45 protein-coding genes (1 of these 45 running past the window's edge) are annotated in these 57,671 nt (G+C 34.4%); 37 read left to right on the top strand and 8 right to left on the bottom strand.

The genetic code is table 11. The features are described from left to right. The 5 genes from H7F21_RS17535 to H7F21_RS00205 all read left to right on the top strand — a co-directional run. Window positions 1–1,268: the 3' portion of a helix-turn-helix domain-containing protein gene (locus tag H7F21_RS17535; RefSeq protein WP_185787234.1), read on the top strand. It extends 454 nt beyond the left edge of the window; the window shows 1,268 of its 1,722 coding nt (coding positions 455–1,722); its start codon lies beyond the left edge, outside the window; it ends in the stop codon at window positions 1,266–1,268. Between the two features lie 562 nt (window positions 1,269–1,830). Next, window positions 1,831–2,025: a hypothetical protein gene (locus H7F21_RS00220; RefSeq protein ID WP_185787233.1), complete on the top strand. Its 195-nt coding sequence runs from the start codon at window positions 1,831–1,833 to the stop codon at window positions 2,023–2,025. Window positions 2,026–2,143: 118 nt separating this feature from the next. Next, window positions 2,144–2,296, top strand: a complete 153-nt coding sequence (locus tag H7F21_RS00215) for a hypothetical protein (protein WP_185787232.1) — start codon at window positions 2,144–2,146, stop codon at window positions 2,294–2,296. A gap of 643 nt (window positions 2,297–2,939) precedes the next feature. Beyond that, complete coding sequence (locus H7F21_RS00210; protein WP_185787231.1) at window positions 2,940–4,517, top strand: vitamin K epoxide reductase family protein; 1,578 nt, start codon at window positions 2,940–2,942, stop codon at window positions 4,515–4,517. Between the two features lie 136 nt (window positions 4,518–4,653). After that, window positions 4,654–6,348 carry a helix-turn-helix domain-containing protein gene (locus tag H7F21_RS00205; RefSeq protein ID WP_185787230.1) on the top strand — a complete coding sequence of 565 codons (1,695 nt, stop codon included), beginning with the start codon at window positions 4,654–4,656 and terminating at the stop codon, window positions 6,346–6,348. 69 nt (window positions 6,349–6,417) lie between these two features. Here H7F21_RS00205 and H7F21_RS00200 read toward each other — a convergent pair whose 3' ends face one another. Beyond that, window positions 6,418–6,573: a hypothetical protein gene (locus tag H7F21_RS00200; protein ID WP_185787229.1), complete on the bottom strand. Its 156-nt coding sequence runs from the start codon at window positions 6,571–6,573 to the stop codon at window positions 6,418–6,420. Between the two features lie 391 nt (window positions 6,574–6,964). Between H7F21_RS00200 and H7F21_RS00195 the strand changes: the two genes are divergently transcribed. From H7F21_RS00195 to H7F21_RS00180, 4 genes are all read left to right on the top strand, one after another. Then, a complete protein-coding gene (locus H7F21_RS00195; RefSeq protein WP_185787228.1) occupies window positions 6,965–7,159 on the top strand; it encodes a hypothetical protein in 195 nt (64 codons plus the stop codon). Between the two features lie 217 nt (window positions 7,160–7,376). Beyond that, window positions 7,377–7,610 carry a hypothetical protein gene (locus tag H7F21_RS00190; protein ID WP_185787227.1) on the top strand — a complete coding sequence of 78 codons (234 nt, stop codon included), beginning with the start codon at window positions 7,377–7,379 and terminating at the stop codon, window positions 7,608–7,610. A 194-nt stretch (window positions 7,611–7,804) separates the two neighbouring features. After that, a complete protein-coding gene (locus tag H7F21_RS00185; protein ID WP_185787226.1) occupies window positions 7,805–9,994 on the top strand; it encodes a peptidase domain-containing ABC transporter in 2,190 nt (729 codons plus the stop codon). After that, on the top strand, window positions 9,995–11,287 hold the full coding sequence (locus H7F21_RS00180) for an HlyD family secretion protein (RefSeq protein ID WP_185787225.1): 1,293 nt from the start codon (window positions 9,995–9,997) through the stop codon (window positions 11,285–11,287). Between the two features lie 101 nt (window positions 11,288–11,388). Here H7F21_RS00180 and H7F21_RS00175 read toward each other — a convergent pair whose 3' ends face one another. Next, window positions 11,389–12,408, bottom strand: a complete 1,020-nt coding sequence (locus H7F21_RS00175; RefSeq protein WP_185787224.1) for a LacI family DNA-binding transcriptional regulator — start codon at window positions 12,406–12,408, stop codon at window positions 11,389–11,391. A gap of 165 nt (window positions 12,409–12,573) precedes the next feature. Here H7F21_RS00175 and H7F21_RS00170 point away from each other — a divergent pair, with 165 nt between their 5' ends. From H7F21_RS00170 to H7F21_RS00155, 4 genes are all read left to right on the top strand, one after another. Further along, window positions 12,574–15,204, top strand: coding sequence for a TonB-dependent receptor (locus H7F21_RS00170; RefSeq protein ID WP_185787223.1), 2,631 nt, complete (start codon window positions 12,574–12,576; stop codon window positions 15,202–15,204). Between the two features lie 148 nt (window positions 15,205–15,352). Then, a complete protein-coding gene (locus H7F21_RS00165; protein WP_185787222.1) occupies window positions 15,353–16,687 on the top strand; it encodes an MFS transporter in 1,335 nt (444 codons plus the stop codon). 14 nt (window positions 16,688–16,701) lie between these two features. Continuing rightward, complete coding sequence (locus tag H7F21_RS00160; protein ID WP_221892413.1) at window positions 16,702–17,640, top strand: carbohydrate kinase family protein; 939 nt, start codon at window positions 16,702–16,704, stop codon at window positions 17,638–17,640. Between the two features lie 12 nt (window positions 17,641–17,652). Next, on the top strand, window positions 17,653–19,398 hold the full coding sequence (locus H7F21_RS00155) for an alpha-amylase family protein (RefSeq protein ID WP_185787221.1): 1,746 nt from the start codon (window positions 17,653–17,655) through the stop codon (window positions 19,396–19,398). Here H7F21_RS00155 and H7F21_RS00150 read toward each other — a convergent pair. Next, complete coding sequence (locus tag H7F21_RS00150) at window positions 19,391–21,757, bottom strand: DUF5686 family protein (protein ID WP_185787220.1); 2,367 nt, start codon at window positions 21,755–21,757, stop codon at window positions 19,391–19,393. The two genes, H7F21_RS00155 and H7F21_RS00150, sit on opposite strands and share 8 nt — an antisense overlap. Before the next feature lie 106 nt (window positions 21,758–21,863). On the opposite strand from H7F21_RS00150, the gene H7F21_RS00145 reads away from it, so the two are divergent. The 8 genes from H7F21_RS00145 to H7F21_RS00110 all read left to right on the top strand — a co-directional run bounded on the left by H7F21_RS00145 (window position 21,864) and on the right by H7F21_RS00110 (window position 36,888). After that, window positions 21,864–24,158 (top strand): NADP-dependent malic enzyme, encoded by a 2,295-nt coding sequence (locus H7F21_RS00145; protein ID WP_185787219.1) that lies wholly within the window; start codon window positions 21,864–21,866, stop codon window positions 24,156–24,158. A gap of 65 nt (window positions 24,159–24,223) precedes the next feature. Then, on the top strand, window positions 24,224–24,805 hold the full coding sequence (ruvA, locus tag H7F21_RS00140; protein ID WP_185787218.1) for a Holliday junction branch migration protein RuvA: 582 nt from the start codon (window positions 24,224–24,226) through the stop codon (window positions 24,803–24,805). Next, window positions 24,805–32,157 (top strand): T9SS outer membrane translocon Sov/SprA, encoded by a 7,353-nt coding sequence (gene sov / locus H7F21_RS00135; RefSeq protein ID WP_185787217.1) that lies wholly within the window; start codon window positions 24,805–24,807, stop codon window positions 32,155–32,157. Before ruvA ends, sov begins: the two co-directional genes overlap by 1 nt. A 74-nt stretch (window positions 32,158–32,231) precedes the next feature. Further along, the gene (gcvH, locus tag H7F21_RS00130) at window positions 32,232–32,612 is read left to right on the top strand and encodes a glycine cleavage system protein GcvH (protein WP_185787216.1); all 381 of its coding nucleotides are present in this window, start codon (window positions 32,232–32,234) and stop codon (window positions 32,610–32,612) included. Continuing rightward, entirely contained in the window at window positions 32,584–32,967 is a 384-nt protein-coding gene (locus H7F21_RS00125) for a VanZ family protein (protein WP_185787215.1), read from the top strand. The genes gcvH and H7F21_RS00125 overlap by 29 nt, the downstream gene beginning before the upstream one ends. A gap of 65 nt (window positions 32,968–33,032) precedes the next feature. After that, window positions 33,033–33,761 (top strand): energy transducer TonB, encoded by a 729-nt coding sequence (locus tag H7F21_RS00120; RefSeq protein WP_185787214.1) that lies wholly within the window; start codon window positions 33,033–33,035, stop codon window positions 33,759–33,761. A 115-nt stretch (window positions 33,762–33,876) separates the two neighbouring features. After that, window positions 33,877–34,668 carry an energy transducer TonB gene (locus H7F21_RS00115; RefSeq protein ID WP_185787213.1) on the top strand — a complete coding sequence of 264 codons (792 nt, stop codon included), beginning with the start codon at window positions 33,877–33,879 and terminating at the stop codon, window positions 34,666–34,668. Window positions 34,669–34,779: 111 nt separating this feature from the next. After that, window positions 34,780–36,888: a gliding motility protein RemB gene (locus tag H7F21_RS00110; protein ID WP_185787212.1), complete on the top strand. Its 2,109-nt coding sequence runs from the start codon at window positions 34,780–34,782 to the stop codon at window positions 36,886–36,888. Here the strand turns inward: H7F21_RS00110 and H7F21_RS00105 are convergent. After that, window positions 36,885–37,775 (bottom strand): MBL fold metallo-hydrolase, encoded by an 891-nt coding sequence (locus H7F21_RS00105; protein ID WP_185787211.1) that lies wholly within the window; start codon window positions 37,773–37,775, stop codon window positions 36,885–36,887. The two genes, H7F21_RS00110 and H7F21_RS00105, sit on opposite strands and share 4 nt — an antisense overlap. Window positions 37,776–37,924: 149 nt before the next feature. Between H7F21_RS00105 and cyoE the strand changes: the two genes are divergently transcribed. The 15 genes from cyoE (at window position 37,925) to tsaB (ending at window position 51,275) form a co-directional block, all read left to right on the top strand. After that, a complete protein-coding gene (gene cyoE, locus H7F21_RS00100; RefSeq protein ID WP_185787210.1) occupies window positions 37,925–38,818 on the top strand; it encodes a heme o synthase in 894 nt (297 codons plus the stop codon). 1 nt (window position 38,819) lies between these two features. Further along, entirely contained in the window at window positions 38,820–39,419 is a 600-nt protein-coding gene (locus tag H7F21_RS00095) for a cytochrome c oxidase subunit 3 (RefSeq protein WP_185787209.1), read from the top strand. 37 nt (window positions 39,420–39,456) lie between these two features. Beyond that, entirely contained in the window at window positions 39,457–40,458 is a 1,002-nt protein-coding gene (locus H7F21_RS00090; protein ID WP_185787208.1) for a cytochrome c oxidase subunit 3, read from the top strand. 20 nt (window positions 40,459–40,478) lie between these two features. Next, window positions 40,479–40,925: a cytochrome C oxidase subunit IV family protein gene (locus H7F21_RS00085; RefSeq protein ID WP_185787207.1), complete on the top strand. Its 447-nt coding sequence runs from the start codon at window positions 40,479–40,481 to the stop codon at window positions 40,923–40,925. 98 nt (window positions 40,926–41,023) lie between these two features. Continuing rightward, a complete protein-coding gene (locus tag H7F21_RS00080; protein WP_246431387.1) occupies window positions 41,024–41,725 on the top strand; it encodes a hypothetical protein in 702 nt (233 codons plus the stop codon). Next, on the top strand, window positions 41,722–42,471 hold the full coding sequence (locus tag H7F21_RS00075; protein ID WP_185787206.1) for an SCO family protein: 750 nt from the start codon (window positions 41,722–41,724) through the stop codon (window positions 42,469–42,471). The genes H7F21_RS00080 and H7F21_RS00075 overlap by 4 nt, the downstream gene beginning before the upstream one ends. Window positions 42,472–42,517: 46 nt before the next feature. Beyond that, window positions 42,518–43,042, top strand: a complete 525-nt coding sequence (locus H7F21_RS00070) for a DUF420 domain-containing protein (RefSeq protein WP_185787205.1) — start codon at window positions 42,518–42,520, stop codon at window positions 43,040–43,042. Window positions 43,043–43,044: 2 nt separating this feature from the next. After that, on the top strand, window positions 43,045–43,287 hold the full coding sequence (locus H7F21_RS00065) for a hypothetical protein (RefSeq protein ID WP_185787204.1): 243 nt from the start codon (window positions 43,045–43,047) through the stop codon (window positions 43,285–43,287). A 114-nt stretch (window positions 43,288–43,401) separates the two neighbouring features. Next, window positions 43,402–44,103 carry an ABC transporter ATP-binding protein gene (locus tag H7F21_RS00060; protein ID WP_185787203.1) on the top strand — a complete coding sequence of 234 codons (702 nt, stop codon included), beginning with the start codon at window positions 43,402–43,404 and terminating at the stop codon, window positions 44,101–44,103. After that, a complete protein-coding gene (locus H7F21_RS00055) occupies window positions 44,096–45,340 on the top strand; it encodes an ABC transporter permease (protein WP_185787202.1) in 1,245 nt (414 codons plus the stop codon). Before H7F21_RS00060 ends, H7F21_RS00055 begins: the two co-directional genes overlap by 8 nt. 1 nt (window position 45,341) lies before the next feature. Further along, window positions 45,342–46,601: an ABC transporter permease gene (locus H7F21_RS00050; RefSeq protein ID WP_185787201.1), complete on the top strand. Its 1,260-nt coding sequence runs from the start codon at window positions 45,342–45,344 to the stop codon at window positions 46,599–46,601. Between the two features lie 19 nt (window positions 46,602–46,620). Then, complete coding sequence (locus H7F21_RS00045; protein WP_185787200.1) at window positions 46,621–47,781, top strand: efflux RND transporter periplasmic adaptor subunit; 1,161 nt, start codon at window positions 46,621–46,623, stop codon at window positions 47,779–47,781. Window positions 47,782–47,830: 49 nt separating this feature from the next. After that, window positions 47,831–49,273, top strand: coding sequence for a TolC family protein (locus H7F21_RS00040; protein WP_185787199.1), 1,443 nt, complete (start codon window positions 47,831–47,833; stop codon window positions 49,271–49,273). Window positions 49,274–49,275: 2 nt separating this feature from the next. Beyond that, on the top strand, window positions 49,276–50,583 hold the full coding sequence (locus tag H7F21_RS00035; RefSeq protein ID WP_185787198.1) for an efflux RND transporter periplasmic adaptor subunit: 1,308 nt from the start codon (window positions 49,276–49,278) through the stop codon (window positions 50,581–50,583). Window positions 50,584–50,603: 20 nt separating this feature from the next. After that, window positions 50,604–51,275, top strand: coding sequence for a tRNA (adenosine(37)-N6)-threonylcarbamoyltransferase complex dimerization subunit type 1 TsaB (gene tsaB, locus H7F21_RS00030; protein ID WP_185787197.1), 672 nt, complete (start codon window positions 50,604–50,606; stop codon window positions 51,273–51,275). Here tsaB and H7F21_RS00025 read toward each other — a convergent pair. The 4 genes from H7F21_RS00025 to H7F21_RS00010 all read right to left on the bottom strand — a co-directional run bounded on the left by H7F21_RS00025 (window position 51,272) and on the right by H7F21_RS00010 (window position 54,391). Then, window positions 51,272–52,084: a mechanosensitive ion channel family protein gene (locus H7F21_RS00025; protein WP_185787196.1), complete on the bottom strand. Its 813-nt coding sequence runs from the start codon at window positions 52,082–52,084 to the stop codon at window positions 51,272–51,274. The two genes, tsaB and H7F21_RS00025, sit on opposite strands and share 4 nt — an antisense overlap. Before the next feature lie 66 nt (window positions 52,085–52,150). Next, window positions 52,151–52,351, bottom strand: a complete 201-nt coding sequence (locus tag H7F21_RS00020; RefSeq protein ID WP_185787195.1) for a dodecin family protein — start codon at window positions 52,349–52,351, stop codon at window positions 52,151–52,153. A 209-nt stretch (window positions 52,352–52,560) separates the two neighbouring features. Next, entirely contained in the window at window positions 52,561–53,289 is a 729-nt protein-coding gene (locus tag H7F21_RS00015) for a hypothetical protein (protein ID WP_185787194.1), read from the bottom strand. Window positions 53,290–53,488: 199 nt separating this feature from the next. Continuing rightward, window positions 53,489–54,391, bottom strand: a complete 903-nt coding sequence (locus tag H7F21_RS00010; protein WP_185787193.1) for a NifU family protein — start codon at window positions 54,389–54,391, stop codon at window positions 53,489–53,491. 253 nt (window positions 54,392–54,644) lie between these two features. Here H7F21_RS00010 and H7F21_RS00005 point away from each other — a divergent pair. Continuing rightward, window positions 54,645–57,671: choice-of-anchor L domain-containing protein (locus H7F21_RS00005; RefSeq protein ID WP_246431386.1), on the top strand; the 3,027-nt coding region annotated here is incomplete at its 3' end.

The raw sequence follows: 57,671 nt of genomic DNA, 5'->3' as shown, positions 1-57,671 counted from the left end.
TAGGCAGAATATTTGCAATGTCAAATAACCATAAGGAAGCTTTAAAGTTGAGTTATATTTCTTTAAATGAAATAAAAAGTGTTCCTAATTTTTTAAAAGATGATGTTTTAAAAAAAGAGTATTTAAGAGAGCTTCTTAATGTTGCGAATAGGCATTTTATTGTTTTTATTTCTGATAGTGTAGCACAGAAAACTTATTTAGATTCGGTAAAAAAATATACTACATTATCTCAAAAATTCTCGAATAAGTATAACATTTCAGATTATGATAGTTATATACATACATATTTTGGGGATATCGCATTTTATAAGGGGAATTACAAGAGTGCTAAGGAATACTATACTAGATCACTTAATATTTATAGAGAAAAAAAGCATAAGAAGAAAATTGAGCAAGTATTATTTGTTATAGCTGAGTGCCATTATTATTTAAATGAAGATAAAGAAGCGACAACTATTTTCTTAGAACAGATCGAGAGTAATGTTTGGGCAGAGTATCAGCTGTTGAGCTTTGAAGCTCAATGTTATTACTATTTATTTAAAATTTATGAACGTGAAGGTAATTTGAATACAGCACTAGCATATAGTGAAAAATATAGTGAGAAAATTGAAGACTTTTTTAATGATAAGAGTGCTTCTGATTTATCTGTAAATGATAAGATGCACATGAGGGAACGAGAAAAAGAATCCCAGAACTATATTAAGAATTATAGCTTACAAGCTAAGAAGAAGAAGGCTTATCAATACCTTTTATTGGTTTTGATTATTAGTGGTTTTCTGTTTTCAATTTATTTTATAAGACTTAAAAGAGCTCACAAAAGAAACATTAATAACCTTAATTCAAGAATTGAAGAACTGCAACAAGGAGTTTTGCATAAAGATAGATCAGTAAAGACCTCAAGTCTTACAGATACGGAATCTTTAAGCTTACTCAAAAAAATTATGGATTTAGAAAAGGAAGAATTGTATTTAAAACCCAATTATACATTAAACCTCCTGGCAAAGAAATTGAATACCAACTCTACGTATTTGTCCGAAACCGTTAATAAAAATTTAGGTATGTCGTTTTCAACCTATACTAATAAACTGAGGATAAACAATATAGTTTCTAAGATGCAGATAAGTAAGCATCTTAGAAATTACACGATAGAGGCCCTTGCGAAAGAAGCTGGCTACAAAAGTGTTAATTCGTTTAATAATAATTTCAAAAAATTATTAAAAATTACACCATCACAATATCTTAAGGAGATAAGAAAAAAAGAAAATTAAACATCCCAAATCGCACACTCACATCCATGGGGAAGGCATATATAACCATGACCAGGACCTGATGATCCACAAGGAAAATAACCTGGGCCACAATCTATTCTGGTACCTGCATGAATACCTTTTAATGTTTCTCTACTTAGCTTATTTGCCTTTAACTTTTTTAAATACATAATACTTTTTTTAATGCGTTCAATTCAAACCTAATGAAAATTTTACCTAAAAGAAGCATAATATAGGTGAATACGAAGCTCGTTTAATTTCAAACACTTCATAATCAGTTGTTTAATATTAAGCTTATATACTCAAATTTATAAATTCGATGTTTTGTAAAACATAGATATTACTAAGTCCAATTAGATAACCAAAAGAATTTTCTATAAAAACAAACTCTTATTCTACATAGGTATTTTCATATAATCTTGGTTCTCTCGAATTTATAAAATTGAGGAGACATAAGTTGCTTTTTGCTGATATTAAGACAAACTTTAGTGTGTTAATTAACACCTAGGGCAATCCGAAAACCTATTAAATAGAGTAGGAATAATTTTAATGTTTATTAATTATGCTTCACAAGAAGATTTTATCAAAAAAAAATGTAAAGGAACTTGATTCTAAAGCTTTAAAGGCCATTAATGGAGGGACTAGACTACGACCAGTAGTATGTAATTCACCATTATTTAGAACGCCAGGAGAACCTTGTCCTACCGGAACTCATCCGCATCCTACAATGCCGCATTGTATTTGTTGTGCAGATTAAATTATGCATACAGACTAACTCAAAGTTTATTTCGTGTTAGTCTGTTTGTTTTTTGAAAAGACACCACTCACGTCTATTCAATACTCAATGAATTTTTAATTTATTAAACTTTTAAGTGATGAAAAATATATCAGATTTGGGTAAAGTTTTAAATACCATACAGCAAAAACGGGTTACAGGAGGTTACAATAGAAGATGTCCAACTGGTTTATGCGGGTTTTATGGTGGTTCTTGTCGTCCTTGTGGAGAGGATCGACCACCACAACAATAGTTATAAATCCAAGCAAATAGAAATAGCGGAATTTTATATAGAAGTACTGTTTTGGAGAAGAATAGACACAAATAGTGAGTGTCTCTAAGTGTTCACTACAAATGTAATTTTTAAATTTTTTAAAAAAAATGGCAAAATCTATTTTAAGTATTGGGAAAATCCTAAACAAAAATGAGCAAAAGTATATACATGGGGGGCTAGGGTATTTTCACTCATGTGATGTCGTAAATATTGAAAGTATATGTAATGCTAGGGAAGAATGTTATTGGATTCCAAGTTTGACAGGAAATGGTGGTTACTGTAACTTGAGAGATAACAATAAAATACCACATCTCGTAGATGTTTGATTTTAGTGGCAGTTTAATTTTATCGACTATTTATTTAGTATAGAACAAATATCTATATTAGAAAGATGCAGGTAGTTAAAGTAAAAACTACCTGCAATTTTCTTAAAGTTACAAATAATTCTAAGCACATTTTACCTTTTACTTACTAAGTATCTTAGAAATGAATTATAGTTGCCAATTTGATGATTGTTAAATGAAAATTTATAAAAATCACAAAATGATATTTGTATATCAGTTAAAAAAGCGACTACTTTGAAGATATTAACAAAGTATATCCAACAACTTTTAAACAAAATATGCGAGATACCTTAAATGACCTACTAAGACTATATCTTAATAAAATAGATATTCATACAAATAAAGAAGAATTGGAGTTTCAGCTATTAAGCCATCCTTCTTATCCAAGTCTTCATGCGGTAACAGGTGTTTTAGATCACTTTAGGATTGATAACTTGGCTGCAGAGGTTCCAACTGATTTAGAAACTTTTAACCAGCTACCAGAAGTATTCTTTACTTTGATTAAAAATGGATCGAAAGAATTTGTTGTAGTAACGAAGGATAGTCATCAACAAGTAGGAGTTCATTACCATAATAAAGAGAAAAAGCCTAAACCGATTGAAGAGTTTATAGCTGAATGGTCGGGAATCGTGGTTATAGCAGAAAAGAGTAATATTACTGTAGAGAAAAAAGGGGTAAGTAATAAGAATTTTATTAAATCTATAAGTATTATAAGCTTGGCCTTGTTGCTTTTTACTTTTTTTTCAGCCAAACCATCTCTATTTCAAATCGTGCATTTCATTTTGTCCTTAATTGGAGTTTTGATTAGTATATTGATAATTCAGCATGAATTCGGGTTTCAATCTAAGGCTGTAGAAAAACTTTGTACTGGTTCTAAGTCAACAAGTTGTGAAGTGATATTAAACTCAAAAGGCGCTAATTTTTCAAAGTACATTAAACTTAGCGATTTAAGTTTTATATATTTTGCTGGAATGGTTTTGTCCTGGGTAATTGTTGCAAATGTAAATCATCAGTATTTAAGTATTGTAGTACTAACTATATGCTCCATTCCCATAACGTTTTATTCTCTTTTTTACCAATATAAAATTGCAAAAAAATGGTGTCCACTTTGCTTAATGATTATAGCAGTACTTTGGTTACAATGCCTAAGTGTCTTTCTTCTTAATCCGAATTTGAAGGATATCCATATTGAATTTTCAAGTACACTTGTAATTAGTATAATGATTTTGGTTTGTACTGCAGGTTGGTTGTTTAGTAGATATCTTCTAAATAAAGAACAAGAGTTAAATAAACTACAAATCGATCATTACCGTTTTAGGCGTAATTTTGATTTATTTAAAGCAGTGTATCAAAAACAAGAACAAATCATTACCAAAATAATCGATGTCAATGAAATAATTTTTGGAGATAAAAACGCTCCTATTAATGTTGTATTGGTTACTAGTCCTTTATGCTATTATTGCAAAGCAGCCCATGTGGCAATTGATAATTTATTAAAGCAATATCCAAATGATGTCAAAGTAACTGTACGTTTCAATATTAATATAGACGATAAAAAAGGAGTTGGCTACAGGGTAGTGCATAGACTTCACGAGTTATACGATACCAATAAAGTAGAATGTCTTAAAGCGATGCACGAAGCTTATTTCGAAAATGCCAATTTAGAAAAATGGTTAGTGAAGTGGAACGAACCTAGTGGCGCTAATTTCGATAATACACTTTTGAAGCAAAAGCAATGGTGCCATAATAAAAGTATCAATTTTACTCCAGCCTTGTTTGTTAATGATAAAGCTTATCCAAAAGAATACGATAAAGAAGACTTAATTTATTTTATCAACGATTTAGTAGATCAATAAAGACAATAGCATTCATTTTTTCACATTAGACTCTTAATCTAATAGATAGACTTGTTAATTCTACGCTTTAATTAATAAATGGGGTAATTCAGAGATTATTATTTTTAAATTAGCAAAGACTTAATCTTTTTAATCTTTGCGCTACAATTTCTGCTTCTTTATATTTTTATACCTCTTCGCTTTTCAAGTGTCCAATTCCCAAGACTATAAAAAAGAGTTTTATAAAATACAGCAAGCTTCTGATACTTTAGCTAAAATATGTATAGATAGCCTTGTTGTTACCAATATACCAAATGCTAAAGCTTTTAGCTTAAGTGCACAAGCCTATCTTTTAGTTAAAGAAAAGAAATATGTTCAAATCGATAGCCTATTTGAATTGGCTTTTAAGGAGCTTAAAAAGATTGGTGATGGTAGGTTATTTCTAGAGGAGAAACTACATGTGCTATATTTCTATGGTTATTATTTAATAACAAAACACGACACTAAAATAGTAAATGATATAATAAATCAAGGCCTTGAACACTCCCTTGAACTTGATGACATAGAAATGCAAATCAGGTTTCAAAATTTACAGGCACGATACTATAACTTGATTGAACTTAGAGAACAAGCCTTAAAAATGACTCGTGAAGCCATTCAAAAATTGAAATTATCGCAAAATCAGCTAGACGATTGGTTTTTTAAAGACCACTTAACTACAATGTATCTTAATGGCGCCAATAGATCAGCTAGCCTCTATTTGTTAGATTCTATTAAATACAGAACCTATGTCGATACGACTGAGGCTTTTTTGAAAAATGCTAGCAAATTCATTAAAACTTATAATGTAAACCCAAACCCTATTCAACAAATACAATTAATGGGTATAAGTGGTGCGGTGGAGTTTTATAAAAAAAACTATCATCAGTCTATTGAATATTATGAAAAATGTTTAATTATTGCCTCGAATAATGGACTAAAAAAGAAGATTTTTCAATCAAAATATAAAATAGCAGAATGCAACTTTTTTTTAGGAAACTATTCTACAGCCAAACAAGTATTTGATGAATTATCACAGGATGAGCTTAATCAGTATCGACTAGTCATCAATAGAATCCGTATTAACTATTATTATGCTTTAATTTATCAAGAACTAGGCGATACCGAAAAAAGCTTAAAATATTCAAAAGCGTTCAATGACGAGTCACATTCGCACTATAGAGATATGAGCGAAGAAAAGTTGAATAGTTTTATTACAAATGAATTAAAATCCAAACAAAAAATAATTAATGATTTAGATATCGCCAATAAAAAAGTAAGACAAAAAGACCAGTATATTGCAATTGGACTGATTGCTCTTGGGGTAGTTTTAATTACAGTATTTTTTTATGTAAAACGACAAAAAAACCATTTTAAAGTTAAAGTTAATAAACTGTTGACTCACATTGATTCGCTAGAAAACAATGATCAATATCAAACAGTCACAATAGAAGAAGAAAAAGCCAAGACTATCTTAACTAAGCTTAAAAAAATAGAAAAACAGCAACTATTTACCTCTCAGAACTATTCGCTAAATAAAGTTGCAAAGAAAATAGGTAGTAATTCTACCTATGTGTCGCAAGCGGTTAATACCTATTGGAACAAATCCTTTACTGAATATACTAATGAATTGCGCATCAACTATATTTTACTGAAAATTAAAAACGATAAGCAATATCAAAAGTTTAAACTGGAAGCTATTGCGCAAAGTGTAGGCTATAAAAGTCTAAGGTCGTTTAATAAGCATTTCAAAGCACAAACTGGACTTTCGCCTAAGTCATATATTACTTTACTCAAAAAAGACAATAGCTAAACTAATAAGCCAAGTAGCTAAGTATTCTTGCAACAACTTGGCTTACTTTAAAGCGTTTCTTTTAAAAACCTAACAATCTGGTGGTGTAATTGGTTGGCCACAACCTATCATCTTCCAAAACTCTCTAGGAATATTGTCACAATCTGGTGGATCACCGCCTGCTTTAATCTTTTTTAATGATGATTTACTTAAAATGGTAAACGAATTAATGTCTTTCAAACTCATAATTAAGAATATTAAAATTAATACTTCCATAAAAATAACTAAATATTCTCCTGTTTTTACACTATAATTTTGATGATAAAAATTCCACCCTATCTAATTTATTATCAAGATATTGTGTAGGTGAAAATTTATTAATTTTCATATAAATATTTTCAGTATATAGGTTGGTTTTAAAGAATTTACCTCAAAAATCTGTAAAAAAACTTCCGATACAAAAGCGCTATCTATTTTGATTTAATACCAAATGAAATTTTATCAAATTTCAATTACACTCCTTTTTATCAAGTTTTTCTCGTCTTAATTTTAAAGTGCTTTTATAAGTGTAAATAATAGCCAATGCCTTAATGGCTAATAGATGTTTAAGGCAAAACTATATTTAAAAATTATAACTATGAAAAATTTCAGAAAAATTGGAAATGTATTAGACAAAGTAGAACAAAAAAAAATCACAGGTGGGAAAAAAATTATTTGGGGTTTTCAAGTAGATAGCTTCATGTGTGAGGAAAATGGCGGTACTTGGAACCCTGAGGATGGAACGTGTTGTTTTCCACCACAGCTTGCAGGCTTTTATGACTCTCACTGTTAATGGACAATTTGAATTAAGAATACTAGAGTTTCTAAAATAGCTGAACCTATTTTTAACTAGCAATACAAATTTTTAGTGCTGTATTTTTATTGTTAATCTTAAAAAGTTATGTAGTAATCTAGTTATAGCTTTACTAAACTTTTGTAAAAGTGAAAATGCCAATACCTTAATGGCTAATTAATGTTTAAGGTGAAACTATATCAAAAATTTAATAATTATGAAAAATTTAAAAAATTTAGGTAAGCAATTAAGTAAAATTGAGCAACAAAACATTACAGGCGGATTATCTCCATGGCCTCAACCATTACCTGATGAATGTTATTCTGGCACTAGTCCACAAGGTGCTCCACTGCCAGGTGCTCCTGGGCCATGTTGCGAAGCTACAGGTGGTTATTGGAATGGGAAGTATTGTACTTACGAAAGACCACCTAACGCAATTACTGATGCATAGCAATAAATTTAGTTTATACTTGTTGCGCTTTCAGTAAATTATAAGAATATTCTGAAGAAATCTCTGAATTTGAGAAGCGTAGGGTTTTTATAAATTTTATAAAATTTATAAAAAAGAGTATAGTAATTCTGATATAAAATAGAAAAACTAGTATTTTTAGTTTTTCTATTTTTTTATTGTAACACCCAACTTATTTGAAAAAATTCCCACATTATAAGCAAGCAGAGCAAAAAGATTGTGGCCCTACCTGCTTAAAGATTATTGCTAAGCACTATAAAAAAACAATTGCTATACAAAAGCTTCGTGCAGTAAGTGAAACCACACGTGAGGGAAGTAGTTTATTAGGCTTAAGTGAAGCTTCAGAAGAAATAGGTTTAAGAACTTTAGGCGTTAAGCTTACTCTGCAAAGTCTTTCAGAAGCTCCGCTGCCTTGTATCTTACATTGGAACAAAAATCACTATGTCGTTCTCTATAAAATTAAAAAAGGAATCTATTATATATCAGATCCGGCACATGGGCTTTTAACATACAATAAAGATGAGTTTTTAAAATATTGGATTGGAAATAATGCAACTGAAAAAACCGAAGAAGGTATAGCATTACTTGTAGAGCCAACGGCAAAGTTTTACGACACGGACTTTGGCAAGGAGAATACTGAGTATGGTTTTAAATTTTTAACCAGATATCTTCTTAAGTATAAACGATTTATTTGGCAACTAATTATTGGTTTGCTTGCTGCGAGTTTACTTCAACTTATATTTCCATTTTTAACGCAAAGTGTCGTAGATGTTGGTATAGAAAACCAAGACATTCATTTTATATATTTAGTATTATTTGCCCAACTGGCGCTTTTTATTGGTAGAACGGCTATTGAGGTAAACCGTAGTTGGATACTGTTGCACCTAAGTACTAGAATTAATATATCGTTGGTTTCAGACTTTTTTATAAAACTAATGAAACTGCCAATTGCGTACTTCGATACGCGAATGACAGGCGACATTTTGCAACGCATTAATGACCATAAGCGTATTGAGCGCATTTTAACCACATCTTCATTAAACGTTTTGTTTTCTATGGTTAATCTTGTGGTGTTTAGTTTCATTCTTGCTTATTATAATTTAATTCTCTTTGGTATATTTTTACTAGGTAGTTTCTTTTACTTTTTATGGATTGTAATTTTCTTAAAGAAACGTAGAGATTTAGATTATAAGCGCTTTTCAGAAGTCAGTCAAGAACAATCAAAAGTTATAGAGCTTATAAATGGCATGCAAGAAATAAAGCTTCATAATGCCGAAAAACAAAAACGATGGAGCTGGGAGTTTGTGCAAGCCCGGTTATTTAAGGTTTCAATTGAAAGCCTAGCTTTGGAGCAATATCAAAGTGTAGGTTCAAGCTTTATTAATGAATTAAAAAATATCTTAATTACGGTCTTGTCTGCAAAATTAGTAATAGATGGAGATATTACCTTAGGTATGATGCTCGCTGTAAGTTATATAGTTGGGCAGCTGAATTCACCAATAGCTCAGCTTATTAATTTTGTTAGAGAAGTTCAGGATGCTAAAATTTCATTGGATAGACTTGCAGAAATTCACAACAAAGAAGATGAAGAGCAGAGTGGCATACAAAAAATTGTAGATATACCCTCAAATGCAGATATTAAATTATCTAAAGTATCCTATAGATATATTGGCTCTGACCAATTGGTTCTAAAAGACTTAGATTTAGAAATCCCAGCTAATAAAGTTACAGCGATTGTTGGCGTCAGTGGCAGTGGTAAAACTACATTAATGAAATTACTTTTAAAGTTTTACGACCCAAACAGCGGACAGATAAGAATTGGAGCGCACGATTTAAAATATGTTTCGCAAAAAGAATGGAGGCATCAATGTGGTGTGGTGATGCAAGAAGGTTATATATTTAATGATACCATAGCAAATAATATAGCGGTTGGTGAAGACTTTGTTGATAAGCAGAAACTAGCGCATGCCGTAGATGTTGCTAATATTAAGGATTTTATAGAGGGCTTACCATTGTCATACAATACTAAAATTGGTATGGAGGGTATTGGAGTAAGTACTGGTCAAAAACAACGTTTATTAATTGCAAGAGCTGTTTATAAAAATCCAAACTTCTTATTTTTTGATGAGGCTACGTCTGCATTAGATGCCAATAACGAAAAAGTAATCATGGAGAAACTGAATACCTTTTTTGAAAATAAGACAGTTATTGTAATAGCACATAGATTAAGTACGGTTAAGAATGCGCATCAAATAGTTGTTTTAGATGAAGGTAAAATTGTTGAAGTAGGTAATCACAGCGAATTAGTAAATAAAAAAGGAGATTATTATAAGCTTGTTAAAAATCAACTAGAACTTGGAAAATAGATGCCTATAGACAATTTAGATAATATAGAACTAAGAAGCGAAGAAGTACAAGAAATACTTACTAAAGTACCTCATTGGATGATTCGTTGGGGGAACGTTTTGTTCTTGTCACTTATTTTAATGCTTTTATTGCTCAGTTGGTTTTTTAAATATCCAGATACGATTCCAGCAGAGGCCATAATTACCACACAAATACCACCACAAAAAGAGTATGCCAGAATTACGGGTAAAATTGAAGCTATTTTTGTTGAGGATAATCAGATTGTTAAGCCTAACGAACCACTCGCAATTTTAGAGAATACCGCTAATTTTGAAGATGTATTAAAACTTCAATCTATTATAGATACGATTAAAGTAAATAACGAATCTTTTAATTTTCCAGACAATTTACCAGTTCTATTTTTAGGCGATATAGAAACCCAATATGCTTTATTTGAAAATAGTTATAATTTATATAAAATAAATAAAGATTATCAGCCGTTTTCAAATGAGGCCTCAGCAAATCAAATTACTAGCTCAGAACTATACAGACGCTTAGAGAATCTAAAATCTCAGCAAAAGTATAGTAAAGCTGAGCTTGATATTTCTAAGAGCAAGTTCGGTAGACAAAAAGAATTATTCGATAAAGGGGTTATTTCAGCACAAGAGTTTGAAAGCGAGCAATCGATATATGCACAAGCTGAGAGAAATTATGAAAGTTTTGAGTCGCTCATATCACAAACTCGAGAATCTATAGGTAATGCCAGAAGAAGTTCAAGAGGTACAGAAATAAATCGTGCAAAAGAGGAAATGACTCTTTTAAAAAACGTAATTCAATCTTTAAATCAACTCAAAAAAGCGATTAAAGATTGGGAACTTCAATATGTTCTAAAATCCAATATCGAAGGAAAGGTTGCGTTTCTAAACTATTGGAATGTCAACCAAACTGTAAACCCTGGCGATTTGGTATTTACCATTATTCCAACTGAGAATTCTTCTTTTATTGCTAAATTAAAAACACCAGCTCAGAATTCTGGAAAAATTAAAATAGGGCAAAAAGTAAATATTAAACTACAGAATTATCCTGATAAAGAATTTGGAGTATTAAGTGGTGCCGTAAGCCATATCTCACTAATTCCAAATGAAGATGGCTTGTATATTGTAGATGTATTACTTCCACAAAAATTAATTACATCATACAATAAAGAAATAGATTACAAACAAGATATGATTGGTGTAGCTGAAATCATTACTGAAGATCTAAGACTAATTGAACGTTTGTTTTATCAGTTTAGAGAAATTGTTAAGCGTTAACTTTCTGGACGAATAAGAAAGTGATAATCCTAAAAATCTGCAGTAAAATAAACTAAGTTTTTTTGGATTGAAAAGAACTATTAAATTTTTGAAAGACTGATCTATTTCGTAGATTCCCTAATTATCAACTCTGTAGGTAACTCTACTTCTTCGTAGACAACTGCTTGATTGTTTTTTCGTTTTTTAATTTCTTTATAAAGTAATTTAAAGGCTGTTTTACCCATTAAATAACCAGGTTGATCTATAGTTGTTAAAGTTGGTGATATTACAGAAGACATAAACCAATTACTAAAACCTATAATCGAGATATCATCTGGGATTTTAACGCCTCTTTTATTCAATTCATTTATAGCACCTATAGCTACTAAATCAGTATTTATGAATATGCCATCAACATCTTTATGGTCTTTTAGGAGTTGGGCTGCGTAGTAATTGCCTTCGTCAAAACTCATAGCATCTAATATATATACTAATGATGGGTCATAAACAAAACCATGATCTACCAAGGCTTGTTTATAGCCAAGAAAGCGGTCAATAGAGTTTTGAGGTAATAAGGGACCTCTAAAATGTGCGATACGTTTACAGCCAGAATCAATTAAATACTTAGTAGCTGTATAAGCCGCCTTTCTATCGTTTATAATTACTTTTGAGCAATTAACAATTTTAGCAATTTTATCGAACATTACAAGTGGTGTTTCTTGAGCCATCAAATCATTAAGGTGTTTAAAATCACCAGTGCCATTAGCTAAAGAGATAAGTACACCATCAACTCTTTTACTAAACAACAAATCTAGTTGTTTCTTTTCTAACTCATAGGATTCGTTGGACTGAAGTATAATTACTAAGTATCCTTTTTTTTCGGCTTGTGCAATTATGCCTTTGATCACACTCGAAAAAAAGTGATGTACCACTTCAGGGATGATTAAGCCAATCGTCTTAGACTCTTTTGTTCTCAAGTTGACCGCAAAAGCATTAGGTTTATAGTTAAGTGTTTGAGCTAACTCTTTAACTAATCGTTTAGTCTTTTTACTAACATCTGGATAATCCTTTAATGCTTTAGATACTGTGGTTATTGATATACCTAGTGTTTCTGCTATTTCTTTTAATGTTACTGGTTTCATAAATCAATAATAATAACTAATTGATATAAGTACCAAAAATAAGAAATCGAAAACGTTTTCGGTAAATCGAAAACGTTTTCGATTTTAAATTCTTAATTTCTTACCTCATTAAATGTAAATTCGATAAAAATTCTGTTAAATATTACTAATTAAACAACTAAAGAAATGAAATCTATTAAAAGAAAATGGAGTTTACTTTTACTTTTTACCATGATGGCATTCATGGTTTCTGCGCAGAGTAGTATCTCTGGTGTCGTTAAAGACATCGAAGGAATGACACTTCCAGGGGTTAATGTAATCTTGGAAGGCACATCCAAAGGAGCAGTGTCTGATATGGATGGTAAATATGTAATTACTAATGTCGAAAATGGAGCTTACACCTTAGTAGGATCGTATTTAGGATTTACGACATTTAAAAAGGCCATTATCGTAGATGGTCGCGATATCACTGTTGATATGGTAATGACTGAAGATTCAGAATCCTTAGAGCAGGTGATTGTTACCGGTGTGGTAAATCCTAAATCTAAACTAGAATCAAGTGTTTCTGTCTCTACCCTAGATGCTAAGATAATAGAGCAAGCTGCACCAAGAAGTGCAGGAGAGCTTTTTAGAAATATTCCAGGTATTAGAGCTGAGTCTTCAGGTGGTGAGGGTAATGCCAACTTTAATGTTCGTGGTGTACCAGTTTCTTCAGGTGGTTCAAGATATTTTCAAATTCAAGAAGATGGATTGCCATTAAACTTGTTTGGAGATACATCTTTTGGAAATTCGGATAACTTTTTACGAATTGATGCTAATATCGGTAGAGTTGAAGCCATAAGAGGTGGTTCTGCCTCTACTCAAACCTCTAATGGTCCAGCGGGTATTATAAACATGATTAGTAAAACTGGTAATGTTGAGGGCGGTTCGATAGCTACGACTTTCGGAGTGGATTATCAAACAAGCAGACTAGACTTTGAATATGGTCAACCATTAGGAAATGGCTTGTCTTATCATATCGGTGGATTTATGAGAAATGGTGAAGGGCCAAGAGAAATAGGGTACCAAGGTAATAAAGGAGGTCAGTTAAAAGCCAATATCACAAAACGATTTGAGAGTGGTTATGTGCGTGTTTATGGTAAGTTCCTAAACGATAGATCCGTAATGTATCTGCCTATGCCTATGTTACTAGAAGGAAGTAATGATGATCCGACATTCTCTAATTTACCAGGTTTTGATATTACCAATGATGCTGTACAATCAGCAAACTTGCAGCAAAGTGCTGGAACTTCACCTTTTACTGGTCAAAATCATACTAACGATGTTAGAAACGGAAACAACCCCATATCTAAAGCTATTGGTGCAGAATTCTCTTTTAGCTTACCAAACGATTGGAAATTATCGGGTAAGGCAAGATATTCAAATAATAGTGGTCAGTGGGTCGCACCATTCACAGCGGCTGTAGGTACTGTTGCTGATATTGAAGCAACAGCTAGGGATGCTGCAGGTGCAGGCACAGAACCTTTAGTTTATTCAGATGGTAATAGAGAGTCCTTTAATCCTTCTAACGGGTTGGCGCAAATTATACATATGTTTGATGTAACAGTAGAAGATTTAAGCAATTTCTTTAGTGACGTCAAAGTATCTAAAAAAATAGGTGATGACATAGGTGTTACTGCTGGTCTATTCACTGCGACGCAAAATACTAAAATAGGATGGCAGTGGAGCTCATTCCTTTCTGAAGTTAAAGGAGGGGGAGATGCAAGACTAGCCGATTTTGATGGTTTTTCTAGAAATGGTCAATATTCTTATGGAACTCCAGTTTGGGGTAATTGTTGCCAACGCAAATACAATACAGTTCATACAGTAAATTCTCCATATGTAGGCGTAGATGCAGATATTACTGAAAATTTAAACTTTGATGGTAGTGTGCGCTTTGAAAATGTCAAAGTAAATGGGAACATCGCTTCAGGGCCAACGAGTCAAGATTCTTATGATTACAATGGTGATGGAGTCATACAAGGTATCGAGCAAGTTGTGCCGATTATTTCCGGTTCGGACGGACAAATAATCAATGACGATTATAATTTTGTTTCTTTTTCTGCAGGTTTAAATTATAAGATAAATGATGGTTCGGCTGTATTCGGAAGATATAGTAAAGGTGCTTCTGGTAGAGCTCCGGACAGAAATAATTATGGTACCGATGGAAAGGCGGACGTACAGTATGATGAAGTTGCTCAATTAGAGCTAGGTTATAAGAAAAGACTTAACAACGGTGTGTTGAATGTCACTGGTTTTATGAGTAATACTGATGAGGGGTTAAGTAATGAATTAAATAGAGAAGTGGGAAACCCGTTCAAAGCTCTAGGTGTAGAAGCAGAAACTGTATTAAGATATGGTGAGAACTTTTCCTTTATTGGTTCTTTGACTTGGACAAAGGCAGAGATTGATGGAGGAGATAATAAAGGCAATACTCCAAGAAGACAGGCTGACTTTGTTTATAATTTTTCACCGTCTTATAATTTTGGCGACAATGGAAAGCATACTGTAGCTTTAAGTGTTTTGGGTACATCGAAATCCTACGCTCAGGACGATAATGATTTAGTGATGCCAGGATATGCATATTTCAATCTTATTGGAAGAGCTGGCTTAACGGATGGTTTGTCCTTAGTATTAAGCGTAAATAACTTATTTGATACTGTTGGTATCACAGAGGTTGAAGGGAATGGAGATGGTGCTTTTGGTAATGATCGTTTAGTAAGAGCGAGGTCAATTAGCGGGCGTTCTACTACATTATCTCTTCAATATAAATTTTAATTAAGAAGTAATATTTGAGTAAGTTAACTTTTAAGTTTAATTGATTGGTAAAGGAGTCGGTGTTAATATTTTATCATTGGCTCTTTTTTCTAAAAACAACAACTAATTTAAATATAATTGGAGTTATATTTAGAGAAAAACAACTACTATGGGAAGAGCTAAACCCAGCTTAAGTTTTTGGCAAATTTTTAATATGAACGTTGGATTCCTTGGAATTCAGTTTAGTTTTGGCCTACAGCAAACGGCTGTTAATCCTATATTCTCTTTTTTAGGTGCCAGTCCAGAAGACTTACCACTTCTTAACCTTGCAGGTCCTGTTACGGGACTAATAGTTCAGCCAATTATTGGGGCAATATCAGACAAAACTTGGTCTCCTAAATGGGGAAGACGTAAACCTTTTTTTCTAATAGGAGCTATAATTGGTAGTCTATGCTTGTTTGCTTTCCCGTTTAGTCCAGCACTTTGGTTTGCAGTAGGATTACTTTGGATTTTAGATGTTGGTAATAATATGGCTATGGAACCTTATCGCGCTTTTGTTGGTGATAAATTACCGAATAAGCAATTGAGTTTTGGTTACCAAATGCAAAGTTTGTTTGTTGGTGCGGGTATTGTATTGGCCAACGCTTCAATTTTTATTTTTCAAGATTGGTTTGGTGGACAAGAAGTTGCTGATGAAAGCATAAAGACCATCCCAAAGTGGTTATACTACTCATTTTTTATCGGTGCAATTTTATCTGTTAGTACGATTCTATGGTCGGTTTTAAAAACTCCTGAGATTCCTCCGGAGGAAGAAGAGTTAGATGAGATCAAAAGACACAAAAGTTTACCATTTTCAGAGCGTGTTAAAACACCTTTTCTAGAAATTATTGAAGCTGTAAAGGCTATGCCAAAATTTATGTGGAAACTAGCAGGAGTGTATCTTTTTCAATGGTATGCGCTCTTTATATATTGGCAATTTATTGCACCCATGTTCGAAGAAAGCGCAGGATTTAATAAATCCGAAGCCCTAAGTCAAGCGGCAAAGATGAATACTACTTATAATATATCTACTATAGTCTTTGCTTTAGCTTTGGTGCCTTTAGCATTAAAATGGGGAGGAAAAAAAGTGTATGTGTTGAGTCTGTTTTTAACGGGAATAGCAATGCTCACCATTCCGCATATTCAAGATCCAATAATAGTTTTAATTCCAATGATACTTTTTGGAATTGGTTGGGCTGCTATGATGGGTATTCCGTACACAATGGTCTCTAAAATTGTACCTCAAGAACGGCGAGGTGTTTATATGGGTATTTTGAATATGATGATTGTAATTCCTATGGGAATCCAAACTATAACTTTTGGGCCTATAGTTAAAAATCTACTCAATAATAGTGCAATAAATGCTATAATATTTGGGGGTGTGTTTTTCTTAATTGCTGGTACACTGGCATTGAGATTAAAACAGCCCAAAGATATTTTAGATGAGAATAGTATTGATAACTAAGAACAAAAATTGTTTTGGAAAAAAGCATAAAACATATAGATATTCTTTGTGTAGGTGAAGTCCTTATAGACTTTATAGGTCATCAAAAAGACGTCCTTATAAATAATACAAGAGACTATCATAGGTACTTAGGAGGTTCACCTACTAATGTCGCAATGAATTCTGCAAGATTAGGTCTTAATGCAACCATGGTGGCAGTTGTTGGTTGTGATGGTTTTGGTGAATATATTTTTGAAAGATTAAGCCAAGTCGGTGTCAATACAGAAGCTATTGCAAAAATTAAAAATAAGCCAACATCTGTTATTTTTGTGTCTAAATCACATAAAACACCCGACTTTATACCATATCGCGAGGCCGATTATCATATTTCTGAAGAACAAATTTCTTCTCAATTACTTAGACATACAAATATCTTTCACACCACCTGTTTTGCTTTAAGTAAAAATCCTGCACAAACGACAATTTTAAAAAAAGCAGAGGAAGCATATGATTTAGGTTGTCAATTAAGTATAGATATTAACTATGCAGATGAACTTTGGGATAATAAGGAAGATGCACTTAAGGTTATTAAATCATATTGTAAGTTCAATCCACTGATAAAAATTAGTGAAGATGACATGCTTAGGCTTTTCGATGAGCCACTACCTCATAGTGAAATTTTTAAGTTTTTTCACAACGAAGGTGTGGAAACTATATGCCTAACATTAGGCAGTCAAGGCGTAAAACTATCTCAAAAGAATAAAGATATTATTCAGCTACCAGCAATAAAAGTTGATAACGTTATGGATGCCACTGGTGCCGGAGATGCATTTTGGTCCGGCTTTTTATTTGCTTATATAAAGGAAAAACCAATTAAAGAATGTTTGGAAGTGGCATTGACATTAGCGTCTCTTAAACTTCAGAATGTAGGAAGGTTACCGGACAATATCGATATATTATCTAAACTTTTATAGTGCTTAATTACTATGAATAAAAAAAGCCCAAAAGGTTTAACTGGTGTAATGCTTAATGCCTATCCAGATAGTATAGGAAATAAATTAAAGGACACGATCAAAATGCTGCAATTCCCAGAATTTAAGGATGCATTTTCGTTGTTCTATATCTTACCTACATTTTTCAATAGTGATTTGGACAGAGGTTTCTCCATCATAGATTATAATCTTAATGAAGCCTTGGTTTCACAGGATGACTTAGAAGCATTAAATAAGCTCAACATTCAATTAAAGTTCGATATTGTTCTAAACCATCTATCGGTTGCTTCACCTCAATTTAAAGATTTGTTGCAATATGGGAACAATTCCAAATACAAAGACTTTTTTATTAATTGGAATGTTTTCTGGGAGGACCATGGTATTAAGAATGAGGAAGGCGTTATAATTCCAAAAAAAGAATTTCTCAATAAGTTATTTATGAGGAAATCGGGCTTGCCAATCTTGCATGTGCCATTTCCTGATGGCTCGAAAGAGCCCTATTGGAACACCTTTTATCAAAAGGTAACTTATAATAGAATAAATGCAGTAGACTTAGAAGACATAACAGAGCTTAATGAAGACCAAAGAGAAGAGGTTGCCAGAAAAGTTAATGAAGCAGTAGAAAATAATACTATTATTAATACTCTAGACTTTGTAGAAGGTAAAGAAGCAAGGGAAAAGATATTAAATGTTATAGATAGAAAATGCACATACTTAGGACAGATGGACGTCAATGCCAAATCAGAATTAGTTTGGGATTTTTACGAAGAAACCTTAGCTAAAGTTAAAAGTTTCGGGTGTAAAATCTTAAGATTGGATGCCTTTGCCTATTTACATAAAGAAATCGGACAAACTAACTTTTTTAATAAACCTGGCACTTGGGAATATTTAGAGCGAATCAATAAAATTGCTAAAAAGAACCATCTTATTCTTCTTCCAGAAATTCATGCAGAGTATGGTCTGCATCTCCATAACGAAGTAGCGAAGAAAGGTTATAGGATTTATGATTTTTTTCTTCCCGGATTAATGATTTATACTCTTGAAAAAGGCACGAATACTGCCCTATATAAATGGATAGTAGATATAGAAAATAACGGTTATAAAACTGTTAATATGCTGGGTTGTCATGATGGAATTCCTGTTTTAGATTTAAAGGGAAAAGAAGCAAACAACTTTTATGAAAAAGGATTATTATCTGACGATGATATAGCCTATGTAATGAATAAGATTATTGAACGAGGTGGGCGGGTTAAAAATCTTTATGATGCTGCAGGAAAAAAAATATCCTACTATCAGGTTAACGCTGCTTTTTTTAGTGCACTTGGAGAAAATGAAAAGAAAATGCTATTAGCAAGAGCCATCCAAATGTTTATGCCTGGTATTCCACAAGTTTGGTACTTGGATATTTTTGCAGGTAAAAATGATCATGCTGCAGCAGATAGCGCTGGCGAAGGTGGACACAAAGAAATTAATAGAACATCATTATCTCTATCAGATGTTGAGAAAGGGCTGAAAACGAACATCGTTAAACATCAACTTCAATTAATAAAATTAAGAAATACCTCAAAAGCTTTTTCAGGTAGTTTAGAAATAAAGGATTCACTAGATAGCGAGATTCACATAACTTGGACAAATGACAGTGATAAGATACAACTGGAAGCAAATCTGAAAACATTTGAATTTATCATTACTCATGAAGACAAAGATTTAAGAGATGTTATTCGTTTTAATACTACTTAAAACTAAATCCCATAGAAAACTTAAAAGCAAAATTGTCACTCGACTTTTCTAGATGGTGATACCCATAGCGGTAAAAACCTCCAACACCGAAGCCTAAATAACCAATATTTAAATAGGGTAGTTTAATAAGATTTTGGAGTTCTAAACCTGTTTCTAAAAAGAGTTCGTCTTTGGTGGAAAACTCAATCAATTGATGGCTTGACGTGTTGGATAGACTTCCAATACCTAAATTGTTATGCAATAACACATCGGGTTGTATATACCCTTTGTTGTTAAAAAGCCGTCCAAAGTTGTGTACTGTAAATAAATGTGCGTATTTATCTGATAGAAACTCATAGGGTGTTACAGTTTGAAAATAATTTCTAACCACAAACGGAATTTGTTTATCAAGCGAACCCTCTCCAGTAAATAGTAAACCTACAGGAAGAGTATTGTCTATGTACCCCAAATCCAATCGATAGGTCGTTTTTCCTAGTCCTTTAGTAAGAAAGCTGTGATCTAATGTAAATCGAAATTTGTTATAGTCAAAATCACCATCAAAAGTACCTTTTAGTCCTCTGGAATAATATAGATTGAAAATAGGAGCATCGTTTGGTAGTCTAGAAATGATTCCAAAATTGTTTACTAGATTCTCCTTAGTATGATAGCCAATGCCTATATTAAATTCAGAATTTGTATAGTTTGTAATGGATGTGGCGCCAGTCAAAAACTCATAATCATATAGTGGATTCACATCTGTGTTACTAAAACCTAAGGACCAATTTAAATTTCTAAAAAGTTTCATGTCAGTCTGTATGCTATAAGATTCGACACCATCCATTTGACTTGCTATCCAATTTCGTTGAGAGAATGGATGATTAAATCTATGGTCCGATAATGCTCCAGTTTCTCGAAGATCATTTACGTACTTTAAGCTTATGGAAATATCTTTCTTTCCTGGAATATCGACCAACATCTCACCACCATATTTCCAAGCACTGTCCTTAAACCCATAACCAGCGTAACCTCCAATTGATACATTTTTAAAAATATCATCATTAGTGTAAATACCTAATCCAAGGCGAGTGCCTTCATATTTATTATAGCGAGCAATTCTAGATAGATCAATATCTACATATTTTAAGGGAAGTCTTAACTTTAATAAGCTAGGAAGTATAGTTGTAATTTTATCGAACTTAAATTTTTCACCAAGACTGTCAATAAAAACATAGGTGCGTTCTTCATTATAGTTTAGTGAGTCTCTACGATTCAACTTCCAAAATGTATCATTTTTTAAACCAGCGTTTTCGGGTAGGGTTACAGATACAAACGGAAAGTCTTTTTTACTCAATGCTGCATTTGGAGTAATTTTAGACAAATAGCTTTTTCCAATATATGTAACACTGCCTAAGTCTTCACCAATATTAATTTCAAAATTCAACTGCTCCGGAAACCAGTAATTATTCTGGACATACCTGTATTTCTGCTGAATAGTAACATCTAACTTGCCCGAATTAAACGTTTTGGCATCTACACTTTGTACCGCATATTTGTTAGAATTGATAGTAAGTAACCCTTTTAACCCTTCAAAATTCCGATTGGCTTTAGGCTCAAAGGAAATCACAAAAATAGTATCCTTGCCTTGTAAATAGTCCTCTTTTAATCTAAACTTATATTTACGCGTACTTCCTTTAGAAATAGGATTTAAATAATTCGTTTCAAAAAGTTCAATATACTCGTCATAAAAAGAGAAAGGTTGAAAATTATTAGCAAGCATCGCAAACTTAGGATTTTTAAAACCCGATGATCGCGTGGCAATAATGCTATCTTCAGAAAAGCTAGGCTTTAAATATTTATGCTTGGCTATAGTTTCAGTTAAGAAGAGATATGAGCCTTTCATAACACTGTCTATCTGCGCTCGCATCGTATCATTTTCTTCTTTTTGTTTACCAAAATTGATTATAATCTTGTCATAAGATTCATAGGTAAATGATTTTAAACGCTCAGGATTATTAAGCTTTTTATTAGCTGTAGCTTTTCTTATAATACGATGTGCAGGGTTTTCACCATCTATTACAATCTCGTCCAACTCACTTACTTTTGGTTTTAATCGAATGATATGAGAAGTAATTTCTTCTAATTGCAACACTTTAGTTTCGTAGCCAACATAACTTATAGTTATAGTATTAACTGAATTGGGTACATAGAATACACCATCAATATCCGTTGAAGTTCCTTTGTAATCTGTTTTACTAAATAAGATATTGGCAAATGGTACAACTTGTTCTGTAGTATCATCAATTATAATGAGCTTTCTCGAAGTTTGAGCCATTGACGTAAAACATATAAACAATAGCCCTAGAAAGAAGATTCTTTTCATTAAAACTTTGGTTAGTGACACTAAGAAACACAGAATTTTTGAATAAAAATGTTAAAGAAGATCAAATTTCAATATTCGTATCTTTGCAGCTTAATCCATTCAGAATATGAGTAAACAAAGTAAACGTATTGAGGCATTGGTGTATCACGCCAAACCTACTCCTGGAAAGATAAAAGTGGTACCTACAAAAAAATATGCTACCCAACGTGATTTATCGTTAGCGTATTCTCCTGGTGTTGCAGAGCCTTGCTTGGAAATAGAAAAGGATGTCAATAACGTTTATAAATATACAGCAAAAGGAAATTTAGTCGCTGTGATTTCTAATGGGACGGCAGTCTTAGGTTTAGGAAATATTGGTCCAGAAGCGTCCAAGCCTGTAATGGAGGGGAAAGGATTACTCTTTAAAATCTTTGCAGATATTGATGTGTTTGATATCGAAGTCAATACGGAAAATGTTGACGAATTTATTGAAACCGTTAAGAATATTGCTCCAACATTTGGTGGTATCAACCTTGAAGATATAAAAGCTCCTGAAGCCTTTGAAATTGAGCGTCGATTAAAAGAGGAATTAGATATTCCTGTAATGCATGATGATCAACATGGCACAGCCATTATTTCTGCAGCGGCACTATTAAATGCTTTGGAACTCGCAGATAAGAAAATTGAAGATGTAAAAATTGTTGTCAGTGGCGCTGGTGCTGCAGCAATTTCTTGTACACGTTTATATCAAGCTTTTGGTGCTAGACAAGAACATATCGTAATGTTAGATAGCAAAGGCGTCATTAGAAATGACAGGGACAATCTGACGTCGCAAAAAGCTGAGTTTGCTACCGATAGAAAGATAGATACTTTAGATGAAGCCATGCAAGATGCTGATGTATTTATTGGCTTATCTATGGCAGATATTGTCACACCGGCAATGTTAAAATCCATGGCGAATAACCCCATTGTTTTTGCTATGGCTAACCCTAATCCAGAAATTAAATATCAAGTGGCTATTGATACAAGGGACGATATCATTATGGCAACTGGACGAAGTGACCATCCTAATCAAGTCAACAATGTACTCGGATTTCCATTTATATTTAGAGGTGCTTTGGACGTAAGAGCTACTAAGATTAATGAGGCTATGAAAATGGCTGCGGTAAAGGCTTTATCCAACTTAACAAAAGAACCTGTTCCAGAGCAGGTAAATATGGCCTATAATGAGACTCGGTTAACGTTTGGAAGAGATTATATTATTCCTAAACCATTTGACCCAAGGTTAATTGCTGAAGTACCTCCAGCAGTAGCAAAGGCAGCGATGGAAAGTGGTGTAGCTAAAGAACCTATTGATGATTGGGAAAAGTATAGAGATTCACTTCTCGAACGTTTGGGTTCGGATAATAAACTGGTACGTTTATTATTAGGCAGAGCCAGAACTAATCCAAAGCGTGTAGTTTTTGCAGAAGCTGATCAGCTAGATGTGCTAAAAGCTGCTCAGGTGGCTTATGAAGAGGGTATTGCTAAACCTATTTTACTTGGTCGAAAGGATACCATTATCAATTTAATGAAAGAATTGGAGTTTGATGCTGATGTACCAATTTTGGACCCAAAATCTGATGAACAATTGGAGCGCAAAAACCAATATGCAAAAGCCTATTGGCAGAAAAGAAAACGTTCGGGTGTTACCATTTATTCGGCTGAACAGAAAATGAGAGAGCGTAATTATTATGCTGCCATGATGGTTAATGAAGGTGATGCTGATGCATTAGTAACGGGATATTCACGCAGTTATCCTACGGTTGTAAAGCCAATGCTAGAGCTTATTGGAATGGCAGATGGTGCCTCAAGAATTGCAACAACAAACGTGATGATGACGCAACGTGGCCCTATGTTTTTAAGTGATACATCAATTAATATAGATCCAAGCGCGAAAGACTTAGCCAGAATTGCGAGAATGACCTCCAGAGTAACAAAAATGTTTGGTATTGAGCCCGTAACAGCCATGATATCTTACTCAAACTTTGGGTCTTCAGAAAATCCTAGAGCTGAAAAGGTAAAGGAAGCGGTAGCGTTTTTGCATAAGGCTTATCCAGATATGATCATTGACGGCGAATTGCAAACGGATTTTGCATTAAATTCAAAAATGCTACAAGATATATTTCCATTCTCAAAGCTCGCAGGACGTAAAGTCAACACATTGATTTTTCCCAATCTAGATTCAGCGAATATTACATATAAGTTATTGAAAGAGTTGAATAAAGCTGAATCCATTGGTCCAATTATGATGGGTATGGCAAAACCAGTACATATACTCCAGCTTGATGCAAGTGTCGATGAGATTGTAAACATGACAGCCATTGCTGTGATAGATGCTCAAGAACGCGAGAAAAAACAAAAGAAGTCGTTGTTTTCTTAGCTTATGACTTACCCTTAGAATGTAAATAATTTTATTACATTTGGGTTTTTAACCCAAGGTCATATATGATTACGCACTTAGAGGGCAAACTTGTTGAAAAAAATCCGACGGATGTTGTAATAGATTGCAATGGAGTAGGCTACTTTATCAATATTTCACTTCATACTTTTTCGCAGATTCCTGATAGGGAGAATCTTAGATTATATACACATTTACAAGTGCGAGAAGATTCGCATAGTCTTTATGGTTTTTCATCTAAAACCGAACGTGAAATTTTTAAATTACTAATCTCAGTCAGTGGTATAGGAGCTAATACGGCACGTACTATGCTTTCCTCGTTAACGCCAGACCAGGTAAAAGAAGGAATAGCAAGTGAAGACGTAGCTTTAATTCAGAGTGTGAAAGGTATAGGAGCTAAGACTGCACAACGTGTTATCATTGACTTAAAAGACAAAGTGTTAAAAGTCTATGGTATGGACGAACTTTCTTTAATACCAAACAATACGAATAAAGATGAAGCGTTATCTGCTTTAGACGTTTTAGGATTTAACAAAAAACAGTCAGAAAAAGTAGTTGATAGAATTTTAAAGTCCCAACCAGAAGCCGAAGTAGAGCAGCTTATCAAAGAGGCTCTAAAAAACTTGTAATGCAATTGAACAACACTAACTATAATCAATTAGAATCAATTCGTTTTTGCTTCTCATTAGTATTTATCATGCTTTTGAGTGTTTCTGCTTTTGCTCAGGAAACTGAAACCGAACAAGATTCTACGAAGACAACATTTGCTTTGGGTAAATTGAAGATGCCAAACCCCAACAGTATTGTCTCAAAATATACTTACGACCCTATCCTAGATCGCTACATCTACACCGAGAAAATCGGAAGCTTTAATATTAAGTATCCTTTGATTCTCACACCAGAGGAGTTTCGAAGACTTGTCTTAGAAGAAAAAATAAAAGACTATTACAAACAAATGGCAGATGCAGCCGCTGGACAAAAAGAAGGGTCAGAGGAAGCTCAAAAGAATTTACTGCCAGAATTCTATGTTAATTCAGGTTTGTTTGAAACCATATTTGGTGGGAATACCATTAACGTCATACCAAGTGGTTATGCCGAAGTGGATTTAGGGATTCTGTTTTCAAAACAAGACAATCCATCGTTTTCACCTAGAAACCGTACAAACTTTACATTTGATTTCGATCAGCGTATAGGTTTGAGTTTATTGGGAAAAGTAGGAACGAGACTTCAGGTTACTGCTAATTACGACAACCAAGCGACGTTTGATTTTCAGCAACTTGTAAAATTAGAATACACACCAACAGAAGATGATATTATCCGAAAAATTGAAGTAGGTAACGTAAACATGCCTTTAAACAGTTCTTTAATTACCGGAGCACAGAGTCTTTTCGGTGTTAAGACAGAACTTCAATTTGGAAAAACAAGAGTAACGGCAGTCTTTTCGGAGCAGCAATCACAATCAAAGTCCGTAGTTGCTCAAGGTGGCGGAACCTTAGAGGAATTTGAGTTCTTCGCAAGAGATTATGATGAGAATAGGCACTACTTTTTAGCACATTACTTCAGGGATAATTACGATAAAGCCTTATTACAATACCCTTTTATTGATAACGGTGGATTACAAATTACCAGAGTTGAAGTCTGGGTAACCAATAGAAACAATCAAACTGAAAATGTAAGAAATGTTGTCGCTTTTCAGGATTTAGGAGAATCTGAACCAGACAATATAGGGATACAACCACTGCCACCAAATTTTATAAATGGTGCTGTCGGAGCTTTTCCTGATAACGAGAATAATGACTTTGATCCTACAAATATTGACGGTCCAGGTTCTTTATTAACTGATGCCGTAAGAGATATTACCAATGTTGAAGCAGGTGTGCAAGTCCAGGTCAATGAGGGCTTCGATTACGGGAAGTTAGAAGCAGCAAGAAAACTTATTGAAGGACGAGATTATGTCTTAAATTCAGAATTGGGATACATTTCATTGAATCAAAGGCTATTAAATGATGAGGTATTAGCAGTTGCCTTTCAATATACAAGAGGAGGAGAAGTTTTTCAGGTAGGTGAATTTGCTAATGATGGTGTAGATGCAACTGAAGTAAGCGATGGTACTAATGGAAATCAAGTCGTCAACAACCAAAGTTTGGTCTTAAAAATGTTGAAGAGTGCTGTAACTGCAGTAGATCAACCCATTTGGGACTTAATGATGAAGAATATCTATGATACAGGCGCGTTTCAATTAAGCCAGGAAGATTTTAGATTAAATATTTTCTACACGGAAGCTTCTGCACTCAATTATATTAATCCAGTTGAAGGGACTGCCTTTCCACCATTCGATAATAATACACCTTTTACAGACGACGATACAGAAATTAGTGAAACACCATTGATTAGATTATTTCATTTAGATCGACTCAATTTTAATAATGACCCTCAAGAGCGCGGTGATGGTTTCTTCGACTATGTGCCAGGCTTAACAGTATTGACTCAAAATGGGAAGATTATTTTCACAAAAGCAGAACCTTTTGGTCGCTACTTATTTGATGTTTTAGATGATGATGGTAATCCAAATAATAATGATGTCGATTATGAGCAGGATACTTTCACTAATGAGAATCAAGAAAAGTATGTCTATGATTTGCTCTATAAATCTACAAAGACCCAAGCTTTAGATGAAGCGGAGAAAAACAAATTTCAAATTAAAGGGCGTTTTAAAAGTAGTGGAGGCGATGGTGGTATTCCAATAGGTGCATTTAATGTGCCCAGAGGATCTGTAAGGGTGACTGCAGGTGGTCGTTTATTGGTGGAAGGTATAGACTATACTGTAAATTATCAATTGGGTCGTGTTGAAATTTTGGATGAAGCCTTAAAGGCTTCGAATACACCAATCAATGTATCAGTAGAGAATAATGCGGTATTTGGTCAACAAACCAGACGTTTTACAGGTATAAATATAGAACATCAATTCAACGAAAATTTTGTGCTTGGTGCTACGCTATTAAATCTCAACGAGCGCCCCATTACGCAGAAAGCGAATTTCAATACAGAACCCATAAATAATACCATATTTGGTTTTAATGGTAACTATTCTACAGAAGTGCCATTTTTAACAAGGCTCGCAAATAAATTACCTAATGTAGATACAGATGTGCCATCTAATCTTTCCGTGAGAGGTGAATTTGCATACCTATTACCTGGAGCTCCAAATGGTACTGACTTTAATGGAGAGGCCACAGCTTATATTGACGATTTTGAAGGAACACAAGGTGCGATAAATCTTCTAAGCCCCTTATCGTGGTTCTTATCTAGTCGTCCTGAAGAGTTACCGGGAATTAGAGGTGATAATGTAAACGGTCAAGAAAGTGGATGGGGAAGAGCGATGCTCAATTGGTATACTGTAGACCCAATTTTTTATAGTAATCAAAGACCTAATGGCATTTCGGATGATGATATTTCAACTTTGAGTACCAGACGTGTTTTTATTAACGAAATATTTCCACGACAAGACATTGTGCAAGGGCAAACGGCTGTAATTAACACTTTAGATTTAGCCTACTATCCTCAAGAACGAGGACCTTATAATTTCGATCCAGATGAGCTAGATGGTGCTGCAAATCCTGTAAATGCCAATGAACGTTGGGCCGGTATTACACGACAAATCACATCGACGGATTTTGAACAAGCTAATGTAGAATATATTGAATTTTGGATACAAGATCCGTTTCTAGACGATCCTACAAATAATGGTGGGAAGTTATTGATAAATCTTGGGAATATCTCCGAGGATGTATTAAAAGATGGTAAAAAGCAGTATGAAAATGGGTTACCTGAGAATGGAGATGTTTCTGTTCTGGAGCCTACAACTGACTATAATACAGTAGTGCCTCAAAATCAATCTTTAATTTACACTTTTGCCACTACAGGACAAGAAAGAGCCAATCAAGACGTGGGACTGGATGGTTATGATGATACCGAAGAGGCAATGAAGTTTACCGATTTTTCAAGTGAGTCTGACCCGGCTAACGATAACTATACCTATTATTTAAATACCGATGGTAATATTCTTGAACGTTATAAAAAATATAATGGGCAAGATGGTAATACACCAGATGTATTTACAGATACTAACAGAGGGTCTACCACTCAACCAGATGTAGAGGATATCAATAGGGATAATACCATGAATACCATTGATAGCTATTTCGAATATGAAATAGACCTGACACCTGCAACACTTAATGAGAACAACCCTTTAATCTTCGATATAAAGTCACCGGAAGAGCCTGTCACTTTGCCAAATGGAGAAGTAAGGAACGATATACGCTGGTATCAATTCAGAATTCCTATAAATGAGGAAACCAGACGTATAGGTGGTATTAATGATATAAGATCAGTACGTTTTGCAAGACTCTTTTTAAGGGATTTTACCCAAAATACGGTATTGCGTTTTGCAACTTTGGATTTGGTAAGAAGTGATTGGAGGCGTTATACTCTAGATTTGGATAATGATACCGGAAACAATAGTTCAAATGCCGATTTCAATGTAAGTATTATTGGCGTACAGGAAAACGACGGTGATTATGTTATTCCTCCAGGTGTCAGACGTGAAGAGTTAAATAACAACAATAACATTATAAGACAGAACGAACAATCCTTGGTTTTAAATGCTTGCGAGCTAGAACCTACGGATTCAAGGGGTGTGTTTAAAAATATCAATTTGGATATGCGACAGTACAAAAAACTTCGCATGTTCTTGCACGCTGAGGCGCAGGATGGCGCTACTTTAGATCCTGGCGAAATGGTGGCATTCATTAGAATGGGTAATGATTTTACACAGAATTTTTATCAAATTGAAATTCCGCTTTTACCAAGTGATTTTGCGGATGGTTCGCAAGAAGAGCAAATTTGGCCAGATGAAAATGAGATCAATATCCCTTTAGAGTTCCTGCAAAAAATCAAGGCATTGGGTATATCAGCTGGTACACTTGGTGATGAAGATCCTACATATTATAATGTTGTAGATGGACAACTCGATGAAACACCATTGGCTAATGGTAACATCCAATTTAATGATATCTTATCTAGTCCTAAACAACAACGTCTAGCCATTAAAGGAAACCCTAATTTTGGGAATATTAGAGTCCTAATGGTAGGTTTAAAAAATGCTAATCCTGTAGGTGGAGAAAATGTTTGCGGTGAAGTTTGGTTTAACGAATTGCGTATGTCGGATTTAGAGAACCAAGGAGGTTGGGCAGCAGTCGTGAGCATGGACTCGAATATCGCGGATTTCATGGATATCAGTGCAACAGGTAGACGAAGCACTATAGGTTTTGGTGGTATTGAGCAAGGACCAAACGAAAGAAGCTTGGAAGACGTGCAACAGTATGATGTTGTTACCAATGTACAATTGGGGCAATTATTACCAAAAAATTGGGGTGTTCAGATTCCTTTTAACTATGGTCAAAGTGAAGAATTAGTAACGCCAAAGTTTGATCAGTTTTATAATGATCTTACTCTAGAATCGCGTTTGGACGCTGCTGAATCCAACGCTGAAGAAGAGCGTATAAGACGACAGTCTGAAAATTATACCAAACGAAAGAGCATCAATTTTATAGGTGTAAGAAAACAACGAACTGGTGAAGCTGAAAAACGCTTTTATGATGTAGAGAACTTTACATTTAACTACTCTTATAATAAGGTGGAGCATCGGGATTTTGAAATTGAGAAATCCTTGGATCAAAATGTAAGGGCAGGTGTCAATTATAATTATGCATTTAATCCAGTAAGAATCGAGCCCTTTAAAAAGAATGATTCGTTATTCACAGGTAAATATTGGAAAATCCTCAAAGACTTCAACCTTAATTTGTTACCGTCAAGTTTTTCGGTGAATACGGATATTAATAGACAGTTTAGCAGCCAAAAATTCAGAGAAGTTGAATTGGGTGGTAATAATATCGGTATTGAAGAACTTTATAGAAGAAACTACACTTTCGATTTTCAGTATGTGATCAATTATAACCTCACGGATGCTCTAAGTTTCAATTTTACAGCAGCTAACTCTAATATTGTTCGTAATTATTTTGTTGATGATAGAATTAATGGTAGACAAGATCCAGAACTGAATGTTTGGGATGGCTTCTTTGATCTAGGAGATCCAAACATACAGACACAACAACTTCAGGTCAACTATGAATTGCCCTTGTATAAGATACCAGCCTTAAGTTTTTTAAGAACGACCTATGCTTATAATGGTACATTCCAATGGCAAAAAGGATCTGATCTTAACGAGGGTCTACAATTAGAAGATCCAGATAACCCAGGCTCTTTTAATACTTTTAATCTAGGGCATTCTATACAGAATTCTAACACGCATAATATCAACTCTACGCTTAATATGGAAACCTTTTACAAAACCGTAGGACTGGTTAGAAAAGGCAGGCAAAGGGCTAGAGGAAGAACTAGAAATGCACAGCCTACACGTCGCACATCAACACGCGACAATGCGGAGGAGGGTAAAGATGGTCAGCAACCAAAAGATCCAAATAAGTTAAGCGCTGGGAAAAAGGCGTATAATACCATGGTAGATATTATAACCATGGTTAAGCGAATTCAGTTTGGCTATACCGAAAATAATGGTACATTTTTACCGGGTTATTTACCAACGCCTGGTTTTGTAGGGACACTACGACCAACATTAGGATATACATTTGGGAGCCAAAGAGATATTAGGAGTATAGTGGCTAGAGAAGGCTGGTTAACGACATTTCCTGAATTTAATCAACAATATACCGAGGTTACCAATAAGACTTTGGACTACTCCATTAATCTAGAACCGATGCGTGATCTAAAAATAGATTTAATAGGTAATAGAACATACGCTGAGAATATTTCTGAGAACTTCATTGGTATTGACGACCCTAATGATGATGATGGTTTAAGTGATAGTTATGAAGCTTTAATAACCAATTCATTCGGTAATTTCAATATTTCAACAGCACTAATAAAAACGGCTTTCGCACCAAGCAATGAGAATCAATCAGACACTTTCGATGACTTTAGAGCCAACCGCCTCATTATAGCCAATAGATTGGCAAGAGCGTTTTATGGAACGAGTAATTTTGCTACAGATGCAGAAGGTTATCCAATCGGATTCGGCAAAAATAGCCAACGTGTATTATTGCCAGCATTTTTATCGGCTTATCACGGCTCTGATCCTGAAAAAATTACCACCAGTGCTTTTAGGAATGTACCAATACCCAACTGGACTTTAAAATATACAGGGTTAATGAAAATCCCTTGGTTTAAGAAAACTTTCAGGCGTTTTTCCATACAACATGGGTATAGATCGAGATATACAATCAATCAATTTCGTAATAATTTAGATTTTGATAATTCAGTAGAGAACTTAGTCGTTGATCAAGTTACTGGAGAAGCTTCTGTAAATCCCGCCAATCAAGACGCAAATGGAAATTTAAAGAATAGGACGCTTTTTAGTAATATTAATTTAGAAGAGCAGTTTAGTCCTCTGATTCGTTTAGAATTTGAGATGAAGAATTCCGTTAAGGTATTAGCTGAGGTAAAAACCGACAGATTATTGTCATTAAGCTTCGATAATAATTTAATGACGGAGATTCAAGGACAAGAATATACTTTAGGTTTAGGTTATCGTATTAAGGATTTGAGAATTCGTTCGGCATTAGCAGGTGCAAAACAAATTATTAAAAGCGATTTAAATATGCGAGCAGACGTGTCGGTTAGAGACAACAAGACGATTATAAGATACTTGGATTTAGAGAATAATCAAGTTACTGCAGGGCAGACAATTTGGGGAGCAAAGTTCACTGCGGATTATGCGTTCAGTAAAAACCTAACTGCCATTTTCTATTTTGATTATACATTCTCTGATTTTGCAATTTCAACATCCTTTCCTCAGACATCCGTAAGATCTGGTATTACATTACGATATAATTTTGGAAATTAATTTTGAGTTTTAATCTTGAAAAGAAGTAATTAAAAAATTAAATTTGCTGCAATAACTATTTTATATAAACGAAAATGAATATACCATCAGAATTAAAATATACTAAGGACCACGAATGGATTAAGATAGATGGCGATGTTGCCACTGTAGGTATTACAGATTTTGCTCAAGGCGAATTGGGCGATATCGTATACGTAGAAGTCGATACTTTAGATGAGACTTTAGAGGTGGAAGAAGTCTTTGGTACTGTTGAAGCCGTTAAAACTGTTTCAGATTTGTTCCTGCCTTTATCAGGAGAAATTATCGAATTCAACGAAAATTTAGAGGACGAACCAGAAAAGGTAAATACAGATCCTTATGGAGAAGGCTGGATGATAAAATTAAAGTTCTCTGATGAATCGCAAATAGACAATTTATTGTCTGCTGATGACTATAAAGCCATTGTTAGTTCTTAGAAAACTGCTTTTGTTTGTTGCATTGGTTTACACCATTGCACTTACCATAACTACATTCATAAATCTCAATGGCGTACCAAGTCTTGGATCTTCTTTTGATGATAAAATCTATCATTTCGTTGCATATTTTGGATTAGCAGCTTTATGGATAACTTATTTTAAGCCTTCTAAAAAGAAACAAATATTAAACATTGTACTCCTTTGCTTACTGCTATTTGGAATAGTTTTAGAGCTTATTCAGCATAAGCTAAATCCTAATAGAACTTATGATGTATATGATTTAACGGCCAATTGTTTAGGCATCTTACTTGGCACGTTAATTGCGATTAAATTAGATGTAATTAAGTTAAAATAATACCAAGTCTTGCTTTTTTTACTATTATTTAGTTAAATTAGCGACACTCTAATAAAGAAAATATTATGGAACCTAAGAAGAATCCAAAATCGGACGTGAGGCGCAATAGTTCGCTATTTTTCGCTGTAGGTCTCGCTTTAATGCTAGGCATTACATACATGACGATTAACTACAAAACGTATGACAAGAGTGATATAGCGATAGACTCACTAAATCTAGATGACGAATTAGATGAAGAAGTACCAATTACAGAGCAAATAATTACGCCACCACCTCCACCACCTCCACCACCAGCAGCTCCAGAAATTATTGAAGTTGTAGAAGATGAAGAAGAAGTAGAAGAAACTGTTATAGAATCTACCGAGACTGAAATGGATACAGAAATTGTTGAGGTTGAAGAAGTAGAAGTAGAGGAAGTAGAGGAAGACATAGAGGTGCCATTCTCAGTTATTGAAAATGTTCCAGTTTTTCCTGGTTGTGAAAATAAAAAAGGTAATGCGGCCAAGAAAAAATGTATGTCCGAAAAAGTACAGAAGCTTGTTAATAGAAAGTTCAATAAAGAATTGGCGAGTGACTTAGGGTTACCTCCTGGTAGAAAGCGTATTTTCGTTTCCTTTAAAATTGACAAAAGTGGAAATGTAGTACAAGTAGGTGCTCGTGGACCACATCCAGGATTAGAGAAAGAAGCAAAGCGTGTGATTAACTTGCTTCCAAAAATGAAACCCGGTAAACAAAGAGGTAAGGCGGTAATAGTGCCTTATTCATTACCAATTGTATTCCAGGTGCAAGACTAGAGAAAAAGTTTTCTTATATATAAAAATCCCGTTCAAAATTAATTGGACGGGATTTTCGTTTTGGTATGCTTATTGTGACTTTGACATAATATTAACATTTTAAATAATACGTATTATGAAAAACTCTAAAAAAGTCTTCGATAATGCTGGTCAGAGCACTATTGAAGTAAAGAAATCACAAAAGCATGATGCAAATTTACAAAAAAACTCAACCCTATATTTTCAGATAGGGTTGATTTTGTGTTTGCTTGGTACCTATGCACTTTTTGAAATGCAGTTTCAGGATAAGAAGATTATCCTCTCTCAAGAAACAGCCAATGTTGAAAAAGTTTCAATAGAATATGTGGAACCCTTTATCGTCGAAGTTATTAAACCAAAAGATCCTGAACCAGCACCAAGTAAGGATTTAACGGATGTATATAAAGAAGTTAAGGATGACACACCTATTATTGAAAAAATTATCAATACTCCAGATGCTCCAGACGTATCGCCAGAACCAGTGGAAATTGGCGATATTCATGTCGCGCCGCGTCCTAAAGATCCAGTAATAGTGGATTTTATAAAAGTAGAGGTAGCACCGATATACCCAGGCTGCGAAAAGTTCGAAACGAACAGCGAACGTAAAAAGTGTATGTCTAAAAAGATAACCAAATTAGTGGGAAAAAAGTTCAATACAAATATTGCAAATCAGTATGGTATAAGTGGCTTACAAAAGATTCAAACCCAATTTACAGTAGATAAAAATGGTAACGTGACCGATATAAAAATTAGAGGACCACATCCGGCGTTAGAAAAAGAAGCAAAGCGTGTTATTGATAAGATACCTCACATGAAACCAGGTTATCAAAGAAATACTCCAGTTGGTGTTATTTATACACTTCCAATAAAATTTGAAGTAAGAAACTAAAGTATAGAGCATTTAAAAATTAAAAACCGTTATCCATTGGATGGCGGTTTTTTCTTTTATGGTTACTAAAAAAAATAAGTATCTTTCGAACAATTAAACTTACTCCCTTTTATGAAGCGTTATTTGCTTGTAATTCTATCATTGGTCTCTCTTATAGGTAATGCTCAAACCATCTCTACTTACGAGAAGCCACCAGTCTTTAAAGCATGTGATTCACTGGTTGTAGAATATTTAAAATCTTGTTTTAATAATACTTTAAATGACTTCATATTCAACACTTTTAAAGTACCACAGGTTGCTTTAGATGAAGCATATAATGGAGATGTACAAGTTTTATTTGAAGTTGACAAGGAAGGTAAATTCAAAGTAATTTATGTGGATGCTATTTATGAAGAGTTAAAGACTGAAGTTAAGCGTGTATTTAATGAACTACCTCAAATTAAGCCTGCTTCCTATAATGCTAAGCCTACGTTTGTTCAGTATAGTATAAGTATTGCCATTCCGTTAACTGAACCTAGTGACGAACCCTATGAAAATGTTGAGGTTCAGACAGACCAAAAAGACAACCTGAATGCTACGTTATCTAATGAGTTCGATAAGATAAATGATGAGATACAACCATATGAAAAATTAGAATATAGTAGCCAGTTAAATGTGCCGTTTACACATTCGTATTACGCACGTTTTGATGATGACATGAATGCCATTGGTACCAATAGCCATACAGCGGCAAAACCATTTATATATAGTGATGTTGCTAAATATTATGATATTAAGGCAGAAAAGGAAAGTTTAGCAAAATCGACTGATTCTTGGATTGGTAGGAAATTATATAATGAGCATTTGGTAGAAGTACAAGGCAAAGATTATTGGTTCACTGTAGATCCTGTTTTAGATTTGCAAGTAGGTTCTGACACTGAAGCAGATGAAAGTACTTGGAACAATACAAGAGGCGTTTTTATTCAAGGTGGATTAGGAAAAAAATTAAGTTTTTCTGCTTCAGTTTTTGAAAGTCAAGGTCGTTTCGCAGACTATTTCAATCGTTATGCTGAAAGTTTAGGCAAACCAAATACAGATACGGAAATTGCGGTAATTCCAGGACGTGGCATAGCTAAACGCTTTAAGAGTAGTAGTTATGACTATCCTGTGGCTGAAGGTTACTTGTCGTTTGCACCTAGCAAACATTTAAATATTCAGTTTGGGCACGGTAAAAATTTTATTGGTGATGGTTATAGATCCTTACTGCAAAGTGATGTAACCAATCCATACACTTATTTGAAATTGAACACAAGCTTTTGGAAAATAAAATACACCAATACCTGGATGTGGCTTCGTGATATTAGACCAGAAGTAGAAGAAGATGGTGCTTTCTTAACGAAATATATGGCAAATCATTATTTAAGTTGGAATGTATCTAAACGTCTCAATATTGGTCTATTTGAATCCGTTATGTGGGTAGATGTTAATGGACGTGGTTTTGATATCAATTATTTGAATCCAGTGATTTTTTATAGAGCGATTGAGTTTGAATCTGGTCAAGATTCTGGTAATGCAGTGTTAGGAGCTTCGGCAAAATATAAATGGAACAATAAGGTCAATCTTTATGGGCAATTTATTCTGGATGAATTTTCCTTGGGCGATATAAAAGGCGGAGATAAAAGTTGGAAGAATAAATACGGTTATCAGCTTGGCCTAAAATATTATGATGCTTTTAAAGTAAAAGATCTAATGCTTCAAGCCGAATACAATCAAGTGAGACCATATACTTACTCTCATAATTCTGTTGTACTTAATTATGCGCATGCTAATCAACCGATGGCTCATCTTTGGGGCGCTAATTTCAAGGAAGTCGTAATAATTGGCAGATATAACTATAAGCGTTGGTTTGCAGATGCTAAGGTCATTATGGGTCGAAGAGGGTTTGATTTTAATAACGATGAGGACAATTTTTTCTATGGTGGAGATATCTATAGAAATGAAGAAGATAGACCTTTTGATACAGGTGTTAAGATTGGACAAGGTAATAAGACCAATAGTTTTATGACAGAGTTCCAAGCAGGTTATCTGCTAAATCCAACTACTAACTTAAAGTTGTTTACCAATATTATTTTTAGGGACTTTAATCCTGATGCTATTACAGCTTCCACGATGGAGTCTAATACGTTATGGTTTAGTATAGGTATTAGAACTGATCTATTTAACTGGTATAATGATTTTTAAGATTTGTTGCCTTTTAAACTTTTGTAAAACGTCAGTCGAATTCGCTCACTGTTTATAAATCCAGAGCCATAACCTAAATCGTCATAGGTTTTGGTTAATGTTTCATCTGACTTAACCTCATCTTCAGTCTTACCATCATCTATGGCTTTTTGAATATTATCTCTTAATTCTTCAAGCATTTTCAGAAATTTTTTATACTCCTGCTGATTAGATAATTTTCCATGTCCAGGAATAATTTTGGTATTTTCATCAATCACCATCAAGCCACGTTTTGCAGCTTCTATGTAACCGTTCACACTTCCGCCAGAGTTCAAATCGATATATGGATAGCGACCATTAAAATAAGTATCACCAGTATGAAGTACGTTACTTTCTGTGAAGTATAGGATGGCATCACCATCAGTGTGAGCATTGCTCACATGAAATATGGCAATACTTTCATTATTTATTGAGATATTTAATTTATCATTAAACGTAATAACAGGAAGTGCTTCTTTGGGTTTGTAACTACCATCACGTTGCTTAGCTTCCAGACGTTTTTTTACATTATCGTGAGCAATTATTGTTGCTCCAGCTTTTGCCATGTTTTCATTACCGCCAGAGTGGTCGCCATGATAATGTGTGTTTACCAAAAATTTTAGTGGTTGGTCGCTAAGTTCTTTTATTGCTCTAAGAATTTTTTCAGATAATGGAGCAAACTGATCATCAATAACAAATACACCATCATCGCCTACGGAAACCCCAATGTTTCCGCCAGCACCTTCAAGCATGTAGGTGTGGTCTGTTAATTGGGTGGTTTTAATTTCTACGTCATCAAAACGACCTTGAGCATAAATTGAGCTTGAAATAATAAAAAGAAGGACAGACGAAAAAGACAATGATTTCATAACAAAGGATTAAGTGCATTATGTCCTATAAAAATAAATAAACTTACAGGATTTCATAAATTTAAAATTAAACGAACATCCTACGTTGGTAAAAACTAAATTTCAGAGTATCTTTGCACTCGCTAAGAAAGTAACAAAGCACTAAGGACTTGGATAGTACAAAATCTTCGGTATCAGCAGCTTCTGTGATAACAGATTTTAAGGAAATCACAAAAATGGGATTATCCATAAGCGTTGTGTTTTCTGCGCTTGCTGGTTATCTCCTTGGAGTAGAAACTATCAGTTTCACTACACTTACATTGCTAGCTTTAGGTGGTTACTTCATGGTAGGTGCCTCAAATGCGTATAATCAAATCATTGAGCGTGACTTGGATGCTTTGATGGATCGTACAAAGAACAGACCGATTCCAGCTGGTCGAATGTCCGTAAATACAGCTTTTGTCATTGCAACATCTTTTACCATATTAGGCTTAATCACACTCTATATTATCAACCCCAAGACAGCAATGTGGGGAGCGATATCCATATTTTTGTATACTAGCGTTTACACACCCTTAAAGACAAAAACACCTTTAGCTGTTTTTGTCGGTGCCTTGCCAGGGGCTATTCCTTTTATGTTAGGTTGGGTCGCAGCGCGCAATGACTTTGGTATTGAGCCGGGAACATTATTTGCGATACAATTTTTTTGGCAGTTTCCACACTTTTGGGCAATAGGGTGGTTCTTACATGATGACTATAAAAAAGGTGGTTTTTTCATGTTACCTACTGGTAAGCCAGACAAGGGAACAGCAGTGCAGATTATATTGTACAGTGCTTGGACGGTTATTGTATCTGTAATTCCTGTATTTGGATTTACTGGAGACTTGAAGCTGTCAATAGTAGGCGCAATTTTGGTGTTTGGATTAGGCATGTTAATGCTAGTCTATGCATTCAAGCTCTTTAAACTTCGCACCACAAAGGCGGCCAAACAACTAATGCTATCAAGTGTATTTTATATTACAATGTTGCAGATTATATATGTTGCGGATAAATTTTTAAGATAAGATGGATTTAACACAAGGAACACCAGAGGAGAAAAGAGCGAGATCAAAAAAGATGATGCTAGCATTTGGTATTGGTTCTCTAGTAATGTCTTTTGCGGGTTTAATAAGTGCTTTTATAGTAAGCAGCAAACAAAGGCTAAATAAGGATTGGTTATCAAATTACGAATTGCCAAATGCTTTTCTAATAAGTGTTGGTATCATTTTGTTGAGTAGCCTTACATTTATTTTGGCAAAGCGCGCTATAAGACAAAGTAACAGGAGCATGGCTTCGATTTACCTGCTGGCGACTTTGGGACTTGGAATTGCTTTCGTTTTTAGCCAGTTAGAGGGTTTTAGACAAATTATAGAAGCAGGTTATAATTTTACGGGACCAACAAGTAATATTACGATGTCTTACATCTACTTGATAGCTGTAGTACATATAGGTCACGTTATTGCTGGGCTGATATGCATTATTGTTGTAATTTATAATCATTTTAAACAGAAGTATAATGCCAACAATATGTTGGGTTTGGAACTGGCTGCTAATTTTTGGCATTTCGTAGACCTGCTTTGGCTTGTGCTCTTTTTGTTTTTATATTTTTTTAGAGATATAATTTGATTATTTTTGTCCAATCTTAAAAATTTAAATAAATTCTATGGATTCTACAGTAGTTAGTACTGGTACTGAAGGAAAGACTTGGGGAGGCGGTAATAAGCCTTTAAAAGCAAGTTATGGAAAGTTGATGATGTGGTTTTTCATTGTATCTGATGCATTGACATTTTCAGGCTTTTTAGCGGCTTATGGTTTTTCAAGATTTAAGTTTATAAAAGAATGGCCAATAGCGGATGAGGTGTTTACACACGTGCCATTTTTGCATGGTCAGGAACTACCAATGATATATGTCGCGTTCATGACGTTTATTCTTATTATGTCATCTGTGACTATGGTATTAGCTGTAGATGCAGGACACCATATGAATAAGGCAAAGGTGACTTTGTACATGTTTTTGACCATAATTGGTGGGGCCATATTTGTTGGTTCTCAGGCTTGGGAATGGGCAACATTTATTCAAGGAGATTATGGTGCTGTGCAAACTAAAGGTGGTAACATTTTGCAATTCGGTGAAAACGTTACTGTTGATGGTGTAGAGAAGTTTAAACGCATATCAATCGATGAATTTGCAATAGCTCAAACTAGTGAACGAGCACAACACGATCGTAGTAGTGGTTTGTGGTTTGTAACAGAGGAGTCACTGCCACCATACACTGTTGGAGAAATTTACAAAGGTTTAGAAGCCAATGATAATATATTAGTTAGAACTCAAATCATAAATGAGAACGGCGAAAAAACAGTGTTATCGAGAGAAGAGTCTCTAAAACAAATAAAAGAAAATGGGAAATTAGTAGTCAAAGGTGCTAATCTGGTGGTCAATGAGTATGGAACATCATTATTTGCCGATTTCTTCTTTTTCATTACAGGCTTTCATGGATTCCACGTATTCTCTGGTGTAGTGATCAATATTATCATTTTCTTTAATGTGATACTCGGAACCTACGAACGAAGAGGGAGTTACGAAATGGTAGAAAAGGTTGGACTATATTGGCACTTTGTCGATTTAGTTTGGGTATTTGTATTTACATTCTTCTACTTAGTTTAAAAGCAATTTAAGATTCAGTTATGGCACACGAACATAAATTAGAAATATTTAGAGGCTTACTAAAATTTAAGTCAAACACGAGTAAAATTTGGGGTGTTTTAGTATTTTTAACCATAGTCACTGCGGTTGAAGTTGTACTTGGTATCTACAAGCCAGAAAGTTTAATGGAGCCTTGGATGACTCCTTTTGAGGGTGGTTTCTTTGCAACGATTATGAATATTATCTTTTCTTTCTTCATATATATGAAGCCTTTGAATTTAATTTTCATCGTTTTAACCATTGTTAAGGCATACTATATTACTTGGGATTTTATGCACATGCGCGATGAGACTAAAGCTTTAAGGCGAATGGTAGTTTGGACAGGCGTATTTTTAATATGCTATTTAATATTTATCTTATTGCAAGAAGGTGGTTATGTCTTTGAAGTTTATAATTCTGATGACGCCTTGATTAAAAGAGATTTCTAAACTCAAAATATTGAGTTAAATGATACTAAAAAGGTGGTTTTTATGAACCACCTTTTTTATTTTTGCAAATCTAAATCAGCAGTGGTTTAAATAACCTTATGATGGACACTAAAAAAACAAAACGTTACGCGGTACTAGGTATTTTATTCTTTTTACCTGTAGCGTTTTTATTAATGTTGTATCCCTCAACACACAACTATAACCCCTTAGAAGTTGTGCATGAGAATATAAAGGAAATTTCTACTGATGAGTCAAATGCTTTACAAGACCATATTACCATATTAGCATTTCTTGGTAAAGAACCAATGTCTAAGGCGACTGCCGCTTCAAACTTAAAAGAGTTGGTATATGATAAATTTAAAGGATTTAAGAAGTTTCAAATAGTGGTTGTAGCACCATATGGTGCGGAAGAGGCTTATAATGCTTTAAACAAAGAAATATCAAATTACGAAGACTTAAGGTTCTGGCATTACTTATATCATTCAGATGATAATATTAAGGCAATATATGCTAGTCTTCTTAGGACTAATACTAGTTTAGACTCTAATTTGGCAACTGATGAAGTCTTCATAATCGATAAAGACAGAAACCAACGTGGCAGATTGGATGATAGGAAAGAGAACGAAATTGAAAAGAAAGTTCCCATCTATGGGTTATATTCATATAACTGTGTAGAAGTGGCAGAGATAAAAAATAAAATGAGCGATGATATGCGGATACTATTTACGGAATACAGACAAAAACGTAAAGGGAAATTTGAGGATTCCAATTCGCGTAGATCAAAAGACTTAAAGCAATGAGCAATAAAATTAATTATTCTTATGCTGGTATAGCATTTATAATTCTTGTATTCGGAATAATTTTTATTCCTAAAATTATTGACCGCGTGAGTAAGGATGATATCACAAGAGATGAAAGCAGAAGTAAGGATATTTCTACAATGAAGAAAGAAGAGAAAAGTGATTTGGCCTATTTGGAAATCAATGGGCAGCCTAAAAAGGTTCCCGCTTTCAGTTTCACAAATCAAAATGGAAAAACAATCACTAACAAAGACTATTTAGGTAAGGTATATGTGGTTGAGTTTTTCTTTACAACTTGTCCAACCATTTGTCCAATTATGAACCGTAATTTGGTTCAGGTACAGAATCATTTTAAGGATTTTGAAGACTTTGGCGTTGCCTCTTTCACTATTACACCAGATATTGATACACCTGAGGTATTGAAAGCCTATGCCGATAATTACGGTATTGTTAATCCTAATTGGCACTTGATGACTGGTGATGAGGCAGCCATCTATAAATTGGCAAATGAAGGCTTTAATCTTTACACGGCAAAAGATGAAACTGTCGAGGGCGGTTTTGAACATTCAGGTAATTTTGCATTAATCGATAAAGAAGGTTTTATCCGCTCACGAAGAGATAATTTTGGAAACCCCTTAATATTTTACAATGGTCTGATTCCTGAAGCTGATGGAAAGGATGATGATGGTATACCTCAAGAAATTACTATTTTAAAAGAAGATATTGCTAAACTATTAAAAGAGTAATAATTTGTCATTCTGAGCTTGTTTCAGAATCTAACATCAATGATTTATGAACTCAGTTGACTTAGAAAAAGAAAAAAAATATAATAAGTGGATTGTAATTCTTTCAATAGTAGTTCCACTAGTTGTGGCATTACTTTTTGGAGTAAAAGTAGATTTAGAATTGCCTGTTTTTCTTCCACCCATATATGCAACAATTAATGCAGTAACAGCTCTAGTTTTAATTGTAGCAGTAGTAATGATAAAAAAAGGAAATAGAAAACTGCATGAGCGCTTAATGAAGTTCGCAATTGTGCTCTCAATTTTATTCCTAGTAATGTATGTTCTGTATCATATGACTAGCGATTCTACCAGCTATGAAGGGGCATATCGAGGTGTTTATCTTGTTATATTAATAAGCCATATTGTATTATCTATAGCTGTTATTCCTTTTGTTTTGATAACTTACGTTAGAGCTATTACTAATAATATAGAGCGTCATAAAAAAATAGCCAAAATCACATTTCCACTTTGGCTATATGTTGCCATTACGGGAGTGATAGTTTACCTGATGATTTCGCCTTATTACGCATAAATATGAAACAAAAGATTGTCTTATTTATTATCTCTTTTCTATTGTTTCTTGAGACTAGTGCGCAATGTGCCATGTGTAGGGCAGTTCTGGAGAGCGGAGAGGATCAATCTGCAGCAGAAGGCATTAATGATGGCATTATGTTCTTGATGGCTATTCCTTATATTTTGGTTGCGGTAGTGGGCTTCTATGTGTACAGAACCTATGGCAAAAATCAAAAGTCTAAAAATACAGATATAAATCTGTAACATTTCCTTCGTTAGATAGTCTTATTCATAAGGGTTTGTAAAGAATTCTTAACAGTTTGTTGGCATAAAAGCCTAGTGGATTTTCATAAAATTGTACACTCTAACTATCCAGCTATGATTCAGATTAAGGATTTGCATAAATCTTACCACATGGGGAGCAACTCGCTTCATGTTCTAAAAGGGATAAATTTTGATGTAAAGGAAGGAGAGTTAGTCTCAATAATGGGTTCTTCGGGTTCAGGTAAATCCACGTTATTGAATATTTTAGGAATGCTGGACGAAGCTGACGAAGGAGAATATATTCTTGATAACGTTCCAATAAAAAATCTTAACGAAAAAATAGCAGCCAAATATAGAAACGAATTTCTGGGTTTTATTTTTCAATCATTCAACCTTATTAATTATAAGAGCGCATTAGATAATGTATCCATGCCATTATATTACAAGGGTGTTAAAAGAAAAGAACGCACAGAACGGGCCATGCAATATTTAGAAAAAGTTGGTTTGGCAGAATGGTCGCATCACTTGCCAAGTGAATTATCTGGTGGGCAAAAACAACGTGTAGCCATAGCAAGAGCCTTGGCAAGTGATCCTAAAGTTTTATTAGCAGATGAACCAACAGGAGCTTTAGATACTAGGACTTCTTATGAAGTGATGGAATTAATCCAAGGAATAAATGATGAGGGAAAAACCATCTTGGTGGTAACTCACGAACACGATATTGCTCAAATGACCAAGCGTATTGTCAACCTGAAAGATGGTGTTATTATCGATGATAGTAAAGTGAAACAAGTAAGAGCATCGCAGCATGTTTGATATAGAGCGTTGGCAAGAAATATTTGAAACACTTCGTAAAAACAAATTGCGAACTTTTTTAACTGGCCTTTCGGTAGCTTCGGGAATCTTCATTTTGGTTATACTTCTTGGATTTAGTAAAGGTATCGAGAATGGTGTGAGGTCAGAGTTTGAACAAGATGCCACTAACAGAATATCGGTTTGGACAGGAGTGACCACAAAAGGGTATAAAGGTTTAAATCCAGGACGCTATATTCAGCTTAAGAATTCGAGTTTTGACGCTGTAGAAAATAAATTTGATAATTTGCTGGAGTACCGAACCAAAGATTATACAATTTGGGGAGGCACTGTAAACTACAAAAACGAGACAGGTAATTATCGAGTTAGGGGAACTTTGCCTGATAACCAATTTATAGAAAATGCAGATATTGGTTCTGGCCGTTTTATTAGTCAATCAGATTTAAATGATAATAAAAAGGTTGCTGTAATCGGTAATAAAATGAAAATGGACTTATTTAAGGGCGAGAACCCCATAAATGAGAACATTCAGATTTTTGGCATGAACTTTAAAGTAGTAGGTGTTTATTACGATCCGGGAGGCGACAGGGAAGAGAGCCAAGTGTATATTCCTATTAGCACAGCTCAACAGGTTTTTAATGCTGGAGATAATATTAGAAACATGGCATTTACGGTAAAAATGGCTGAAAACTTTGACGATGCTGTAGCACAGTCAGCAGCCATTTCCGAAAGTATCGAAGCTCAGGTAAAAGAAATACATACTGTAGCACCGGACGACCAAAGTGCAGTAAGGGTATTTAATACACTTGAAGAGGCAAAAAAGATTTTTTCACTTATTGCCACAATCCAAGCTGTATTTTGGTTTGTTGGTATTGGTACAATAATAGCAGGTATTGTAGGCGTAGGTAACATCATGCTTATTATAGTTAAAGAGCGCACCAAGGAAATAGGTATTAGGAAAGCCTTAGGCGCATTGCCAATGTCAATTGTTGGTATGATATTACAAGAAGCAGTATTTGTAACCATGTTTGCAGGCTTATTTGGATTAATTTTTGGTCTAGGTCTGCTAGAGCTCGTTGGACCGCAAATAGAAAGCGATTTTATAAAATACCCCCAAGTCAATTTTAATATAGCGCTAATCACAGTTTTCCTATTGGTTTTTGCTGGTGCTGTGGCTGGATTTTTTCCAGCATATAGAGCCGCAAAGATCAAACCAATTGTAGCATTAAGAGACGAATAAAATGTTTAATAGAGATCGTTGGGATGAAATATTAGAAGCGTTAAACGCTAATAAGTTTAGAACCTTGTTAACGGCCTTTGGCGTATTCTGGGGTATCACAATTCTTGTACTGTTGTTGGCATTGACCAATGGGCTGAGAAACGGTGTTACTGCAGATTTTGGGGATTTTGCAACCAACTCCATGTTCATGTGGACACAAGGCACATCAAAACCCTATAAAGGCTTACCAAAAGGGAGATATTTTAACTACAAGATTGATGATGTTGCTGCTATCAAATCGGAAGTCTCAAATTTAAAATACGTTTCACCTAGAAATCAACTGGGTGGTTTTAGAGGTGCAAACAACGTAGTCAGGGGAACAAAAACAGGAGCATTTGAAATTTATGGGGATTATCCAGAATATATCAAACAACAACCAATGGATATTCTTCAAGGACGTTTTTTAAGTTATTCAGATATAAATGAAAAACGAAAAATATGTGTCATTGGTACCGGAGTTGAAAAAGGTTTGTATGATAAAGGAGAAGAAGTTCTTGGGACATACATAAAGATTAATGGTGTCAATTTTTTAGTAGTTGGGACCTTTAAAATGAGCAATAGCCAAGGTGATGATGAACAAGATGCCAGTACTATTTATATTCCGTTTACGACATTTGGACAGGCGTTTAACAGAGGTGAAAGCGTAGGTTGGATGGCTATCACTGCAGTTGATGGTATTACTATCACATCTATTAAACAACAAATCTTCGATTTAATGAAATCAAGACACAAGGTGCACCCAGAGGATGAGCGTGCTATTGGTCATTTCGATTTATCAGAGCAATTTGGGCGTGTAAACGGGCTTTTTTCAATATTAAGCTTGGTTGGTTATTTTGTAGGGGCATTAGTACTTATGTCTGGTATTATAGGTATTAATAATATTATGCTCATTGTAGTAAAAGAGCGCACTAAGGAAATAGGTGTCCGAAGAGCATTAGGAGCCACGCCATGGATGATTAAAGGACAGATTTTACAAGAAAGCTTAGTGCTCACAATTTTATCAGGTATGCTTGGTGTGTCATTTGCAGCTTTAGTCATTTGGATAATGAATGCCATATTGGATAATGCTGGTCCTGTAGAAAATTTTGCAAACCCAAGCGTGGGTATGCAAGTGGTATTCACAGCTTTAATCATATTAGTGGTTTCGGGATTGTTAGCGGGTTTAATTCCGGCCAACAGAGCTACGAAAATGAAACCAGTAGACGCTTTAAGAATAGAATAAAATATAATCAAATAAACGAATGAAAAGAACAAAAACTGTAATTGCCTTAGTAACAATAGTCATTGCCTTTGGAGTAGCGTTGTTTTATCTTTGGAGAAAGAATCAGGAAGACCCTATTACTTACACTTCAGAATCACCAACAGAACAAACTATTGTTGTTAAGACTGTAGCTACTGGCAGTATAGTACCAAAAGAAGAGGTCTTAATCAAACCGAATATTTCTGGTGTCGTAGAAGAAGTCTATGTAGAGGCTGGAGAATACGTAAAGCAAGGTGATCTTATCGCACAAATTAAGGTTATTCCCAACGTTTCGAATTTAACGAGTGCAAAGAATAATATTGCCTCTAATAGAACAGCTTTACAGACCGCCGAGATTAACTTTAAAACACAGAAAGCGATATATGATCGTCAAAAAGAGCTGTTTGATAAAGGCGTCATTGCGGCCAATGAGTTCGATCAGGTCAGCAACACCTATTTGCAGGCTAAACAACAAGTAGAACAAGCAAGAATAAGTGTTACCCAATCGCGACAAAACTATGATATCATTAAAACAGGTACAACATCTGGATTAGGTAATATAGCACAGACACAGGTAAGAGCAACCGTTTCGGGTATGGTATTGGATGTTCCTGTAAAAGCAGGTAATCAGGTTATTGAGGCTAATAATTTTAATGAAGGCACTTCTATTGCATCTTTAGCTGATGTCAAGAAGATGATCTTTGAAGGTAAAGTAGACGAAAGCGAGGTTGGCAAAATAAAGGAGGGTTTACCTTTAGAAATTACTGTTGGCGCTATTGAAAATGAAAAGTTTGATGCTATTCTAGATTATATAGCACCAAAGGGTGTGGCAGAAAATGGTGCTATTCAATTTGAAATTAAGGGAACTTTGAAAAAAATAGATTCTACTTTCATTAGAGCAGGATTAAGTGCAAATGCTTCTATTATTTTGGATAAGGCTGAGAAAGTACTAGCAATTAAGGAAGCTTTAGTGCAATATGATAAGGAAACAAAAAAACCGTACGTAGAGATTGTTGTAGGTGATCAAAAATTTGAACGAAAAGATGTGGAATTAGGCATAAGTGATGGTATTTTTGTTGAAGTGAAAACTGGTATTTCAAAAGACGATAAAATAAAAGTTTGGAACCAAGTACAAGGAATTCCAAAATATGCTCAGCAATAATTTAACATTTATTGTAACACTTTAGAACTTACATAGACAAATAGGCATCATGAAAAAATCAATCATAATAGTTTTAATCTTCACTGGGATTTTGTCCCAGGCTCAAAATAAAAAATGGACACTTAAAGAGTGTGTTCAATATGCTTTAGAAAATAATATTTCTGTTAAGCAGAGTGAACTGGATATTGAGCTTGCGGATATTGAAAAATTAACGGCTAAGGGTAATTTTATCCCAAGTATTAATGCAGGAGGAGGTGTATCGGAAAATACAGGTTTGAGTTTTAACCCAGTAACCAATAACGCACAGACAACAACATTTCTTTCAGCTTCGGGGAATATTAATATTGGTTATACATTGTTTGATGGGTTGCGTAATTTTAGGCAATTACAGCGAGCGGATATATCAAGACTTTCCAGTCAGTATCGCTTAGCTAAAATGAAAGATGATATTTCTCTATTTGTTGCTAACGGCTATTTGACGGTGATTTTGAATAAGGCTAATTTAGAAGTTTTAAAATCGCAAAATCTGGTTACCAAAGAACAAATAGAAAGAACCCAAGAGTTGGTAGACGCTGGCTCATTACCACGAGGTGATCTATTAGAAATCAAGGCCACAGATGCTAGCGAACAACAGCAGATTATTAATGCAGAAAATAACGTACAAATTTCTTTAATAAGTCTTGCGCAATTACTGTTAATTAAGGACTACGAAAATTTTGATATTGAAGATGAGGGCTATAACATAGTTGATGATGGAGTGGCAAGTAGAGATGTTTCAGAAATTATAGCATCTGCTAAAGAAAATAGATCTGAAATAAAAATAGCTGAACAAAATGTAGAATTGGCAGAAATGGATCTGAAAATTGCTAAGGGGGCAAACCTACCAACCTTATCTGCATTTTTTGGTTATAATACAAGATTTGCTAATACGCCATCATTTGTTAACCAATTGGATCCTGATAATCCTACTATAACACAGCAAATTGGTGTGGTAGAGGGTACAGGACAATCTGTAATTGGGACATTTCCTAATACATTTCCTGTGGAGGTTGCAGCTGACCCATTTATAGATCAATTATATCAAAATGATGGTATTGGTTACGGGTTGCAATTGAACATACCAATTTTTAATGGTTTCAATACAAAAGGTAATATTCAAAGGAGTAGAGTGAGCTTAGAACGTTCGAAATTCCAATTGGAACAGGCTGAGTTAGATTTAGAATCAACGGTTTATCAGGCTTATGTTGATGCAAAAGGAGCATTGAAATCTTATGAGGCGGCACAATTAGCCATAGAGTCACAAGAATTGGCCTACAATTATGCTAAAGAACGCTATGATGTTGGTTTAACCAATGCCTTTGATTTTAGCCAATCTAAGCTTAGATTTGACAATGCGAAGATAGAGCTTAATAGAGCTAAATACGATTACATATTTAAATTGAAAGTTCTAGAATTGTTTTTTGGAATTCCAGCAACTGAATTAAAGTTTTAATTATGAGCAAAACAGTAAAGATTATTTTAGGAATTGTAGTTTTTCTACTTATACTTTTAGTAGCGGGAAAATCAATGGGATGGTTTGGCAAAAAAGGAAACTTTAAAGAAGTCACGGTTAAACAAGTTACGCTCAAAGATATTGTTGAAACCGTTTCAGCGACTGGTAAGATCCAGCCAGAAGTTGAGGTGAAGATTTCTTCAGAAGTTTCTGGAGAAATATTGGACTTGCCTTTTAAGGAAGGACAAGAAGTTAAAAAAGGAGATTTATTGGTGAGGGTAAATCCAGATTTAATTCAGTCAGCGGTAAGTAGATCCCAAGCGTCTTATCAAAATGTAAGAGCTGGATTAGAACAAGCCGAGGCTAGTCTAAAACAAGCCAAGGCAGATTATGACAGAAACAAGACACTTTTTGAAAAAGGAGTAATATCTAAAGCTGATTGGGATGGAGCCATTGCTGCATTTGAAACTGCTGAAGCCAATAGAAGTTCTGCATATTATAGTGTACAAAGTGCTGCAGCAACAGTAAATGAAGCAAAGGATAACTTAACCAGAACTACTATATATGCACCAATGAGCGGAACAATCTCAATGCTTAATGTTGAATTAGGTGAACGTGTAGTTGGTACACAACAAATGGCAGGTACTGAAATACTTCGTGTCGCCAATCTTAGTAATATGGAGGTTGAGGTGGATGTAAACGAAAATGATATTGTAAAGGTTAGTATTGGTGACTCTACAATTGTTGAAGTAGATGCCTACTTAAAGAAAGAGTTCAAAGGTATTGTAACCGAAATCGCCAATTCTGCCGCAGGTAATTTAGCGGCCGATCAGGTTACAAATTTTAAGGTAAAAGTGAGAATTCTTGAAGAATCTTATAAAGATTTATTGGAAGGAAAACCAGAAACGTATTCACCTTTTAGACCAGGAATGACTGCAACTGTTGATATCATAACAAAAAAACGTAAAGATGCCATTGCTGTACCTATTAGTGCCATTGTTATAAAAACAGATACAAGCTCTACCAAAAAACCCTATGGGAAGAAATCTGAGATTGAAGACGATGAGGTAACTAAAGAAGAGCAAAAATTCGAATGTGTCTTTGTGAATGATGGTGGTAAGGCAAAACTTAGAGTTGTTGAAACTGGAATTCAAGACGATACCAATATTGAAATCGTCTCGGGTTTAAGTAAAGATGATAAGATTATTACTGGACCTTACAATATGGTTTCTAAAACTTTGAAGCCTGGCGATTTAATCGAAGAAAAGAATAAAAAGGAAAAACCTTCAGAAGCAAAGGAAGAAGAATAGCATAATACATATTTGGAGTAATGGCATTAGTGCTAAACATAGAAACAGCTACAACCAATTGTTCAGTCTCTCTATCTAAAGATGGAGAGACTTTGGTTTTAAGAGAGGATAATAGCGCTGGTTATTCACACGCAGAAACATTGCATGTTTTTATAGACGAAGTTTTTAAAACTGCTAGATTAAAATCTTCAGATATTGATGCTGTTGCTGTAAGCAAAGGACCTGGATCTTATACAGGCTTGCGCATAGGAGTATCCTCAGCCAAGGGTTTGTGTTATGCTTTAAATAAACCTCTAATTGCTATAGATACTTTAGAAAGCCTAGCCCATCAAGCAAATATTAAGGATGGATATATAATTCCAATGCTAGATGCACGTCGTATGGAAGTATATTCAGCCATTTACAATTCCAAGTTTGAACTATTTAGAGAAATAAACGCAGAAGTCTTGACAGAAGACAGTTACAGGGAATTATTGAATCAAACCAAGGTCTACTTTATTGGAAATGGAGTTGAGAAAACAAAAAAACTCATCCAGCATTCTAATGCTAAATTTATAGAGGGTAAATTACCATCGGCTAATGAAATGGCTGTACTATCTGATTTAAAGTATAAAAAAAGCGACATCGAAGATGTCGCCTATTTTGAACCATATTATTTAAAAGATTTTGTTGGTATAAAAAAGAAAGTTTAACCTTGCTTTTGTATTTCAACAGCATGTGGATAAGGTATTTCTATACCAGCTGCATCTAGAGCAATTTTAGCATTTTCATGCGTTTCAAAATATACATCCCAGTAATCTGCGACAGTACACCAAGGTCTTACAGCAAAATTAACAGAGCTATCAGCTAATTCTGAAACATTAACAGTTGGAGAAGGATCTTTTAAAACTTTAGGATTAGAAGTTAACACGTTCATTAAAACCTCTTTGGTTTGTTTAATATCTGCATCATAGCTTACCCCAAAAGTTAAATCGACGCGCAGCTTGCCTTCAGTAGAATAGTTAACAATATTGCCATTTGATAAAGCACCATTTGGAATAATGACTTCTTTATTCGTTGGTGTATTTAACTTGGTTGTAAAGATTTCAATTTCTTTGACAACACCTAGTTCTCCTTGGGCTTCAATTAAATCTCCAATTTTAAACGGTTTGAAAATCATGATTAAAACACCACCTGCAAAATTTCCTAAAGAACCTTGTAAAGCCAAGCCTATAGCCAAACCAGCAGCAGCTATTACGGCAGCAAAAGATGTAGTTTCAACGCCCATTGTGCCTAAAACGACAATGATAAGTACAACCTTTAGAATCCATTTAACAAGGTTGGTGAGGAATTTTTTTAAGCTTTCGTCGTAATCGCCTTTATTTAAGACGCGTTTTAAGCCTTTAAGCATCAGTTTTATGACCCAGTTTCCAATAATCCATATGAGAATGGCGCCAATGATTTTTGGACCATAATCAACGATATAATTGTAACCTGCATCAATCCATTTTTGTGTTTCCATAGTTTTTTAATTAAGTGTGAATAAAAAACTCGGCTTATTAGCCGAGTTTTATTAAGATTTTTATACTTATTTTACTTCGAATGTGATTTTTACATTTACTCTAAATTCTGTAACATCATCACCGTCAACAACAGCGCTTTGAGATTGTACAAAAACAGACTTAATGTGCTTGATGCTTTTTGATGCGTGTTTTACTGCTTTTCGCGTTGCATCTTCCCAGCTTTTTTCAGAATTTGCTAATACTTCGATAACTTTCATTACAGCCATTATAATAGTGTTTTAAGGTTTATATATTTTTAAGAAACAAAAATTTTAAAAAGGTCACTAAAGTTAATAAATATTAGCCATTAAAAACATTCATTTCGAGATTAAAATCATATGACTTTTCTGAATAAATGAAAAGAATATTGAGAATAAAAAAGCCTAGAAGAAAACTTCCAGGCCCTTTAGAGTCTTAGTTTTTTAATATTTCTATTTTATTTCTCGTCACCCTCCTTTGAATCTTCAGAATTTGAAGATATGTATTCAGCAATTTGGATAAGATCACTTTCTTTTTTTGTGGATAGCTTATTATCCTTAATATACGATTTTAGTTTTTTTTCAATGTCTGGAAAGGCTTTTATTAAATCTTTCTTTTTAGTAGGAAAATGGACTACTTCATCATTGAGCATAAAATAGTATGTATCACTGCCTTTGGTGTATTTGGCAGGTACTTCTCTGACATACGAGTTTTTTGCTGGTATTTTATTTTTAAAGATGATTAACTCTTCTTTTAAAAGCTGGAACTTGTCTGTCTCTTTTATCACTACAAGAAATCCTCTTTCACTTTTTCTAGCTAACGATTTATAAGAAAAAGTTCTATAAGTTTTATTCTGACCAATGAATTTAACTTCATAATCACTGTTTACATTCAAGGATATAACTTCCTCACCTGCCTTTAAGTGCATTTGTCCTAAGTAAGCGTTGTATTTGGCAGAAACTTTCGCTTCCAGTCCCTTTAGTTTAATAGGCTCAAATTTATCTTGTACGTATGGTGAGCCCTCAACATCTAATCTTTCTTTAATATTTACGGCAGAATTTATATCCATAATATTTTGCATATCTCTGATAGCGACATTATAGTTTTGGGCTTCAATAGATAGACTGCCTATTAAGATTATAGCTAATAGTGTTAATCTTTTCATCATTTCATTCTTGTTTTTCATAGTTAAATTTAGAGTTTATTTTTTTATTTGATAACGCTTTAAAAGTGATAAAATTATCATCATTATTTTTATTTAATATTTCACAATTAAAGGAAATATTCTTCTAAAAGTATTGTGGGTTAATCTTAATTTAGAATTTAAATGTTATTTGTAATGTAACAATTGATAGGTCAATTATTCAAAACAGGCCCTGAAAATACTAGTTATTAATTGCATTTACAGTAATGGAATTGTCATTTAACATTTCTTTTAACATAGTCTCAATACCATTTTTTAGCGTAAATGTTGAAGATGGACATCCGCTACAAGCACCTTGAAGCAAAACTTCTACTTTTTTGGTTTGTTCGTCGTAAGATTTAAACTCAATATTTCCGCCATCACTCGCTACCGCAGGTTTTACGTATTCTTCAAGGATATTTATAATATTTTTGGAAGTATCATCTAGAGCTTCAAACTTTTGCTCAATGGCCTTTTCTGTTTTATTGAGTTTTTTTGGAGCGTCATCGTTGAGGATTGTCTTTCCCTCTTCAACATAAGCTTTAATAAACTCCCTTAACTGGGCAGTGATTTCTTCCCATTCGATAATATCAAATTTGGTAATGGAGATAAAATTCTTTTCCATGTATACATTTTTTACAAAAGGAAAATTGAATAGTGCCGTGGCCAAAGGAGAAAGCTTGGCCTCCTCAATTGATGTAAATTCATAAAGGTTAGGGACTAATACTTTATTACAAACAAACTTTAATACACTGGGATTGGGAGTGCTTTCCGCGTATACGGTAACAGCAGCTTTAGGCTTTAAGGCTTCTTCAGTAACAATAACACCATTCTTAGATAAGTAGTCTTCTATTTGATTGGCAACCTCTTCCTGTACATCATTCCATTCTACAATGTTATAACGTTCAATAGCGACAAAATTAGACGCTATATATACTTTTTTTACGAATGGTAAATAGAATAATTGCTGCGCTAATGGAGAGTGTTTTGCTTCATCAATATTGTTGAATTCAAAGCTGTCATGATTAGTTAAAAACCTATCAGCTTCAAATTTTAAAATGGTTTCGTTAGAAGTAGGAACTATGGAAATCTTCGTCTTAGACATCTTTTTTTTACAAAAGTATGAAATATCAAGATGAAACGTTAATCCGAAGATTATGTTTTGTATCTAAATTCTTAACCCAATTCATATAATTTGATTAAATTTCGTCCTCATTGAAAATAGCTGTCCTAAAAACACCTGTTCCAAATTGGTAAAAAGTACGTCATTTTTGGTGAGCCTAACTAACTAAAAACTGATGTAATACGGCTTATCACAAGCAAGAAAGCATTGTATTACATTTTGAAAAAGATTACTCATGAAAAAGATACTATTCGTTTTTGGATTCATAGTATCGTCCATTGGATTCTCTCAAGATATTTCCATGCAAAACGGAACATTCAATCGTTGCGCACCAGACAAATTTTATGATTCGGGCGGAGAGTTTGGTAATTATGGTAATAGCGAAAACATTGTGACTACGATTTGTCCGCAAAATACAGATGAATTTATAATCCTCAATTTCGTTTCATTTTTTACTCAACTTAATCAAGATATTATAACAATTTATGATGGAGACGACACTACGGCCAATATAATAGGTTCATGGTCGGGGCCTAACTCACCAGGCACAGTGTCTGCATCCGCACTGAATACATCAGGGTGCTTGACTATTGAATTTGTTTCTAATGATAGTGGCCCAGCTAATGGTTGGGAGGCAGAAATTTTATGTGCTACACCATGTCAAGATATAGTAACTTCAATAGATAGTACAACTCCAGAGGCGAATGGTTCGGGAGTCATAAGTATATTGCCAGGAGATACGGTCGATTTTTCTGGAAGCGCAACTTTTTCATTAGATGGTTCGGGCGCAACATACGATTGGAATTTTGGAGACGGAAATACTGCTGAAGGGACAAATGTTTCCAATACTTTTATAAATCCAGGAACTTATACAGTCACACTCACAGCTACAGATGATAATCCTCAGGTTTGTAGTGATACGGAAACTATAGTTGTTTTTGTATTAGGACCTAATGTTGTGGTAGATCAAGATACGTATACAACAGAGCAGCTTGTAGAAGACGTATTAATAAATAGTCCATGCGCTACAGTATCTAATATCATATCCTCAACAGGAAGTAATTTTAGCTCTGCTGAGCCTAATGGCATAGGGTATTTTATAAGTAATGGAGTGAATTTTCCATTTGAAGACGGTTTACTCTTAACAAGTAGTGATGCAAGTCTTGTGGGTGGACCAAATAACATTAACCTTGGAGAAGGTTCTGGCGCTTGGCCAGGCGATATAGATTTAGATACTAATCTTGGGGTAGATTCCCATAATGCCTCATTTATTCAGTTTGATTTTACACCACTAGCGAATGAGATAAGCTTTGAGTTTTTAATGGCTTCTGAAGAATATGATATGGGCTCTTTTGAATGTACCTATTCTGACGCTTTTGCTTTCTTGCTAACAGATTCTAATGGCGTAACTACTAATTTAGCCGTCATTCCTGGAACTACTACACCAATTCTAGTAACTAATATACATCCAGATAATGGCGCCTCCTGTGGTGCTGCCAATCCTCAATACTTCGGAGAATATACGCCTAGTAATGCACCACCCATCGCATTTGATGGAAGAACTACCGTTTTTACCGCTCAGTCCGCTGTTGTTCCCGGAGAAACATATACTATTAAATTAGTTGTAGCGGATGATCGAGATAATATTTATGATACCGGTGTGTTTATAAAGGCGCGCAGTTTTAATTTAGGTGGCAGTTTGGGTGAAGATTACACAATTGCATCAGGTACAGCGCAGTGCGAAGGCACGGAAATAATATTAGATACCGCCATTGATTCTGCAACTCATATTTGGTACAAGGATGATGTTGTAATTGCTAATGAAGTATCATCAACATTAACTGTAACGGAATCAGGTATATATTATGCCGAGGTGGATTTTGAAAATGTTTGTGAGGGTGCTACAGATCCAATAACTATTGAATATATAACTGCTCCTATCGCTAATACAGCGGAAAACCTGCTGATATGTGACACTGACGGAACTGCTGACTTTAATCTAACTGAGAATAATGATAATATTTTAGGTGAGCAAAACGAGTCTGATTTTATGATAACCTATCATAAATCAGAGCAAGAGGCTATTGATAATCTTGCCCCTTTACCTGATAGTTATACTAATATTTCTAGCCCTCAACCAATTTGGGCTCGAATAGCAGATAATTCTCAATCGTGTTTTGATATTACATCATTTCAACTGTCAACATCTGGACTAATAATTGAAAATTTATTAACGCCATTAAGTTTGTGTGATGATGATACGGCAGATGGTTTTACATCATTTAACCTTTCAAACAGAGATACAGAAGTCATTGGTTCTAATGATCCCAATGAAGTTTCTGTAACTTATCATCCAACATTGACTGATGCTGAAAATAACACATTACCGTTATCAAATACTTTTGTAAATACAACAGCTTATAATGATACTGTATATGCGCGTTTGACGCTTAATGGTAACGATGATTGTTACGCAACGACAACTCTCGACTTAGAAATTATCCCTAATCCAATTGCTAATGCATTGAGTTCTTATGAGCTTTGCGACGATGATTTAGATGGGTTGGTAGAGTTTGATTTGAGCGTTAAGGATGCCGAGGTCTTGGGGGCACAGGCAGGGATGATCGTGACCTATCATCTTACTGAGCTTGATGCAGAATCGGGTACAAGTATCTTGCCAACCCTCTATACCAACACTCAAATAGGCGGACAGTTGGTATATGTGCGCATAGAAAATCCATTAACAGGCTGTTACGAAACAACGTCGTTACAACTTATAGTTGTTCCTTTGCCTTCAACTGTGACCGTATCTTCATATACGCTCTGTGATTATAATAATTCTGGAGACGAACAGGAGCAGTTTGACCTTACGACAAAAGACGTAGAAGTAATAAATGGTCAGCCTAATATGACAGTGGCCTATTACGAAAGCCAGTCTGATGCAATTGCTGGTACAAGTTCAATCACTGGATTGTATGCTAATATGAGCAACCCTCAAGAGATTGTAGCTGTATTAACGAATACAATGACGGGTTGCAAATCAAGAACTATTTTTGAACTTGAGGTCACCCCCCTACCATCCTTAATAGCACCGTTGCCATTGGAGGTTTGTGACGATGGGGTACCAGATGGTTTGACGGAGATAGATTTAAGTATAAAGAATGGAGAGATCAGCGGTAACAACCCTTTGTATTCGGTGAGCTATTATTTGACTCCGGGCGATGCAGATACGGCAACCGATCCGTTGCCGACATTATATACG

It is taken from the genome of Winogradskyella flava (assembly GCF_014243395.1).
In the GTDB taxonomy this organism is placed as follows: domain Bacteria; phylum Bacteroidota; class Bacteroidia; order Flavobacteriales; family Flavobacteriaceae; genus Winogradskyella; species Winogradskyella flava.
Note: the sequence above shows the minus strand (reverse complement) of the source record. Positions and strands in the feature narration are given on the sequence as shown.

Coding starts and splice junctions, on each gene's coding strand:
- H7F21_RS00150 (WP_185787220.1), bottom strand. CDS start 21,757: ATGAAAAGAATCTTCTTTCTAGGGCTATTGTTTATATGTTTTACGTCA.
- H7F21_RS00025 (WP_185787196.1), bottom strand. CDS start 52,084: ATGGAAACACAAAAATGGATTGATGCAGGTTACAATTATATCGTTGAT.
- H7F21_RS00215 (WP_185787232.1), top strand. CDS start 2,144: ATGAAAAATATATCAGATTTGGGTAAAGTTTTAAATACCATACAGCAA.
- H7F21_RS00175 (WP_185787224.1), bottom strand. CDS start 12,408: ATGAAACCAGTAACATTAAAAGAAATAGCAGAAACACTAGGTATATCA.
- H7F21_RS00145 (WP_185787219.1), top strand. CDS start 21,864: ATGAGTAAACAAAGTAAACGTATTGAGGCATTGGTGTATCACGCCAAA.
- H7F21_RS00210 (WP_185787231.1), top strand. CDS start 2,940: ATGCGAGATACCTTAAATGACCTACTAAGACTATATCTTAATAAAATA.
- H7F21_RS00070 (WP_185787205.1), top strand. CDS start 42,518: ATGAACTCAGTTGACTTAGAAAAAGAAAAAAAATATAATAAGTGGATT.
- H7F21_RS00045 (WP_185787200.1), top strand. CDS start 46,621: ATGAAAAGAACAAAAACTGTAATTGCCTTAGTAACAATAGTCATTGCC.
- H7F21_RS00125 (WP_185787215.1), top strand. CDS start 32,584: ATGACTATAAAGCCATTGTTAGTTCTTAGAAAACTGCTTTTGTTTGTT.
- H7F21_RS00075 (WP_185787206.1), top strand. CDS start 41,722: ATGAGCAATAAAATTAATTATTCTTATGCTGGTATAGCATTTATAATT.
- H7F21_RS00110 (WP_185787212.1), top strand. CDS start 34,780: ATGAAGCGTTATTTGCTTGTAATTCTATCATTGGTCTCTCTTATAGGT.
- H7F21_RS00195 (WP_185787228.1), top strand. CDS start 6,965: ATGAAAAATTTCAGAAAAATTGGAAATGTATTAGACAAAGTAGAACAA.
- H7F21_RS00080 (WP_246431387.1), top strand. CDS start 41,024: ATGATGGACACTAAAAAAACAAAACGTTACGCGGTACTAGGTATTTTA.
- H7F21_RS00095 (WP_185787209.1), top strand. CDS start 38,820: ATGGATTTAACACAAGGAACACCAGAGGAGAAAAGAGCGAGATCAAAA.
- H7F21_RS00065 (WP_185787204.1), top strand. CDS start 43,045: ATGAAACAAAAGATTGTCTTATTTATTATCTCTTTTCTATTGTTTCTT.
- H7F21_RS00165 (WP_185787222.1), top strand. CDS start 15,353: ATGGGAAGAGCTAAACCCAGCTTAAGTTTTTGGCAAATTTTTAATATG.
- sov (WP_185787217.1), top strand. CDS start 24,805: ATGCAATTGAACAACACTAACTATAATCAATTAGAATCAATTCGTTTT.
- H7F21_RS00090 (WP_185787208.1), top strand. CDS start 39,457: ATGGATTCTACAGTAGTTAGTACTGGTACTGAAGGAAAGACTTGGGGA.
- H7F21_RS00060 (WP_185787203.1), top strand. CDS start 43,402: ATGATTCAGATTAAGGATTTGCATAAATCTTACCACATGGGGAGCAAC.
- H7F21_RS00105 (WP_185787211.1), bottom strand. CDS start 37,775: ATGAAATCATTGTCTTTTTCGTCTGTCCTTCTTTTTATTATTTCAAGC.
- H7F21_RS00115 (WP_185787213.1), top strand. CDS start 33,877: ATGAAAAACTCTAAAAAAGTCTTCGATAATGCTGGTCAGAGCACTATT.
- H7F21_RS00155 (WP_185787221.1), top strand. CDS start 17,653: ATGAATAAAAAAAGCCCAAAAGGTTTAACTGGTGTAATGCTTAATGCC.
- H7F21_RS00190 (WP_185787227.1), top strand. CDS start 7,377: ATGAAAAATTTAAAAAATTTAGGTAAGCAATTAAGTAAAATTGAGCAA.
- H7F21_RS00040 (WP_185787199.1), top strand. CDS start 47,831: ATGAAAAAATCAATCATAATAGTTTTAATCTTCACTGGGATTTTGTCC.
- H7F21_RS00015 (WP_185787194.1), bottom strand. CDS start 53,289: ATGAAAAACAAGAATGAAATGATGAAAAGATTAACACTATTAGCTATA.
- H7F21_RS00020 (WP_185787195.1), bottom strand. CDS start 52,351: ATGGCTGTAATGAAAGTTATCGAAGTATTAGCAAATTCTGAAAAAAGC.
- H7F21_RS00010 (WP_185787193.1), bottom strand. CDS start 54,391: ATGTCTAAGACGAAGATTTCCATAGTTCCTACTTCTAACGAAACCATT.
- H7F21_RS00055 (WP_185787202.1), top strand. CDS start 44,096: ATGTTTGATATAGAGCGTTGGCAAGAAATATTTGAAACACTTCGTAAA.
- H7F21_RS00170 (WP_185787223.1), top strand. CDS start 12,574: ATGAAATCTATTAAAAGAAAATGGAGTTTACTTTTACTTTTTACCATG.
- H7F21_RS00220 (WP_185787233.1), top strand. CDS start 1,831: ATGCTTCACAAGAAGATTTTATCAAAAAAAAATGTAAAGGAACTTGAT.
- ruvA (WP_185787218.1), top strand. CDS start 24,224: ATGATTACGCACTTAGAGGGCAAACTTGTTGAAAAAAATCCGACGGAT.
- H7F21_RS00035 (WP_185787198.1), top strand. CDS start 49,276: ATGAGCAAAACAGTAAAGATTATTTTAGGAATTGTAGTTTTTCTACTT.
- H7F21_RS00050 (WP_185787201.1), top strand. CDS start 45,342: ATGTTTAATAGAGATCGTTGGGATGAAATATTAGAAGCGTTAAACGCT.
- H7F21_RS00085 (WP_185787207.1), top strand. CDS start 40,479: ATGGCACACGAACATAAATTAGAAATATTTAGAGGCTTACTAAAATTT.
- gcvH (WP_185787216.1), top strand. CDS start 32,232: ATGAATATACCATCAGAATTAAAATATACTAAGGACCACGAATGGATT.
- tsaB (WP_185787197.1), top strand. CDS start 50,604: ATGGCATTAGTGCTAAACATAGAAACAGCTACAACCAATTGTTCAGTC.
- H7F21_RS00180 (WP_185787225.1), top strand. CDS start 9,995: ATGCCTATAGACAATTTAGATAATATAGAACTAAGAAGCGAAGAAGTA.
- H7F21_RS00120 (WP_185787214.1), top strand. CDS start 33,033: ATGGAACCTAAGAAGAATCCAAAATCGGACGTGAGGCGCAATAGTTCG.
- H7F21_RS00200 (WP_185787229.1), bottom strand. CDS start 6,573: ATGAGTTTGAAAGACATTAATTCGTTTACCATTTTAAGTAAATCATCA.